Raw genomic sequence first — 40,384 nt, forward strand, 5'->3', positions numbered from 1 at the left:
AGTGGTTATTTTAATGATCCAGATGCGCCACAAAGTTCTTCGCCACACGAAATGCAACGGTACATGAGTAAAATCTCAGGACCACTTTTAGATAGAATTGACATTCATATAGAAGTAACTCCAGTTCCGTTTGATAAATTGACCGAAACAAGAAAATCAGAAAGCAGCATAGAAATTAGAAAGAGAGTTACAGCAGCAAGAGAAATTCAAAGCAAACGATTTGAGGCATTTGATAACATTCATTATAATGCACAAATGAATTCGAAACAAATTAGAGAATATTGTGCCTTAGATGAAGCATCGTTACAATTACTAAAAACTGCAATGGAGCGATTGAATCTTTCTGCAAGGGCCTTTGATAGAATTTTGAAAGTTGCTAGAACCATAGCTGATTTAGAAAATTCAGAAATTGTGGTTTCCAATCATATTGCAGAAGCTATTCAATACAGAAGTTTAGATAGAGATGGATGGCTTGGATGATTTTGAAAAAATCATCCTGAATTGCCTCTAGCTTCAGCTAGAGGAAAAAAATAAAAAAATAAAAAATATAAAAGCCAAAAAAAGTAAATCTATGCCTTATCTAAAAATATATATCCATTTAGTATGGAGTACAAAAAACAGATTTCCTTATTTAAATACAATTGAGTCAAGACAACTAGTTTGGAAACATATTAAGGAAAATGCTATAAAAAAAGATATTCATATTGATTTTATTAATGGATATGAAGATCATTGCCATTGTTTAATATCATTGAAAATAAATCAAAGTGTCGATAAAATAATGCAATTAATTAAAGGAGAATCTTCTTATTGGATTAATAAAAACAACCATCTTTTCCCTAATTTATCAGGAAAAAAATTCGAATGGCAAGATGAATATTTTGCTTTGTCTGTCTCAGAATCTATTTTACCTCGTGTAAGAAACTATATTAAAAATCAAGAAAGTCATCATAAGAAAAGAACTTTTAAATCAGAATATGATGAGATTATTGATAAATATAAAATAGTTAAAGAAAAATAATTTTGGCTAAAGCCTCTATAATAAAACTAATCAATAGCCAACACCTTAAGGTGTTGGCTATTGAAATTTATAATACCTAGCACCAACTAAAACAGGATTTTCTTTTTCGATATAATCTAATATAAATTCATTTTTAGGTTGTAAAACAGAGTGTTTTCTTTCTTTTTTGTGTAGTGAAATGTAGGTTCCAAAATCTATTTCTGTGGAATTGTTTAGGGTTTCAAATAACTGTGTTTTTTCAATAACCGATTGCCAATGTTCTTGAACTTCGGCTTCGAAAACTTTTGATTTAGAACCACTACCGTAGGCTATGAATCCGAATTTTTTATTTGTAAGATTAGTGTTTTGTTGCAAATGATAGCATAATGCAGATAACATTCCAAGGAAAATAGAGCCAGTGTACATATTTCCCACTTGACCAGAAGCGATTTCTGAGGGAAAAATAGTTTGGTTTACAAATTCTAAATATTCAGGAGATTTTGAAATGGTTTTAATATCTTCTGTTAGATTATTTTCTTTGGCAAAAATTTCTACAAATGTTCTTCGAGCTTGAAAACAATAGGGTAGGTGCATCAAAATGTTTTCCCAACTTTCGTACAATTTTCCATTTTGGTTGCTGATTTCTTTGTATTTGAAATAAGCATCAGAAGTTCTGTTGATGTAACATTGATTAGAATATTGTCCGTCAAAAACAGGTTGTTCTTTGTAGAAAGCAATTTCATTTTCAAGAATTCCAAACCATTCAGGATTTTCATTTGTTTTTAGAATTTCATCTTTAGAAAAGTAACGCCTTGGTTTGAAGAAGTCAAAAACACCTTGTGCAGAAACGCCAACTTCTTGAGAGAATGTTAAAACTCTTGGATTAGCAGTAACTAACATAGCAATTGCTCCAGCACCTTGAGTATATTCACCAGTTGAATTCAAATCGTATTTGGCATTGTCGGTGGCTACAACTATGGCTTTTTTGGTTGGATTTAATCTGATGAAATCGAGAGTTATTTGAAGAGTATCTACAGCTCCAATACAAGCGAAAGTCATGTCTAAAGTATCACAATAATTGAAACTTCCTTCTCCTAATTGTTGTTCAAGTAGTGCAGTAATATAACTTGCAATAGGTTTCGAAGAATCGACAGCGCTTTCTGTTCCAACATAAATTCGAGCAATATCTTTTGGGTTTAGATTTTCTTGTTGGATAAGTTTGTAAACAGCATTGGCAGCAAAAGTTACGACATCTTGGTGTACATCTGGAAAACTCATTTTGTGTAAGCCTAAACCTTTTACAAGTTTTTCGGGTTCAATGTTTCTGTTTTCTGCAAGAACTTTTATAGGTAAATGTATTTTTGGCAGGTCAAAAGTAATGCTGTCAATTCCGACTTTCATGATAGTAAATTTTAGGCAAAATTACTATTTGAAATTATAAATAGCATTGAACAAAATTTAATTTTTTGGCATTAAAAGACGAATTGTTAAAGTGATAATTTTTACCTATTTTTTTTATTTTTTATAAAATTATTTGGTTTGTTTTAATCAAAATGATAACAATAAGAGAATTCTATACTTTGATTTAATTTAAAAAAAAAGAGCAATTGAATTATTGCTCTTAATTAATGTATTTTTTTGATGTTTTTATCTCAAATCATAACCATATTTAGCAAAGGTATCACCTTGACTAACATCACCAGTTGAGTATCCAAGTTTAAACCAATACTTTCTTTGTTCAGATGTTCCATGAGTGAAAGTATCTGGTTGCACATGACCTTGCATTTTACTTTGAATTGCATCGTCACCAACAGCATGAGCTGCACTTAATGCTTCGTCTATATCACCTTCTTCTAGATATTGTTTATTATTATGTGCCCATACACCAGCATAAAAATCGGCTTGTAATTCTAAACAAACAGAAAGTTTATTTGCTTCAGTTTGACTCATGCCTTGTTGCATTTGTCTCATTTTACCAGAAGTTCCTGTAATGGTTTGAATGTGATGTCCAACTTCGTGTGCAATTACATACGCTATTGCAAAGTCACCACCTTTGGCACCAAAACGAGTTTTTAATTCTTCAAAAAAGCGTAAATCCATGTATACTTTTTTGTCACCTGGGCAATAGAAAGGCCCTGATGCAGCGGTAGCGCTTCCACAAGCTGTTTCTACAGCATCAGAGAAAAGTACCATTTTTGGTTGTTCGTATTGTAAATTATTTTCTTGAAATATTTGTCCGAAAGTATCTTCAGTGTAGGCAAAAACTGTTTTTGCAAAATCTCCAATTTCAATTTCTTCAGGAGTTAACTCACGTTGTTCACCAGTTTGTTCGGTTTGTTGATTTGCTTGATTTTGTTGAAATGTATCAAGTAAAGGTGCCGCTTCTGGGAAAAACATTTTCACAAGAAAAAATACGATTACTAATCCACCTCCACCAACTACAGCTTTTCCGCCTCCAGACATTCCTCTTCTGTCTTCTACGTTATCACTTTTACGATTTCCAATCCATTTCATAATTTAATAATTTTGTTTAGTTTTTTAATTTTTTAACCATTTTGAAACTATTCCTTCAAGAACTTCTTTTAGAATAGGTTTGGAAGCATAATCGTTCATTCCTACTTCCAAACATTTTTCCCTTTCACCAACAACTGTGCCAGCAGTTAATGCAATGATAGGAATATGTCTTCCTTTTGTTGTTTTTCTTATTTCTTGTGTTGCTTCATAGCCATTCATGATAGGCATTTGTACATCCATTAGAATTATATCGGGATGCAATATATTAAATTTTTCAACACCAATTTTTCCGTTTTCGGCTTCAAATATTGTTCCGTTTGGAATAATTTGCTTGATTAATGTTTTTGCTAAAAGCATGTTTATTTTATTATCTTCAATAATCAATACTTTGAAGTTTTCATGACCAAAATCGTTTTTTTCTTTTTCATTTATTATTAAATCAAAATTATCAATTAATTGTGAGCTTTTTTCGTTTGTTGTTTTCAAAATCACATCAAAAAAGAATTCACTTCCTTTTCCAATTTCACTTTCTAAATTTAACTTACTATCCATTAATGAAAGCAATTGATTAGAAATTGTTAATCCAAGACCTGTTCCTCCAAATCTTCTAGTAGTTGAATTGTCTCCTTGTGAAAAGGCATTGAAAATTTCTTTTTGAAAATCTTTTTTAATCCCAATTCCAGTGTCTAATACTGAAAATCTAATTTTTGTTTTATTTCCTGAAATGGATTCTAAAGTTTTAATTGATAAGGTAATTTTTCCTTTTTCGGTAAATTTAACAGCGTTTCCTAACAAATTGATTAATATTTGTTTTAATCTAACAACATCAACATAGACATATTTTGGTACTGATTCATTTATGGTAACTTCTAAACCTAAGTTTTTTATATTGGTATCATATTTTACTAATTCTATTACTTGACTAATAATTTCAATTAGATCATATTTTTTAATATCTAACTCTAATTTACCAGATTCTATTTTTGAAAAATCTAAGATATCATTTATAATTCCCATCAATGAATGTGCAGATTCATTAATTGTATTCATATAGTTTTTTTGAATTGCTTCAAGTTTAGTGTTTTTTAGTAAGTCGGTAAAACCAATAATTCCGTTTAAAGGAGTTCTTATTTCATGACTCATATTAGCTAAAAATTCTGATTTTGCCTTATTTGCTGCTTCAGCAAACTCTTTTGCTTTGATAGCATCTTCAACTTCAATTCGCTGGGTAATATCGATTATAATTCCAACAATGTTTTCTATTTCTCCATTTTTAAGTATTGGCTCGCCAAATTCTTCTATCCATTTACAGATTCCATCTTTAGTTATTATTCTGTAGATTACGTGAAACTTAAGTTTGTTGTTTTCAAGTTCTTTTGCTTTTATATGGATATATGGTAAATCATCGGGATGAACTAAGTCAATGAAATATCTTTTATTTTCAATAAAATCAGATTTTGGATATCCAGTTAGGTTTTCTATTTCATCGTTTAAATACAATTTAGACCATTTTTCACCATATTTCGTAAGGTGTACTGTACCAGGAATATTAGTTGCAAGTAGTCTAAATTTTTCTTCACTTTCAAGTATTATGGCTTCATTTAAGTTTCGTTCAATTGCAGAAGAAATATTGTTTGCTAGTGTGAGTAAAGTATTAATTTCTTCAATTTGCCATATTCTTTCATAATTAGGATCATCAAAAACAATAAACCCATAAAAACTTGATTTTACATGAATAGGTAAAAATAATATTGATTTTGAGTTTACTTTATCTAAAAATTTACGAGTAACAGTGTCTTTTATATCTTTAACAATACTAAAATAGGGTTTGTTGTTTTTTAAAATCTCAATAACTTCTGGAATATTATTTTGATTGACTTTTACTAATATTGGATTTAATTCAGTTATTCCATTTGATTCTCTAGTCCAACGACATTTTTGTTCAATAGTATTTTCATTTTCATTATTTAAGAAAAAGGACATTCTTTCGGTTTTAGTAACTTTTCCAATAGAATCTATAATACCTTCAAACATTTCGGAATTATTTTTACTAATCAACACTTTGTTTGTAATTTGAGTAATTACACTCAACATTTCATTTTTGTATGAAAGTTTTTGTTCAGCTTCTAATCTTTTTTGGGTTTCTATTGAAAGTGTCATAACATCAGCAATAGATCTTACAAAATTTATATCTTCATTATCCCAATATTTAGTTTTTGTATCCGATTCTAGACATAAAACTCCAATTAGTTTACCGTTCAGATTAATAGGCGTGTCTAAAAGTGATTTAATATTGTTTTTAGGGAAATAATCCGCACAAAATTCTTTTGTATCTTCACTTGTGGTAACATCTGAAGCTACTATTTGAATTTCATTTTCTATTGCTTTAAAATAGGATGGAAAGTCTTTTTTATAAATAACTGTTCCGCTTTCGAATTTGTTTTGGTTGTAATGAAATAAATTTTCACATAATATGTAATCGGTTTTGTAGCTCCAATAACTAACTCTGTTTACATCAACTGTTTTTGCAACTAATTGTAAAATTTTTACAACCGATTCTTCAAAATCATTATGATTTAAAAATTTCTTTAAGGTTATTTCCTTTAAAGTTTCATTATAAGTTCTAAGTTTTCTTTCTTTTCTTAATTTTTCAATTTCAATTTCTTTAATTGGTGTAACATCTCTTGCAATTACAGTATAACCTGTAATTTTATTGTGCTCATTTCTATTTATTGAAACATTTTGAGAGAGCCAAATTGAGTCACCATTTTTAGAAACAATTGGAAATATTAATGTTGGAAATTTGTTAGCACCTTTATTAATACTAGAATAAAAACCTAACACTTTTTCTTTGTAGTCATCACGTATTAATTCTGAAAAATGTTTTTTATATAATTCCTCTAAACTATAACCAGAAATAACTTCAGAATGTTTGTTTATAAAAGTATAATTTCCTTTGAGATTGGTTTCATAAATAATGTCGTTGGCATTTTCAATTAAATTTTTATATTGATTTTGAACATGAATTTGTTCAGTAACATCTTGTCCGATTCCAATAATTAAGTCATCAGAAAACTTTTTGTCTTTCCATTGGATGTATTTATACTCTCCATTTTTACATTTTAGTTTTCTAACGTAAAGTCTGTTATCAATATAATCATCATGATAGGCTTCACCAATAAAATCGGCATCTTCGGTTAATTCCCAAAACTTTAATCCTAATACTTCATTTGGAGTATATCCTAAAAAACTAAGTACTTGATTACTACAAAAAGAAACTTCTCCTTTTTTATTTGTAGCAATAGTTATAATATTTCCGCGGTTTACAATTTCATTGGCAAATAGAAATCTGTTTTGAGTATTACTTGTTGAAATATGATTGGCAGAATGAATAGCAACTGTGAATATAAAAGATGTTATTAATATAATTACTAAATCTGTTGGTAGAATATCTTGTTGAAAAAGGCTTATTGTAAAAAGAAATACAATACTAACAAAAGTCCAATATTGCAATAAATTTTTGAAAACATAATAAGAAAGAAAAAAATTTACAATTAAAGATACGTAGCTAAAAAGTTCAAATGGTTTATAAATAATATTGTAAATGTTATAGGAAAAGTAACTTAGATATAATAATATAAATATAGTAGAAAATGAATTTTTAAGTAACTTAGTTTTAGTATTTAAAAGGTAAATAGAAATTAAAAACAATCCAATTATTGTTTTCAATATAAGTTGGCTTGAATTTCTAATTTTAAATATTTCTAAAATTATTTCGACTGAGATAACTGAAATACCAAGGAAGAGCAGAAACATATTGTATTGTTCTTCTTTTGCAACATAACTAGAAAAGTTTTTAATAAAGCTATCTTTTTTCTTTTTATTTATAAAAAAAACAAAAAGTATATATATGATAACTATTGCTAAGGAAATTAATATAAACCATTCTCTAAAAAAAAATAGTAATGGAATTGTTTTAAAAGCAATAAAAGGTTGAAGAAAACCAAATAAATTTTCCGTACAACCATTTTGAAAAGAATTGAATAGAGTAATGTTTATAATCATTCAATTATAATTATAAATTTCTTAGCAAGATATAAAAAATAAATTAATCTTTTAAATTGTTTACAACCAATTCAATAATTTTTTAAGAGTTTTTAGTTTTTCTTTGTATGGAGCATATCGCATAGGTAAATCAAGCCAAGTAGATTTATTTACAATTGATTTTCTATGAGAGAAAGTTTCAAAACTTAATCTTCCATGATAGGCACCAATTCCACTATAACCAACGCCTCCAAAAGGCAAGCGTTTGTTAGAAAAATGTACAACAGTGTCATTAATACAACCACCACCAAAAGAATATTTTTTTATAATTCCTTTTGCCCATTTTGTGTTATTTGAAAAAACATATAGAGACAGAGGTTTTTCATATTTAGAGATTATCATTTCAATTTCAGATTCCTCTTTAAAGCTAATTATTGGTAATATGGGTCCAAATATTTCTTCTCGCATTACCAAACTATCAAGTTTTGACTGATCTAATAAAGTAGGAGCAATGTAGTTGTCAACTTCATTAATTTTTCCACCAAATAAAATAGTTTCATTTTCTAAAAAGGAGGTTAATCGCTTCCAATTTTTAGTATTTACAATTCTAGCAAAATCCTTTGATTCTTCTGGGTTTTCGCCATAGGCTGCAATAATTTCTTCTTTTAAAGCGTCGATTAGTTTTTGTTTGATTTCTTCGTTAACTAATAGATAATCTGGAGCAATACAGGTTTGTCCAGCATTAATAAATTTTCCCCAAACAATTCTTTTAGCTGTCAATTTGATATTGCAGTTTTTATCAATAATGCATGGATTTTTTCCACCAAGTTCAAGAGTAACTGGTGTTAAAAATTCGGCTGCAGCTTTTGCAACAATTTTTCCAACAGCCACACTTCCTGTAAAGAAAATATAATCCCAACGTTGTGATAGAAGTTTTTCAGAAACTTCAATTCCACCTTCAATAACTGTAACATGTTCTTTATCAAAAACTTCTGAAATTATTTTCGCAATAATTTTTGATGTATTCGGAGTTAATTCTGATGGCTTGATGACAACTTGATTTCCTGCAGCAACAGCAGCAATTAAAGGACAAAGAGCCAGCTGATAAGGATAATTCCAAGGTGAAATTATTAGTACTTTTCCATAAGGTTCATGTAAAATATAATCTGATGAAGGAAAATTTAATAGAGAAGGCAAAACCCATTTAGGTTTTGCCCAACTATTGATGTTTTTAATGGTGTCTTTTAAGTCGGAAATTACATAACTGGTCTCAGTTACAACGGCTTCAAATTCTGGTTTTTTAAAGTCATTATATAGCGCTGAAATAATCTCCTTTTCATGATTTATTACAACCTGTAAAAGTTGTTTCAGCTTTTCTTTTCGGTAACTGATGCTCGTTTTATATTCCATGATATTATAAAAATGCTAATCTAAAGCCACCATAAATATCAGCTTGTTTACTATCATTAATTGCTGCTGTAATTATAGAACCAGAGCCTAAATAAAATCCTCCAGCTCTAAAACCAATTCCGCCATTAAATCCAGATATTTCGTTGCTTGTCCAAGGAGAATAAACTTCAAAAAAGCCTAAATTTAGTCTTGGAGTAATTGTGAAACTATTTTGAGCAGTAATTTGATCGTTACTATTATCATCATTTACTTTTTGCTGAATATAACCAGAAACAAAGAGTCTCGAGATTATTTTTACATCTACATAAGCTGAGAAAATAGACGGAAGTTTTACTTTAAAGTCTTTCTTTTCGGGTTGCTTTGTTAAATAACCTTGACTGATTAATATTGTTTCAATCTGTTGAAGATTATCGATGTTTTCAAACTGATTTAGGTTTAAACCTTGTGGATTTGCAATGGTAGGTTGTATGTTTAAAGTGTAATTGGTATTATAATTATTATCATCACTAAAGGTCATAGAACCCATATTTCTAAGTGCTAAACCAGCATTAAATTTGTATTTGTTTTGATTTTTCTTTGGATTGGTTTCTGGCTCATCTTTCCATTGGAAGTTAATTCCGATATCACCTGAAAAACCGTTTAATCCTCCAAAAACCGATTTTGAATAATCCTCAAAATTTGAAAAACTATTGGCTAATGCTCCTGAGTACGCAATGTTTAAATTGGCAGTTGTATTGTTTAAATATACTTGAGAGCCAACATTATTAATTGTTCCATTAAATTTATCTAAACCCAAATTAGAATAAGAACCTGGAAATAACAGTTTGAAAGTAGCACCAACATTAACTTTATATTTTTCTTTATCTAAAAGATTTTTTGACAAAGTAAAACCAACTTCACCCCAAGTTGTTCCGGTAAGTCTTTGGTTGTAATTATTATTAATTGAACTAGAGCCTAAAACACTATTTAAACCTGAATTAACCAATGCGTCTCCAAGTTTTGTATCAACATCTACAGCATCAAGTTTTCCGTTTATTTTAGAAGTAATTGCTAATGCCCAACTTTTGTGTTTTATAGCAAATCCTAATCCGTAGGCTTCCGCGTCAACTCTAAGATTAACAGGTTCGTTTCCATTAAATAGTAATGTTTCAATATCTTTATCAGATGTTAAATCACTAAATCCAATTTTGTTGTTTGCTACATTAAAACTAAATCCGACAACATTAATTTCAAATTTATTAGACATATTAGCTAATTCGGCAGGATTTATTGAAGTTGTCAAAATTCCAACTCTACTAGAATTGGTTAAACCTGCAAAATGGTCTTGTGAGAATGCCGTTACCGACATTAAAAATGAGGATAATAAGATTAATTTTTTCATAGATTATAATTGTAAATTTGGGTTAATAACAATTAAAACGCATAAAACCCTATGCGATTGTGGAGTAAAGTTAATCTTTTTAAATCGAATTCCAAATGGCATCCGATGGAGTAGGAGCAATTATTTCAATTTGCTCTTTTGAAACCGGATGAGTAAAAGCTAATTTTCGTGCATGAAGATGAATACCACCATCTGGATTACTTCGGTCAAAACCATATTTTAAGTCACCTTTTATTGGACAACCAATGGCTTGTAATTGTGCGCGAATTTGATGATGTCTTCCAGTATGAAGATTGATTTCTAAAGCAAAATAGTTATTTAATTCTTTGATGATTTTATAATCTAAAGAAGCTTTTTTGCTTTCAGGAACTTCTTTTAAATGCGCTTTTGAAGTATTGTTTTTTTCATTTCTTTTTAGAAAATGAATCAGATTATCTTCGTTTTTTGGTGGTTTGTTTTTTACAACTGCCCAATAGGTTTTATTGGTTTCACGTTCACTAAACATTTTATTCAAACGTTCTAATGCTTTGCTAGTTTTAGCAAAAACTACAATTCCAGTTGTAGGTCTATCCAATCGATGAACAACACCTAGAAAAACTTCGCCAGGTTTGTTGTATTTGTCTTTAATATATTCTTTAACGATTTCAGAAAGCGGTTTATCACCAGTTTTATCACCTTGCACAATATCTCCAACACGTTTATTAATCACAATAATATGATTGTCTTCGTGAAGAATTTGTAGGTTGGATTTGTTGGAAACGATTTTCAAAATAGATATTTAGATTATTGGATTTTTAGAATCTTAGATTTTTAATGTACTACGAAATTTAGAAGTCATTTTTATGATTATATCTAAATTATAAAGTAGCTCATCTAATTTTGTTTGATTTATATATCCTAAATCAAAAGCGATTAATAATTGAGTTTCAATTTCATATAATGAACCAATTGCAATTTCAAGAAATCTTGAAAAATCTTTATCACTACTTCTAGAACAACCTTCTGCAATATTTGATGGTACAGAAACAGATGCTCGTCGAAGTTGATTTGTTAATCCAAATTTTTCGTTATCAGGAAAATGAGATGTTGTTAAATAAATTTGAGAACACAATTGTCTGCTCAATTTCCAAATTTCTAAATCCTTAAATCTATGCATAAATCAAATAGTCTAACAATCTAATAATCCAATTATCTAAACTTAATATTGTTCATTAGCATTAGGAAAATCTTGACTTTTTACATCAGCTACATAATTTCCAATTGCTTTAGTCATTTGATCGTATAAATCTAAATAGCGGCGTAAGAATCTTGGACTGAATTCGTTGTTCATTCCAAGCATGTCATGAATTACAAGTACTTGTCCATCAACGCCACCTCCAGCACCAATTCCGATAACAGGAATCGAAATACTTTTAGCAACTTTTTCAGCTAAAGCGGCAGGAATTTTTTCTAAAACTAAAGCAAAACATCCCAGTTTTTCTAATAATTTGGCATCTTCAATCAATTTCTCTGCTTCAGCATCTTCTTTAGCTCGAACGGTATAAGTTCCGAATTTGTAGATTGATTGTGGTGTTAAACCTAAATGTCCCATCACCGGAATTCCAGCAGCTAATATTCTTTTTATAGATTGTTTGATTTCACTTCCACCTTCCAATTTTACTGCATGTCCACCAGATTCTTTCATGATTCTAATAGACGAACGCAATGCTTCTTTAGGATCAGATTGATAACTTCCAAAAGGTAAATCTACTACAACCAATGCTCTTTCAATAGCACGAACAACTCCAGAAGCATGATAAATCATTTGGTCTAATGTTATTGGTAAAGTAGTTTCGTGTCCGGCCATAACATTACTTGCTGAATCTCCAACCAAAATTACGTCAACACCAGCAGTATCAACGATTTTTGCCATAGTGAAATCATAGGCGGTTAGCATTGAAATTTTCTCGCCATTGGCTTTCATTTCAATTAATGATTTGGTTGTAATTCGTTTGTAATCTTTTTTGGCTACTGACATATTTAGACTTCTTTGATGATTAGATTTTTAGACTTCTTAGATTAAGAGGTTGTAAAAGTAATAAAATCGATTAGTTTTGTAATAAATACAACTAAAAATATACTAATATTGATGTAATTATAAATTTGTTCTAAAATGAAAAAAACAATATTTCTTTTTATAATGATTTTTGCTAATTCTATTCAAGCTCAAAATCAAGAATTTCAGAAAGTTATTGAAACTTTTTTTGAAGGTTTTCATGCTAAAGATACTGTTAAAATGAAATCAGTTTGTGATGACAAAATTATTTTTAATTCTGTTCATGAAAATTCAAAAGGCAATATGTTAACCAATTTTCTTGGTAAAGAATTTTTTGAAATGATTTCTTCAATTCCAAATAAAATGCAGTTTCAAGAGAAGATTTTGAATTATAACATTCAAGTTGACGGATCTTTAGCTCATGTTTGGACACCTTACGAATTCTATATTAATGGAAGCTTAAGTTATTTTGGAACAAATTCTTTCTCACTTTATAAAGAAAATGGTATTTGGAAAATTATTTACGTAATTGATACAAGAAGAAAATAATTATGAAAAGTACATTTACAATTTTAGCGCTACTTATTTTTAGTCAACTATTCTCTCAAGAAAAAAGCGAACTAAAAACCACTTTTTCAGGATTTGTAGAAACTTACTATTCTTATGATTTTAATCAACCATTAACCGATTCAAAATTGCCATTTATGTACAATTACAATCGTCATAATGAGTTTAATATCAATATTGGATTACTACGTGCAAAAGTAGAATATGAAAATGCTTATGCAGTATTGTCATTACAATCAGGAACTTATGTTGATGATAATTATGCTAACGAAAAGATAAAATATATTAACGAAGCTTATGTTGGTTTGTATCTAGATCAATCAAAAAAACATTCAATAGAAGTTGGAATTTTACCAAGTTATTTAGGATTTGAATCAGCTACAACAGCTTCCAATTTGACTTTAACTCGTTCTATATTAGCTGAAAATTCGCCTTATTTTATGACAGGTGTAAAGTACAACTACAAACCTTCAGATAAATGGAATTTTGCTGCTTTATTGACCAATGGTTGGCAACGAATCAATAAACCTCAAAAAGATGTTGCGCCATCTTTAGGAACTCAAATTGTTTATAAATCATCAGCAAATTCAACTTTAAATTGGAGTACTTTCGTGGGAAAGGAGTTTAATGGAATTGATTATACTATGCGTTATTTCAGTAATTTATATTTTGATAAAAAATGGAATGACAAATGGCGAACCATTGCAGGTTTTGATTATGGTTTGCAAGATTTAAGTTCAAAAAATAACTCATCTGCATCTTGGTTAAGTCCTGTTTTTATTGCGCAATATTCAATAAATCCAAAATGGCAAACGGCTTTTAGAACCGAATATTACCAAGATGAAAAGAATGTAATTATTGCCACAAATGACGAATTTAAAACTCTTGGATTTTCTTTAAATTTCGATTATCTACCCAATTCAAAAGTGAAATTAAGAACAGAAGCTCGTTACTTTGATAGCAAGAAAGAAGTATTTGCCAAAGGTTCTGATTTAGTTAATTCAAATTTCTTTTTGACAACTAGTTTAAGTTTTGAGTTTTAATTCTAAATTAGCGTTTCATTCTACGATTTTAAATGAGTACAAGAATTCAAATTATAAAGCGCTATTTCCGTTCACTTTTTGACTTAAAAGGAAGTCAGGAAGATGAATTAGAAACCGACAGAGAAGTAAGAGAAGGTGTTGTTTTTAAAGGAAAAAACCTATGGCTTCTTGCTTTTGCGATATTCATTTCTTGCATTGGATTAAACATTAATTCGAAAGCGGCTGTTATTGGTGCGATGATAATTTCACCACTTATGGGACCAATTTTCGGAATCGGTTTTTCATTAGGAGTTTCTGATTTAGATTTGTTAAAAGTTAGTATCCAAAATGCATTACGAATTGTACTTATAAGTTTATTCGTTGCAACAATTTACTATTTAATAACGCCTTATGCCATTGCAACCGATGAATTATTATCCTTTTCACATCCAACTATATTTGATGTTTTATTAGCATTTCTTGGCGGAATGGCAGGATTTATAGCTATTTCGCGTCATAATGGAACACAAGTTTTAATTGGAGTAGCAGTGGCAACTTCATGTATTCCGCCATTATGTACAGCAAGTTTCGGATTGGCAACCTTGCAATGGGAATACTTTGTTGGCGGACTTTATACTTACTTCATTAATGCTCTTTTTATCTGTGTTGGAAGTTATATTATTGTCAAATATTTGAAATTTAGTCCACATTCTAAGGAAAATGTAAAGCATGTAAATAGTTGGTTTGGAGTTTTGATTTTTCTAGCAATAATTCCTGCGATGTATTTAGCTTATAATTTTGCAGTAACAAATATTTATTTGTCTAAAGCAAACCAATTTGTAACCAACGAAATTGATTCAAAATACCATGTTGTTCAGACCAAAATAGATGATAAAACTAAATTAATCGAAGTTGATGTAATTGTTGAAAGATATGATGATTCGCTTCAAAACTCAATTCAAAAACAACTTTCAAAATATGATTTAAAAGATTCAAAAATTAGAATTTATCAAACTATTGAAGCAGGAAAAACCAATCAAAAAGAGTTCGATAAATTAAATTCTGAAATTGAGTTATTGAAATCTGAAATTGAAAAATTGAAAAATTAATTTTTTGAATATTTTTTACAAACGATTATTTTTAGTTTAATTTAATTATACAATTTTTTAAATTTAAAGTGTAATATTGTTTGAACGTTGCACAACTAACTTTGTCATTAACAAATTAATCTAAAATGTTATGAGAAAAGTTAATGTAAAAAGTAGAAGTTTAGTTGTGGTGATGATGGTTGCTGTTTTTGGTTTCTTCACAATTTCATGTAGTGATGATGACAATGATGGAGAAACATTAGCTCCTTTAACAGGAAAATGGAGTATAAGTAAAGTCGGAACTACTGTTTCTGGAGTTGAAACTTTAATTGACGCTCCACAAAACCAATCAGGATGTGAAAAAGATTTCATGGACCTAAAATCAGACAATACTGTTCAAGAAGGTAATTATGATTCTACAATTGATCCTTGTGCTTTGTTTACAGATCAAGGTATTTATTCTAGATCACACAATAATTTAACAAGAGTTGTAGATGGTGTTACCACTACTCAAGATATTGTTAATCTTACGTTGAGTGAACTAAAATTAAAAGATGCCAGTGGTACTATTGAAGTATATATCAAATAAGTTACTTTGATATATTTAAATTAAAAAGGAGATGAAAGTAAATCATCTCCTTTTTTATATCTAACAATCGGCAACATTCACGGCAACTGCCAAGCCACCTTCTGAAGTTTCCTTATATTTAGAATTCATGTCTTTAGCTGTTTGCCACATGGTATTAATAACTTTATCTAAAGGAACTTTTGCATTTTTCGCATCAGTTTCCATAGCTAATTCAGCTGCATTTATTGCTTTAATTGCACCCATTGTATTTCTTTCTATACATGGAATTTGAACCAAACCACCAATAGGATCACAAGTTAAACCTAAATGATGTTCCATTGCGATTTCTGCTGCCATTTGCACTTGGTCTGGAGTTCCACCCATAACTTCACATAAAGCTGCAGCTGCCATTGCACTAGAAACGCCAATTTCTGCTTGACATCCGCCCATTGCTGCTGAAATGGTTGAACCTTTTTTGAAAATACTTCCAATTTCGCCAGCAACCATCAAGAATTGCTTGATTTCTTTTTCGCCAGCTTCGTGATTTTCTATAACCAAATAATACATCAAAACAGCAGGAATAACTCCAGCACTTCCGTTTGTTGGAGCTGTTACAACTCTTCCTAAAGCTGCGTTTACTTCATTTACTGCCAAGGCAAAACACGAAACCCATTTTAGAATTTGACGAAATTTAACTTCCGTTTTTCTTATACATTCTAACCATTCTTGAGGTGAATTATAATTGGATAAACCAATCAAACCTTGGTGCATATCAAAAGCTCTTCGACGAACATTCAATCCACCAGGAAGTATGCCTTCTGAATGACAACCTATGTACATACATTCTAACATGGTATTCCAAATGCGCATTAACTCTTTATCAATTTCTTCTTCCGAACGCATCGATTTTTCATTGTCGTAAACAACTTCTGATATTTTTCTATTTTGTGTAGTGCAATAATCCAATAACTCTTGTGCATTTTGAACTGGATAAGGAAAAGCACATTTAATTTCTAATTTTTTCTTAGCATTGACACGTTCTTCTTTCACTACAAATCCGCCACCAATAGAGTAGAAGGTAGAAGTATATTCTTTGTTAGAAGTAAATGCTGTAAAAGTCATTCCGTTAGCATGAAAAGGCAAAAAGTTTTTATTGAAAACAATATCTTTTTCAACATCAAAAGAAATTAAAAGCTGATTTCCTAAGTTGATTTGATGAGTGTTTTTTATGGAAGTTATGATTTTGTCAATATTCTCAACAGGAATATATTCTGGGTCTTGTCCGCTCAAGCCTAACATTACTGCCAAATCAGTAGCGTGACCAACACCAGTTAATGATAGTGAACCATATAAATCTACTTTAACTCGAGTTGTAGTGTTTAGTAAATTTTCTTGATTTAATTCAGCCAAAAATCGTTCAGCGGCACGCCAAGGTCCAAGTGTATGAGAACTTGATGGTCCAACACCAATCTTTAACATATCAAAAACCGAGATGCATTCTTCCATAAAGAAAAGTTTAGTTTGAAAGACAAATATAAGTGAATAACTGAAAAATAAATAGTTTTATTGGTACATAAATAAGAATTTGATAATTTTAAATCAAATCTTCGTACTTCCAACTTCATATTTTGTACTTAATAATGTCATCTTGTCATATAAAATCTTCTCAAAACTGACAATTTATTCTCAAATTTCACTTGGCACAATCATTGTCATATCACAAACAAGTTGAAAAACTAAATAAAAACATTAAATAGAAAATTAAGAAAATGGGAAAAATTATTGGTATCGATTTAGGTACAACCAATTCTTGCGTGTCAGTTATGGAAGGTGGAGAACCAGTTGTAATTGCTAATGCAGAAGGAAAGAGAACTACACCATCTGTAATTGCATTTGTAGAAGGTGGCGAAATTAAAGTAGGTGATCCTGCAAAAAGACAGGCTGTAACAAATCCTACTAAAACCATAGCGTCAATAAAACGTTTTATGGGTAATAAATACTCAGAAAGTGCTAAAGAAGCATCGACTGTAGCTTATAAAGTGGTTAAAGGAGATAACGACACACCACGTGTTGATATTGACGGAAGACTTTATACACCACAAGAATTGTCAGCAATGACTCTTCAAAAAATGAAAAAAACAGCTGAAGACTATTTAGGTCAAACAGTTACAGAAGCAGTTATTACTGTTCCAGCATACTTTAATGACGCACAACGTCAAGCTACGAAAGAAGCAGGAGAAATTGCAGGTTTAAAAGTAATGCGTATCATCAATGAGCCAACTGCTGCGGCATTAGCTTACGGATTAGATAAAAAAGGAATTGACCAAAAAATTGCAGTTTACGATTTAGGTGGAGGTACATTTGATATCTCAGTTCTTGAATTAGGAGACGGAGTTTTTGAAGTATTGTCTACAAATGGAGATACTCACTTAGGAGGAGACGATTTTGACCAAGTAATCATCGATTGGATGGCAAACGATTTTAATACTGAAGAAGGTGTTGATTTACGTAAAGATCCAATGGCTTTACAACGTTTGAAAGAAGCTGCTGAAAAAGCTAAAATTGAATTGTCTTCTTCAACTCAAACAGAAATTAACTTACCATACGTTACTGCAACGGCTTCAGGACCAAAACACTTAGTTAAAACATTAACTCGTGCTAAATTTGAACAATTAGCTGAAACTTTAGTAAAACGTTCAATGGAACCAGTTGCTAAAGCATTAAAAGATGCAGGTTTATCTGTTTCTGATATTGACGAAGTAATCTTAGTTGGAGGCTCTACAAGAATTCCAGTTATTCAAGAACAAGTTGAAAAATTCTTTGGTAAAAAAGCATCTAAAGGAGTAAATCCTGATGAAGTTGTTGCCATCGGAGCTGCAATTCAAGGTGGAGTTTTAACAGGTGATGTAAAAGATGTATTGTTATTAGACGTTACACCTTTATCATTAGGAATTGAAACTATGGGTAATGTAATGACTAAATTAATTGAGTCTAACACAACCATTCCAACAAAAAAATCGCAAGTATTCTCAACAGCTGCTGACAATCAACCAAGTGTTGAAATTCACGTTATTCAAGGTGAAAGAACAATGGCTGCAGATAATAAAACAATCGGTCGTTTCCACTTAGATGGAATTCCACCAGCACCAAGAGGTGTTCCTCAAATTGAAGTAACTTTTGATATTGATGCTAATGGTATCATCAAAGTTTCCGCAACTGATAAAGGAACAGGTAAATCTCACGATATTCGTATCGAAGCTTCATCTGGTTTAACAGCAGAAGAAATCGAAAGAATGAAAAAAGATGCTGAAATGAATGCTGAAAGCGATAGAATTGCTAAAGAAAAAGCAGAAAAATTGAACGAAGCTGACAGTATGATTTTCCAAACAGAAAGTCAATTGAAAGAACTTGGTGATAAATTATCTGATGATCATAAAGTAGGAATCGAATCAGCTTTAACTGAATTGAGAATGGCGCACCAAAATCAAGATTTAGAAGCAATTCAAAAAGGTCTTGACAATGTAAACGCTGCTTGGAAAGTTGCTACAGAAGCAATGTACGCTCAAGGTGACCAAGGTCAAGCTCAAGAAGCTCAACCACAAGCTGATGCAAGTGGTGATCAAACTCAAGATGTTGATTTTGAAGAAGTAAAATAATAAATTTTATTATAGTTTTAAAAACCGAGTTAGCAATAACTCGGTTTTTTTATTTAACATTTTTCATATAAATATTTTTGTATATTGCTATCCTATTAAACCATAACACTATTATGAAAAAATTTGTTTTATTTACATTAATTGCTCTTTGTAGCATTACAAGTTATTCTCAAAAGAAAAAATCTACAGTTAAAAAAGCGGTTGCAACTTCTAAAGGAGTTTTAGCCAAAGTTGATAATTTGGTAGCCGAAGTTAAAGCTGGTAATTTTCAATTGACTATTGATGGTAAAGAAGCCATTGTAGTAAAAGCTGCGGATGCAAAATTTACTCCAACTGATGTAAAATTGAAATCATTTACTGCTAGCGGCGTAAAATTATATCTATTGTCTTGGACAGAAAAAACGTTAAATAAAACCGATTTAAAAACTGAAGATATTACAACTGTTTATTCTAATGTTTATGAAATAACTTCTAAGAAACAAGTTTTTTATAATACCCAATTAACAAATCATATTGTAGAAAAAGTATTCCTTGATCGATTGAAAAACGCTTCAGAAACCCAAGAGCGAATGAGAAGAGAAGGGTTTGAGTTTACTCTAAATGCAGATGGAACTATTACTCAAAAAAATAAAACGCAAGAAAATAAATTAATTTATGATGCCACGAAAATGGAGTTTGTAAATTCAAAGAAAAAATAAAAATTAAAAAACCGAGTTAGTGAGCTCGGTTTTTTTTTATTCTTGAAAGTATGAATTGTTTTATCTTATGAGAAAACTTTTTATTGACTTGGTTTTCTTGAGTAGCATAACGCATACATATTATTTCATTAGATTCTGATCCTTCTGTAGTTTGGTCAAATATGTTTTTCTGACATAAATTACAAAATTTAACCTTTTCGTTTGGTGAAAGGTCAAGCCAATTTTCTTGACAAGATTTTGGCATTTTATTGCTCATCAGACTATTGATTTATTTTTATTTCAAACATTTTATCCCAATTTTTTCCAGTAACAAAAAAGGTTTTGGTCGCAGGATTATAGGCAATTCCGTTTAGAACATTTCTGTCAGGAAGTGGCGTAGTTTTACCTTCTAATTCTGCCAGGTTTATAACGCCTTCTACAACACCATTAGTTGGATTTATAATTACAATGGCATTTTTATAATAAACATTGCTGTAAATTTTTCCATCAACCCATTCTAATTCGTTTAGTTCTTTTACTTTGGTATCTTTTGAATAAACATTCACATAATCAACAACGCTCAAATCTTCTGGATTTAACTTATAAATTTTTTCAGAACCATCTGATTGATATAAATACTTACCATCATTAGTTAATCCCCAACCTTCAATTTTTTTAGCATAAGGAAGTTCTTTTATTTTTTTCAATGTTTTGGCATCATAAACAAAAGCGGTAGTTTCTTCCCAAGTAAGTTGGTAAATTTTATCATTTAAAAATGTAATTCCTTCACCAAAAAAACGAGGTTCTAAATCTATTTTTAAATCAATATTTCCTGTTTTGTAATTAGTTTTTCTTAAAGTAGATTCTCCTCTTTGTCCAGTTCCTTCATATAAAACACCTTTGTAAAACTCCAATCCTTGTGTGTAAGCTTTGTTATCATGAGGATAAGTATTTATAAGCGTAAATTTTAGAATTTTAGGTTCCAAATTTGAAATAACTTCAATTCTTGTTGAATCCATTTCGGTAGCTCCATCATAATGAATAGCAGCTTTAATATTTTGATATCCTAATTTTTGATTTTTTAAAGGAAACGAAAAACTAGAATTACTTTTGCTAGAACCCACTTTTTTATCATTAATAGTATAAACAACACTATCAATTTTTTGAGTTTTGGGATTATCAACTTCAAGATTTAATATATCTTCGGTAGTGTATTGAGCTTTTATTTTGCTCTCATTGATGGTAAAAAAATCTTCATCAGTAGTTTTACAACTGAATGACAATCCTGCTAATAAAATGACAGCTAATACTTTATAATTTTTCATCTGATTTTAATTCAATTTATAGATACAAATGTATTATTTAAGATGTTAATTTCTTGCAAAAATATAAAAAGATTGTATCTTTGCACCGGCAAGTCCTACACGACCAGCTCCTGCAGAATCCTCCAGGATGGGAACATAGCAAAGGTATGTGGTTGTAGCGGTGCGATGTAGGTCGCTTGCCATTTTTATCCTGAACTTGATTCAGGATCTTTTTTTTAATCTGAACTCGTTTCAGATTCTTTTTTTTTATAGATATTTGTAATTAAACAAATTAACTTCAACGCTCCTTTAATGAATTTATCTTGGCAAATAGTTCGATTAGAATTAAAGGAAACTTTCTCCATTTCTTACGGAAATTATACTTTTAGAGAAGCATTGATCGTTTCGTTGAAAAGTCACAATACAATTGGTTATGGTGAATGTACCGCAATTGATTATTATCAAATTAATTTAGATGATTTTGTTCAAAAATTAGAAGTAATTAAAGAACAAATTGAATTTCAAAAGATAAATCATCCTATTGAATTTTATAGTTTTTTATTGACTTTAGACTTGCCAAGTTTCTTGCGTTCGGCATTAGATTGTGCTTATTGGGATTTATTTGGAAAACTAGAGAACAAATCGTTTTTAGAATTAAATGCGATTGAAATAAAGCAACTTCCTAAATCTTCAATAACTATAAGTGTAGATTCTATTGAAAATCAAATTCAGAAAATAAAGAAATCTTCTTGGAATAAATTTAAAGTAAAGTGCAATCATTTCAATAAAAATGAGATTAAATCTTTACTTGAATTAAGTTATAATATTGCTCTAGATTCCAACGGAAGTTTTGATAAAGAAAATTGTATTTGGTTGCAAAATGAAATCGCTTCAGAAAAGTTTTCTTACTTGGAACAGCCTATGAAAAAAGGACAAGAAAATTATGATATTTTAAACGCTAATTTACATTCCAATTGGATGGCAGATGAAGATTGTCAAGATATAATTTCGTTAGAACAATTGAAACCTCATTATAAAAGTATCAATATCAAATTAGTAAAATGTGGTGGATTGACTCCAGCATTGAATATGATTCAAAAGGCTAGAAGTTTGAAGTATCAAATTATGATTGGTTGTATGACAGAATCATCTGTTGGTATTTCTGCTGGTTCGGTTTTAGCACCATTATGTGATTTTGCCGATTTGGATGGAGCCAATTTAGTAGCTAACGATATTGCAAAAGGAAGTCAAATTGTAAATGGTACAATCCAAATTTCTGAAAAACCAGGATTAGGAATTTCTATAATCTAAATTAGAATTTCTATCTTTATACCATAATTATTTTAAGATGAAATTTCAGCCAATAGTTCCAATGATTTGGACCAAAGAATTGCAAAAAACAGTAGATTTTTATTGTGATATTTTAGGATTTACTTGTGGAAATCAAAGTGAAGAATGGGGTTGGGCAGCCGTCAGTAAAGACGAATGTGAAATTATGATTGCCGAACCCAACGAACACACACCATTTGAAAGACCTTATTTTTCAGGAACATTTTATATTAAAACAGACGATGTTGATACTTTGTGGAATGATTTGAAAGACAAAGTAAAAGTAGCTTACGATATTGAAGATTTTGATTGGGGAATGCGTGAGTTTGCGATATATGACAATAACAGTTACATGATTCAATTCGGACAAGATTTATGGAAAAAGTAGTACTAATTACAGGAGGTTCTTCAGGAATTGGAAAATCTATTGGAGAGTTTCTTCATGCTAAAGGATTTGTAGTTTATGGAACAAGTAGAAACCCTGAGCGAATTCAAGGTTCGGTTTTTCCGTTGATTGCTTTGGATGTTCGAAATGTTGAAAGTATTCAAAAAGCTGTTCAAGAAATAATTTCTAAATCGGGTAGGATAGACGTTGTTATTAATAACGCTGGAGTAGGAATTACAGGACCAATTGAAGAAATTCCAACAGAAGAAATCAAAAATAACTTTGAAACCAATCTTTTTGGACCAATTGAAGTGATGAAAGCTGTTTTACCTCAAATGAGATTACAAAAGTCTGGTTTGATTATCAATATCACTTCCATTGCTGGATATATGGGATTGCCTTACAGAGGAATTTACTCTGCTTCAAAAGGAGCTTTAGAATTAATTACAGAAGCTTTGCGAATGGAAGTAAAATCGTTCGGAATTCATATTACCAATGTTGCACCAGGTGATTTTGCTACTAATATCGCTGCAGGTCGTTTTCACGCGCCATTAATCAAAGGTTCTGCTTATGAAATTCCTTATGGTAATACGTTGAAAACAATGGATGAACACGTTGATTCTGGAAGTAATCCAAATGAAATGGCAGAAGCTATTTATAGAATAATTCAGAATCCAAATCCTAAAATACATTATAAAGTAGGCGCATTTATGCAAAAGTTTTCTATAGTTTTAAAGAGAATTTTGCCAGATAAAGTGTATGAGAAAATGTTGATGAATCATTATAAACTTTAGCTCTAAGTGAATAATTTGTTTTTTAATTAAACCTTGTAATATTAAAGTAAAGTCAATTCTAAATTAATATCCTTATGGAATTACAACAAAAATATCTTGAGAAACTTCATATTGAAAAAATATTAGTTGATGTTTACACCGATTATTTCGAAGAATCAACTTATGGTTACATTGTAAAATTTAATGACGATTTCCTTTTACTGGAGCAATTTACGAGTATAGGTGAAGCAAATGGAATCTGTATAATTAGAAGAGAGAATATTACAAGATTAAGGTGGGAAGGAAATGATATTTCTACTACTGAGAGGTTTGTTTTAAAAGAAAAAAGAATTCAGAATCTTTTTGATATTAAAATTGATAATATTCACGAAGCATTAAAATCTGTTTATGAAAAATTTGGATATATTTCATTAGATATTCAAAACATAGATACAGGTATGTGTATAATTGGACAAATTGAAGATATGGATAATGATAGTATTGTTATTTATGAATTTGGAACATATGTTTCTTTAGATAGGAAAAAATTGTTGATGAATATCAGTGATATTTCAAAGATTGAAGCTGGTGGTGATTATGAAAATAATCTAAAAGAAATTTACTCAAAAAAATAATTCTTAAAAGAAATTTTAAATTGTAATTTTGCATCTTAATAAAACACAACTTAACTATATATTATGAAATTTTTTATTGACACAGCCAATTTGAACGACATTAAAGAAGCACAATCACTTGGAATTCTTGATGGTGTTACAACAAATCCTTCGTTGATGGCTAAAGAAGGAATTACAGGAAAAAACAACATTTTGAAACACTACGTTGACATTTGCAACATTGTTGATGGTGAAGTAAGTGCTGAAGTAAATGCTGTTGACTACGATGGAATGGTAAAAGAAGGTGAAGAATTAGCCGATTTACATCCTCAAATTGTAGTAAAACTTCCAATGACTAAAGAAGGAGTTAAAGCTTGTAAATATTTTACAGATAAAGGAATTAAAACCAATGTAACTTTAGTTTTCTCTGCTGGACAAGCCTTATTGGCTGCTAAAGCTGGAGCAACTTTTGTATCGCCATTTATTGGTCGTTTAGACGATGTTTCTACTGATGGTTTGAACTTGATTCAGGAAATTAGAGAAATCTATGATAACTATGGTTATGAAACTCAAATTCTTGCTGCTTCTGTGCGTCACACAATGCATATTGTAAACTGTGCAAAAATTGGTGCAGATGTTATGACTGGACCACTTTCAGCCATTTTAGGATTATTAAAACATCCTTTGACAGATATTGGATTAGCTCAATTTATAGCTGATTTCGAGAAAGGAAATAAGTAAGCAGTGTTCAGTGCTCAGTAAGCAGTGCGAAAGCATAAATATAAAAGGCGATTTTCATAAGAAAATCGCCTTTTATTTATTCTAAATTTCCGAAATTTGTATTATCAACTGAACACTGAACACTGAACACTGAACACTGAACACTGAACACTGAACACTGAACACTGAACACTGAACACTGAACACTGAACACTACTTCAATTCATCCTCAAAGTTGACTTCAAACATATTGGTGAAACCATTCTTAATGGTCTTGTCAGCATTTACGATTATAGTTCTGTGTACTTTTGTAATTGCCCATTTAGCTCTTATATCTTCAAAATTTACACATTTTAACTCCGTTATATTTCCAAAGTTATATTTCTTTAAATCGGTTTTCCATTGCTCTGTGTTATCATCAAGATTTATAGCAATAAAGTTATAATTTGGATATTTAGTTTTTAGTGTTAAAACTTTTTTGTGTGCTGCAATTAAATGCGAATTAAGCTTTTCTGACCAAAAGAAAAGTACTGTATTTTTCTTTATTAAATCATTTGATGAAATTTTATTTCCTTTTGAATCAATAAGTTGAACTTCAGGTAATGTTTTGCCATCGGTTAACAATTGTATTGCATTTCCAATTTTCAGAATTTCATTTTTCTTACTCTTATCGGTTGAATATTTGTGATAGGTTTTCAGAAATTCTGTATTATTGACAACATTTTGATCTTCCATTAAATAACGGAAAGCGATGTTATTTAAAACAATATTTTTTACTTTTTCATTTTTTATTAAGGTATCCGCAATGTTTAATTTGTTGATGTTCATTTTTAAAGCCAAATCACAATCAGACAAATGATTATGGTAATTGATAGCTCCTACATTATTAAGCATATGATCAAGATACATTACAAAAGGAGAAAATTCTGTTAAAGCTTCATTGCTATAATCTATTTCATCTCTAAAAGCGTAATAATCTTTTGGTAATTTAGATAAAACATCCTCTCCAGTTCTCATTTTATGGATTATTGGATAGATTTCTTTTTTGGTGTAATGTGGAAATTTAACGATACCACTTGCATATACATCAAATTCGTCACTCCATTTTATTTCTTCTTTTCTTGATTTGTAGAATTTTTCATTATCAGAATTCGTTTTATTGATGTAAGTGTCAAATTTTTCAAAAGGATAATCAAAGGTTTCAAACATTTTGTTCTTATCCTTTTCATTTCTTAAATACATTTCCATTAAGAAATTATTTTTTCTATCGCCTCTTCCACAAAAGATAATAGATTCATCAAAATCTTTAGAATCAATATGAACTTTTATACTGTCGTTTTTATCAAAATAAACATATTGGTATTCTGGTTCATGTTTAAAAGAATATAAACCTGGAGTTAAAGAATCGAATTTTTTAAAAAAAGTATTGTCTTTGTTTAATGGAATGGTATCAATTACTACATTGTTTTTGCAAAAAAGTACATAAGGATTGTTCGGATTTGCAACTTCACCACCAAAATAGGCAACATAATTATCACCTGAAAATTCTTTTTTACAAGAACTCATCAGTATTAGAAGAAGTGTAGGAATTAAAAATGATTTCATTAAGGGCAAACTTTTCATCAAAAATATTTTACAAAACAAATGTAGAATGTTGTATCTAAAAACTTTGTTAATCATTAGTTAAATAAAACATTAATGTAAAGCTGTGGTTGAAACTTTTTCAATTCCTTGAAGATTAAGTTGAATATGTCTGTCGTGCGCTTTGTTTTCAAATTCACTAATAACTTCCAAAATGTCATAATCAATGAAACTTGTACTTCTGCCATCAATAGTTAAAATACTGTATTTAGGAATATTATCTAGTATTTTTCTAAATTTTACTTTGTTTAAAAAAGAAACATTATCGTTTAGAATTATGGTAAATATTTCTGTTTCATGTTGTTTAGATATAATAACTTTATAATCTGCTTGAAAATTATTTTGAATGATAAAATACAATGAAATCAACAATCCAATGGTTACTCCAATGAGCAAATCGGTAATTAAAATGAATACAATTGTAATGATGAATGGGAAAAACTGTTTCCAACCTAAACTCCAAATGTTCTTGTATAATTTGGGTTTGGTCAAATTATATCCAGTAATTAATAAAATAGCTGAAAGTGAAGCATAAGGAATTTTATTCAGCAGAAAAGGTAAAAATAAAACGGCTAAAAGCAAAAATAAACCATGAGTAAATGCTGAAAGTTTAGTTCGTCCGCCAGCATCAACATTGGCAGAACCTCGAACAACAACAGCTGTCATAGGAATGGCTCCAAGTAATCCGCAAGTTAAGTTTCCAATTCCTTGTGCAATTAATTCTCGATTTACAGGTGTAATTCGGTTTCTTTTGTCCAATTTATCAACGGCTTCCACACAAAGTAAGGTTTCTAAGGAAGCCAATAAGCCTATAAGAATTCCGGCTTTCCAAATTTCTAAATTGTTGAATAATTTTGAATAATCAGGAAAAGCAATATTTCCAAAAATGTTATCCGGAATTGCAACCAGTTGTGTTGGTTTTAATTGGAAATTAGCTTCAAAATTGGAAAGTATAAAATTGATTGCAATTCCGATAACAACTACTAAAAGTGGAGCTGGTATTACTTTATACTTTTTTGCAAAAGGTTGATTTAAGAATATTAAAATGACAATGGATACAATAGAAATGATGATTGTTCCACGAGTTAAATGTTGATTAAAGTTTTGAAGATTTCCCGAAATATTATTTGGATTGAAAAGTTTGGTAAAACCACTTGTCCAAAAATCAGGTTGGTTGTATCCGAGTGCGATTGGAATTTGTTTTGAAATTAACATAATCCCAATGGCGGCAAGCATTCCTTTAATTACAGCTGATGGAAAATAGTTGGAAATTAATCCGAGTTTTAAAATTCCTAAAACAATTTGAAACAAACCAGCGACAATAACTGCAAGTAGAAAAGTTTGAAAATCACCAAGTGAAACTATCGAAGCTGCAACCAGAGTAGTCAATCCTGCTGCTGGACCTGAAACACCAAGTTGCGAACCACTGATTAAAGAAACCAAAACTCCACCAATAATTCCTGACAAAAGTCCTGAATATAATGGCGCACCAGAAGCTAAAGCGATTCCCAAACACAAAGGCAATGCCACAAGAAAAACAGAAAGTCCGGCAGGTAAATCGTGTTTGAACCAAATCAGTTCGTAGTATTTTAGTTTTCTGTTCATTGCAATTTTTTATCAAGCAAATGTATTTAGATTCCAATCAAATGAACATGATAACTATCATAATTTAATGCATTGGACCAATAGAAAAAGTGGCAAAACAAGTTCCAAAACCAATTAAAAATATAATTACAGAACCAATTAATAATTTTACTGCAAATTTTCTTTTATTTTCTATAAATAGTAAAAAGAGCCCAGTTATAAAGGCGATAGCACTTGCAAAAATTAGCATTATACTTATATCAAATAAAGCATCTTTCATATTATTTAACCATTTAAAAGTACAGCACAGGCACCAAAACCAATAATCAATCCTATTACTGAATATTGTAAAATTTGTATTCCGTCTTTTTTAGTTTGCTCTTTTTTGGATAAGACTAAAATAAATCCAACCAATAAGCCTATTAAGCTTGCGAAAGACAAAAGCCCGACTAGTATAAAAATCATTTTGGTAGTATTAAGTATTAATGCATTCCGCCTAAGCTTAAGGTTGAAAAACAAGCTGAGACTCCTATAATTAGAATAATGATAATCGTTAATAAAGAAAATAAAATCATTTTGATCGCAGTCGAATTCGAATCTTTGTTTTGAAATAACTTTACAATTCCTGCAAAAAAAGTAATCACACAAACAAAAATGATGACCAAGGCTAATTTGAAAATATGTTCCATACTATCGATTTAACTTTTCTCTGATTTCCTCAATTTTATTATCTCTGTAAAACAAATTCATGGTTTCGAATGGTACTAATTTATAACGTTTGTCCACAATATGAACGCATGATTTTTTTACTGCTCGAACATCAAAATCACTAGCATCCATGAAGTTCATAATGATGATTCGAAACAAATTATCATAATGCAAACTATCCGATTTTACTCTAGGCAAACAACACATTAATTCTCCAAAAGTATCCTCAGCGCAATCTACAGAAATTCCGGTGCTGAACATTGTTATTAAATGGTTCTTCAAATCTTCATCATTTTCATAAACGATAGTGTTTTTGGTAGTATTCAATAAATCTTCTGGATTCAATAAATGCGTCATCGGAATAACTTGATCGTCCATTTTTAAAGCATAAGCCATACACAAAGCATCAGGATTACAAGGCACAGGAATCAAATCTTGTGGTGTAAAAATTGGATATTGCTCATAGATTTTTCTTCGAACTTCTGTCAACGTGATTCTCCCTGTTGCATCATCATAATTGTCATTTCGTCCGGCAACTTGCGTTGGTTGAAACGTTACTCCACGAACACATTTTTGTTTTACAGCATATTCAAGAATTTTACCAATTTCATCATCGTTTTCGCCTTTTTGCAACGTAATTACTAAAGTTGTTGAAAGATTAAAATGATTCAAATTTTCTATAGCTTGCTTGCGCACTTCGGTTAAATCTTCGCCACGTAATTTTTCTAAAACTTCGGGTTTGAAACTATCAAATTGCAGATAAATTTCAAAATCAGGCATGTAACTTGCAAGTTTTTCTACAAATGAAATATCCTTTGCAATTCGAATTCCGTTGGTGTTTAACATCAAATGTTTGATAGGTTTGCTTTTGGCAATATCCATAATTTCAAAAAACTGCGGATGCACCGTTGGTTCGCCACCAGAAATTTGAACCACATCAGGTTCACCTTCATTGGCAACAATTACGTCAAACATTTTTTCAATTTCTTCCAACGTTCGATGACGTCCATAATTTGGTGCAGAAGATGCGTAACAAGTTGGACAAGCCAAATTACATCTATCGGTAACTTCTACAATCGACAAACACGAATGTTGCTCGTGATCGGTACACAAACCGCAATCATACGGACAACCATAATGTACTTTGGTATTAAATTTCAAAGGAACTTCCGATTGCTTGTTGTAGTTTCTAATTTGTTTGTAATATTCCACATCATCAGCAATCATGGAACGTGAATCGCCATGCGTTTTGCAATGTTTCAGCATCCAAACTTTCTCGTTTTGAAAGACAATTTTGGCATCGACCAATTCTAAACAAGTAGGACAAAGTGATTTGGTATAATCGTAGTATATGTAAGGTCTATTTGGCATAATTAAATAATCTTAAAATGAATTTGTGGTAATAAACAAATATAAAAATCGCACTCCATTGAATACTACTCAAATATAAGAATAAAGGTTGATATGGTTTTATAAATTCAACGGAAAATCGGTACAAAAAGTATAAAACCATAAAGAGTTTGAATCGGTCGCCGTTGATTAGATTTACATTTTTTATTTTTCTGAAAAGAATGAAAAGCAAAATCATATACGTCATTTCATACAATGCCACAGGATGACGTAATTTACCATCGCCCAAATTCATTCCGGTAAAGAAAGTGGTTTCAATTCCGTAGGTTGGTTCGGCGATTCCCATTGAGAAACAACCAATTCTTCCAATGAAAAGTGCTACGATTATAGGAATTACATAAATATCTCCAGAAGCGGTTTTGACACCAATAAACTTCTTAAAAAGTTCTACACCAAACAAGCCGCCGAGAAATCCTCCAGCAACGGTTTTGTTTTGATAAAAAGTGAGTAACGTTTGATTTGCAATTTCGGAAGGATTTTCGAGCATTGCCAAAACTCTCGAACCAACGAGCGCACCAACCATCGCGCCCAACATAATCCAAAGGCGATTGATGTCGGAAATGGTATCAGTTATTCCTCTTTTGTGGTAGTAATACAATCGAACTCCAATAAAGAACGCCAAAGTTTCAAATATAAAATGATAATATACTTTTTCGCCAAAGAAATCAAACTGAAAAGGAAAGGTCATAAAGGTTTGTAAATTTTAGCTAATGTAAGTAATTTCAATAAAACAGAAGAATAATAAAATTGATTTGTAATTTTGAAATCTATAAAGTTTTCACAATGACCAAATATTTAAGTTTTGCCTTCTTCTTTTTGCTAGTTTCTTGTTCTGGACAAACGAAATTGGGTGAACCTGAAGTTAATCCAACAGAGATTCAAAGTAATTTTATGAATTGGTGGAAATACCACAATGAAAACATCATGCTTTCAAGAGATTTTACGCCAATTGATGAAAACGGAACCGTAATTGAGAAAAGTGCTTTCTTGAAAACTTTGATGGATGGAAAAACGATTCCTATTCGTTTGAAAACTGCGGACACGATTTTCCAATACCAATTGTTTAAACTTTTGCCAAATTCTGATTCAAATATTAAAGCGACTATTGCTCAAGTGTCTTTTGATGAAAACGATAATTTTAATCAAGAAGGCAAACCTTTTCCGAAGTTTACTTTCACCGATTTAGAAGGAAATATAATTTCTAATGAATCTATGAAAGGCAAGATTATGGTAGTGAAATGTTGGTTTATTCATTGTGCGGTTTGTGTGAAAGAAATTCCTTCGTTGAACGAAATGGTGAATCAATACAAAGACCGAAAAGACATTGTTTTTGTAAGTTTAGCCGAAGATACGCCAGAACAATTGAAAGTATTTTTAGCTAAAAAACCATTATTGTATGCTGTAGTTCCCAATATGAAAACGTATATGAATGAAGCGTTGCAATTGAATGCTTTTCCAACGCATTTTATAGTGAATAAAGACGGTAATATTGTTAAAGTTTTAGCCAACGATCATGCTTTGAAAGTCGCTTTGGAGATTGAGAGTAGGAAGTAGGTGTTTTGTTGCTTATCTTAAAGTCAGGAGACTTTTCTCAGCAAGTGATTTAATTTATTTCAAAAGATTCTATACATTTAATCATTAAAGCAAAGTTTGTTTCGATGTTGTCTTCACTTTGACAACTTGTTGTTAAAGAATAAAATGTTTCTTTTTCTTTGCTTTTTAATATAAACGAAATCATTTCTATTGAGTTTGAACCTTCTAATTTTTGATAAATATAGTAAGAATCATATTTTAAATTCTTTGTATATCCACTTTCAATAATTGTTGGCATCAAACTACTTTTTTTAATATTCTTTTGGATTGTTTTAAATTCATCCAACAATTCCATATTTTTTTCAAAACTTTTATATTTCTGAATTGAAATTATCTTAGTGAATTTTGTTATTGAATCAGTTGCTCCAATATCCATTCCAAGAATTATTTGTGGATTATTATATTCTTCAGCTTTCCATTCCCAATTTTTAGGAATTGTGATTGAAAAATCATTTTCCGGATGATTAATTTTAGCTTTAGCGTACTTAATAGGATAGTTTGAATATTCCTCAAGTTTAGTTATTTTTTTTGTACAAGCCCAAAAAAGTAAAATCGCAAAAATATATTTCAATTTATTAATCATTTCAAAATTCCGTTTATTTGTCAAAAATTTGGATTTTCTAGTATTTTCAAAATATAGAACAACTAATAAAAACACTAAAATCAACTTTCACATCCTTCACAAATATACCAATTTTCAACAAAGACTTTGTTTGGTTTCGAATGTTTAGTTGTGATTTTTATTGTAGGCACGGATTACAAATCCGCGCTATCAGGTTTTTGTTGATTAATGCGAAGTTAGGTTACTCAACTTTTGTATAGTTTATTTTTTTAATTCAATTTTAAGTCTTTCTATTATTTCTTTTTCAAATTTTCTTTTCAATAGTATATTTTCAAATAAACCTAGGTCTTGATTAACTAATTTCCATTCTGATTTTTTATTTGTAGAAATTGAGACAAGAGCAAAACTTGTTTGTTTTTCATCGAAAGATCTTGTCCATGTTTGCATCTTTTTGTCTCCTAAATCAAAATAAATGTCATGCCAAAAGTCAGTTGTATCTTTATCTTTTGTGTCTAAGTTTTTAAGTTTTAATTTTTCCAAAGCATTAATAACTTTTTCCTCAGAATATTTGAGAGTATATGTCTCAGCATAAGGATAACTTCCAGCAGCGTAAAAATGAAATGTAGAAAAGAATGAAATTACATGATATAATAGGAATAGAATTATCGTGAAAATAATAAAAAATTTAAATTTCGATTTATTCATTTTTATTTTGTTTACTTATCAAAGTGATGGCAACTAGTAATATCATTTTTTATTTCTTCAACGTATCAATTTTATCTTTTATAGAATCCTTTTGAATAGAATCTTTAATTTTATTGGTTGTAACTGAATCGTTTTCAATTGCATCTTCTGATTGATCTTCTGCACGTTTACCCATGATGCAACTTGAAAATGAAAACAAAAAACTCAATGAAAGTAAGGCAACTATTTTTATTGGTTTCACCTTAATTTGATTAAATCGATTTTTTAAATTAGTGTATTTAGTATTGTTTTCGTTTTCAACTTGATTGAATTTATAATAGCCACAAATGCTTTCATTAGTTGAGTTTTCAACGAAATATTTTTGGATTTCAGGAGCTTTCATCTTTGTAAAATCAATTACGGTTTTATTGCAAGAAGTACAAAATCTACCTTTTTTATCGGTTGACATAGAACTCCAATTTTCATTGCAAGGATTTTGTATTCTTATTTTATTTTCCATAATATTCAAGTTGATGTTGCTTGTGATTTTGCAAAAACTATTCCAAAAAAAATGTGTTTTAATGATTTGATTTTTATTGTGTGCACGGATTGCAAATCCGCGCTATCGGGTTTTTATAAAGAACGATAATAGCCTGTTTTATAAATTGTTATGAATTCATTTTTAAATTTAAATTGTCCACTTGTCCACATATCAATTTTCACCCCATTACGTGTTGTAAATTGGTTCACTTCTTTAAGTCTACCAAAAGTAGTTTTACAAATATAAATTGAATTTGGGCTGTCGGCTTCATCACTTAATTTTGCACCCAAATTAGGAGGATCACCAATCCAAATTAAATCACGATTATTTTTATCATAACCAGTGCCCGCTTTTGAAACCATTATGTTTCCTGTAGAAATGCCTACTCCTAATGAAAAATTATTATTATTAAAAGCACTATTAATTTTTGGTTTTAAAATATCATACTTGCAACCAACTATTTTCATTGCACATTCAACTGCGTTATTTACTTTTCTTTCACCGCTGAACACCGCTAAAACTCTGTCGCCATCAAAACTTCTAATTTTTCCGTTAAATTGTTTTATACATTCGACCATACAATGATGATAGGCTTTGTAAATTTTAGTAATTGTTTGAAGTCTATGTTGGTCTGTATAAGATGAAGAACCTCTCATATCTACATAAAGAAAAGTAAACTCTCCGTATATACCTGTATTTCCTAGTGTTAATCTGTTCTCTGTTCCATTTTCAATGTCAGGGACTTCATTACTATCATATTGATTGAATCCAGTTGTGAGGAAAGTATTTACTTTATCCTCAATATCTTTTTTATTCACTACGCAAAATATTTAATTACAATTAAAACGAAAAATAATAGTATTTGAATTTTTAAAGCAGTTAAACTGAAATTGTAAAACTTGAATTTTTTCTCAGCAATTTTTGAATTTTCAAATACTTGGTATAATAAATCTGATTGGAATTTCTTTTCATCTAATAAGTTGTAATCATCAATAAAGTCTTTTGCTTCTATTCTTTCTGCAATGTGTTTAAAATATATAGTTTTTGAAACAGAATTTCCTGTATGTTTATCTTTTCTTGGTGAGATTGTTAAAATTGATAAAATTATGAATACAAGAAATACAATTAAAAATAAACAAAGAGTTATTTTTGATAGAAGACAAGAGTATAATAATGATTGAAAGTTTGTTAGAATAAAAGTTGTGGAAACTCCACTGATTATGAGTAAAACATTAATTTTAGTGTCTGCAAATTTGATTAAGTTTTGAACATTGTCAAGTAATTTGAATGCTAAATCAGTTTTTCGGTTGTCTTCCATAAATATTTATTTTTAATTACTATTTGCGATAAGCTTGCTGCCAAATCATGATAGACGCAACATCATCATCACCTCCATCACAAATATACCATTATCTTATAAACTCTAACCACGTATTTTTACCTGTTTATCAACAAAAAGTTCAGCAAAAGTGCTTAGAAAAAAAACTAATCACTAATTACTAAAAACTAATTACTAAAAACTAATCACTAATGCTTACTTTTGCACCGAAATTAAAACATAATAAAAAATGCTTACTGTATCTAATTTATCAGTTCAATTTGGTAAAAGAATCTTATTTGACGAAGTAAACACCACGTTTGTTCAAGGAAATTGCTATGGCGTAATTGGTGCCAATGGTGCTGGAAAATCTACGTTCCTCAAAATTCTTGCTGGCGATATTGATCCTACTTCTGGTCGTGTAATTCTGGAACCAGGAAAACGTATGTCGGTTTTGAATCAAAATCACAACATGTTTGATGAACATACGGTTTTAGAAACAGTAATGATGGGTAACAAAGTACTATTTGCAGTAAAATCTGAAATGGATGCTTTGTATGCTGATTATGATGATAAAAATGCCGATAGAATAGGTGAGTTGCAAGTACAATTTGAAGAAATGAACGGTTGGAATGCCGAATCGGATGCTGGTTCGATGCTATCTAACTTAGGTATTGGTTCGGATATGCATTATACTTTGATGGCCGATTTGGAAGGAAAACTTAAAGTTCGTGTGTTATTAGCACAAGCGCTTTTCGGAAATCCTGATGTTTTGGTAATGGATGAGCCAACGAATGACTTGGATTTTGAAACCATCACTTGGTTAGAAAATTTCCTTGCCAATTATGAAAATACCGTAATTGTGGTTTCGCACGATAGACACTTTTTGGATTCGGTTTGTACGCACATCTCGGATATTGATTTCTCAAAAATTAATCACTATTCTGGAAACTATACGTTTTGGTATGAATCAAGTCAGTTAGCTGCAAAACAAAAAGCACAACAAAATAAGAAAGCCGAAGAGAAGAAAGCCGAGTTGGAAGAGTTTATTCGTCGTTTTAGTGCGAATGTGGCGAAATCGAAGCAAGCAACTTCTCGTAAGAAGATGATTGACAAATTAAATCTTGATGAAATCAAACCATCAAGTAGAAGATATCCGGCGATTATTTTTGATGTTGAAAGAGAAGCTGGAGATCAAATTTTACATGTACAAAACCTTGCAGCATCAGTTGATGGTGAAGTATTGTTTAAAAATGTAGATTTGAACATGGCGAAAGGCGATAAAGTGGTAGTGTTTTCAAAAGATTCACGTGCTACAACTGCTTTTTATGAAATCTTAAACGGAAATCAAAAAGCCGACGAAGGAACTTATGATTGGGGAATTACTACAACACAATCTTATTTACCTAACGATAATAGCGAATTTTTCACAGACGGAAGTTTGAATTTAGTAGATTGGTTGCGTCAATTTGTGAAAACAGAAGAAGAGCGTGATGAAGTGTACGTTCGTGGGTTCTTAGGGAAAATGATTTTCTCTGGAGAAGAAGCTTTAAAAAAATGTACGGTGCTTTCTGGAGGTGAAAAAGTACGTTGTATGTTATCTCGAATGATGATGATTCGTGCTAACGTTTTAATGCTAGACGAACCAACAAATCACTTGGATTTGGAATCGATTACAGCGTTCAATAATTCGCTTAAAAACTTTAAAGGTTCGGTTTTGTTTACAACACATGACCACGAATTTGCACAAACGGTTGCCAACAGAGTTCTGGAAATTACACCAAACGGAGTTATTGACAGATACATGACATTTGACGAATACCTTGATGATGATAAGGTTCAAGAATTGAGAAAGAAAATGTATAACTAATTACGAAGTACGAGGTTTGAAGTACGAAGTAAGAAATAGAAAAAAGGTCTAAAATTTTAATTTTAGACCTTTTTTTATACCGAACACTGAACACTGAACACTGACAACTGAACACTACTTCTTATGTTTCCAACGTTTATGTGTCCACAAGTAAAATTCTGGTGCTTCATAGATTTGTTGTTCTACTTTTCTCATGAAATTTTCTGATAGTTTGTAATCTGGAATGGATTTTACATTATCAGAAAGTACTTCGAAAGAAGCTTCATAATAACCTCTTTTTACTTTCTTTACTTTTAAGAAAATTACATTCATATCATATCGTTTCGCAAGCATTTCAGCTCCAACGTGAATAGGAGTTTGGATTCCCATAAAGTTATCCCAATACATATTATCGGATCTTCTTGGAGTTTGATCACTTGCAAAACCAAAAATGCCTAATACTCCATTTTTAGCATTTTGTTCAATAGTAGTTTTAGTTTCTTTGGTTGTTATAAGATAGGCTTTAAATTTTGCTCGAATATTTTTCACTAATTTATCAAAATACGGATTTGCAATTTTTTTATAAATTCCATATCCTTTGAAAGTAATGTGATTATTCATCGATAAAACCCATTCGTAACTTGCATAATGTGCGCACATTAGAGCAATACTTTTTCCTTTTTTTTCTAAATCAAGATAAACATCAAGATTTGAATAGCTAAAACGTTTATTAATTTCTTTTTCGGAAATCGACATTGTTTTTATCATCTCAAGAAACATATCGCACAAATGATGGTAGGATTTTTTCTCAATAATTAATCGCTCTTGTTCTGACAAATGAGGAAGGGCAAGGGCAATATTTTCTCGAACTGTTTTTTTTCTATAACCAATTACACGATAGATTAAAAAATAAACAAAATCAGAAAACAAATATAATATCGGAAATGGCAGAATTGAAATTAGCCATAGAATAGGGTAGACAAGAAGGTAAATTAAAAACTGCATTCGTTTATTTTTATGCAAATATACAGTTTCTGATAATTTAACAACTTTGGTTTAACAAAACCTAAAGAACAATTCCTATTTTTACGCAAAATAGTTTGATATGGAGTACAATTTGTTTTTGATTGGATTGATTGCATTGAATATTGTGATTAGTTTTAAAGGATTTGAAGATTTATCTTTTTTTAGAAAGTATCAATTTCATGTGGGAAGTATTCGTTCTGGAGAGCAGATTAGAATGATTTCGTCTGGATTTCTTCATGTAGATATTGGTCATTTGGCTTTTAATATGTTATCACTTTACTTTTTTGCACCATATGTTTACGGAATTCTTAATAATTTTTCTTTCATATTAATCTATTTTGCGAGTCTTATTTTTGGTAGTCTTCTGACAATGATTTTTCATAAAGATGAATATAGTTACAGTGCTGTTGGAGCTTCTGGAGCAGTTATGGGAATTATTTATTCGGCAATATTGTTGGAACCTAGAATATTGATTTACGGATTTATCCCTGGGTATTTATTTGGTATTATTTATCTTCTTTACTCGATTTATGGAATGAAAGCAAAAAGCGATAATATTGGACACACAGCACATTTTGGAGGCGCTATTGGTGGCTACTTTTTTACATTAATGAAAAAGCCTTCTTTGTTTGTGGATAATACATTTATGGTTGTAGCTTTAGCAATTCCAATTATTATTTTATTTGTAATGGCTAAACGAGGCAAGCTATAATTGGCATGGCTTTTGGGTATTTAATTTTATAAAATATAGTATTATGAAAAAATCAATTTTAATTTTAATGACATTTATTGCTACGATGACACAAGCACAAGAACAAAAACAAATTCCACAAGTATCCGTTTCAGGAGAAGGAAAAGTTATGGTAAAACCAGACCATATCGTTATTAACTTTGGTGTTGAAAACACAGGAAAAGATGCAACAGAAGTAAAAAAGCTTAATGATGAAACGGTTGATAAAGTTGTAAAATTTGTAAAGAAATTTGGTATTCCAACTTCCGATTTTCAAACTACAAGCGTAAGTTTAAATAGAAATTATGATTACGAAAAGAAGAAGTATAATTATCAAGCTTCGCAGACTATAAGTATTACCTTAAAAGATATTACAAAATATGACGCTTTGATGATGGGATTGGTTGATAATGGTATTAATAACATTAGCGATGTTGAATTCAAATCGTCTAAAATTGAAGAATACAAATCGGAAGCTAGAAAACTTGCTATGAAAGATGCAAAGCATAAAGCAGAGGATTATGTTTCAGTTTTAAATCAAAAAATTGGGAAAGCTATTCTGATTTCAGATAATTCTCAATCTTATTATGCGCCACCTGTTATGTACAAAGCCGATATGATGGTAGCTGAAGCAGGTGCACCAAGAGAAACCCTTGCTGTTGGAGAGATTGAAGTTTCTGCCAATGTTTCTGTAAGTTTTATTTTAGATTAACTTATCTCTTATATTAAATAAAAAAACTCCTCATTTTTGAGGAGTTTTTTGTTTTTTAATTATGTTGTCTTTTTTATCTTTTTAATGAGAAATGGGCTTTAAATTGTTTCATCGCACCAGCTTCAGGATAGTCAACTGTAAACCAGTAATCCGTTGATGGCATTAGGTTTCCGTTGTAAGTACCATCCCATCCTTTGCTTGCTGGACTGATTTGTTTAATTAATTTTCCTTGGCGGTCAAATATATAAATTTTTGCGTTTATTTCTTTATCCAAACCAACAATATTCCAAGTATCGTTAATTCCGTCTCCATTTGGTGTAAAATAGTGAGGATAATCGATGATTTGTACTCCTGTTAATTGGAAAGGATCACAGCTGCTTGCTACGCCACCTTTGTCATCCCATACCGTTATAGTGTGTACTCCAAGAGGTACATTCGCAAACACATTGCTGGTTTGTCTCGGACCTCCATCAAGGCTGTATAAGTAACTTCCATAACCTGTTACAGTTACTGTAATGGTTTGCATATCAGAGAAAGCGTTGCTTACTTCATAGCCTACACCAACAGCCACAGCTTGTCCTGATTGTATTACTGTAAATGGAGCCGATTCATCATTACATGCTTGTGTACTTGTACTTGTCATAACTACCGTAAAATCACTGCTTACAGTATTTGGAAGAGGATCAATTACTTCATAAGTCTGGCTGGTAGCTCCAGGTATTGCAACACCAGCCTGGTCATACCATTGGTAAGTGTAAGTTAATGGTGTTGTTCCAGGCAAGTATACTGTTGTATTAGTTGCGGTTAAAACTAATGATCTAACTACTTGTTGGGTATTATAATCAACACAAATCACTTCTGTAGGCGCTATTATAAGCGGTGTTGGTGGTTGTTCAACATAAATATTAAACGATCCTATTTTCTCACAACCTGTTACTT

41 protein-coding genes and 1 other RNA gene (1 of these 42 cut by a window edge) are annotated in these 40,384 nt (G+C 30.4%); 18 read left to right on the plus strand and 24 right to left on the minus strand.

What is annotated here, in order from left to right; all coding sequences use genetic code 11:
• A protein-coding gene (locus ACYU7A_RS12110; RefSeq protein WP_460576893.1) for a YifB family Mg chelatase-like AAA ATPase crosses the window boundary here: on the plus strand, nt 1-480 show its end. It extends 1,056 nt beyond the left edge of the window; 480 of the gene's 1,536 nt are visible here — the last part of the coding sequence; the start codon falls outside the window, past its left edge; its stop codon occupies nt 478-480.
• Nucleotides 481-571: 91 nt separating this feature from the next.
• On the plus strand, nt 572-1,021 hold the full coding sequence (tnpA, locus tag ACYU7A_RS12115; protein WP_460576895.1) for an IS200/IS605 family transposase: 450 nt from the start codon (nt 572-574) through the stop codon (nt 1,019-1,021).
• 57 nt (nt 1,022-1,078) lie between these two features.
• On the opposite strand, the gene ACYU7A_RS12120 is transcribed toward tnpA, so the two are convergent.
• The 8 genes from ACYU7A_RS12120 to panB form a co-directional block, all read right to left on the minus strand.
• Nucleotides 1,079-2,401, minus strand: coding sequence for a hydroxymethylglutaryl-CoA synthase family protein (locus ACYU7A_RS12120; protein ID WP_460576897.1), 1,323 nt, complete (start codon nt 2,399-2,401; stop codon nt 1,079-1,081).
• 246 nt (nt 2,402-2,647) lie between these two features.
• Nucleotides 2,648-3,514, minus strand: a complete 867-nt coding sequence (gene ypfJ, locus ACYU7A_RS12125; protein ID WP_460576899.1) for a KPN_02809 family neutral zinc metallopeptidase — start codon at nt 3,512-3,514, stop codon at nt 2,648-2,650.
• Between the two features lie 24 nt (nt 3,515-3,538).
• Nucleotides 3,539-7,027, minus strand: a complete 3,489-nt coding sequence (locus tag ACYU7A_RS12130; protein WP_460576901.1) for a PAS domain S-box protein — start codon at nt 7,025-7,027, stop codon at nt 3,539-3,541.
• A gap of 612 nt (nt 7,028-7,639) precedes the next feature.
• Nucleotides 7,640-8,968: an aldehyde dehydrogenase gene (locus ACYU7A_RS12135; RefSeq protein WP_460576903.1), complete on the minus strand. Its 1,329-nt coding sequence runs from the start codon at nt 8,966-8,968 to the stop codon at nt 7,640-7,642.
• A gap of 4 nt (nt 8,969-8,972) precedes the next feature.
• Complete coding sequence (locus ACYU7A_RS12140; protein WP_460576905.1) at nt 8,973-10,349, minus strand: hypothetical protein; 1,377 nt, start codon at nt 10,347-10,349, stop codon at nt 8,973-8,975.
• 79 nt (nt 10,350-10,428) lie between these two features.
• Nucleotides 10,429-11,118: an RluA family pseudouridine synthase gene (locus ACYU7A_RS12145; RefSeq protein ID WP_460576907.1), complete on the minus strand. Its 690-nt coding sequence runs from the start codon at nt 11,116-11,118 to the stop codon at nt 10,429-10,431.
• A gap of 33 nt (nt 11,119-11,151) precedes the next feature.
• Nucleotides 11,152-11,505: a four helix bundle protein gene (locus tag ACYU7A_RS12150; protein ID WP_460576909.1), complete on the minus strand. Its 354-nt coding sequence runs from the start codon at nt 11,503-11,505 to the stop codon at nt 11,152-11,154.
• Between the two features lie 42 nt (nt 11,506-11,547).
• Complete coding sequence (panB, locus tag ACYU7A_RS12155; RefSeq protein WP_396147783.1) at nt 11,548-12,366, minus strand: 3-methyl-2-oxobutanoate hydroxymethyltransferase; 819 nt, start codon at nt 12,364-12,366, stop codon at nt 11,548-11,550.
• A gap of 135 nt (nt 12,367-12,501) precedes the next feature.
• On the opposite strand from panB, the gene ACYU7A_RS12160 reads away from it, so the two are divergent.
• The 4 genes from ACYU7A_RS12160 (at nt 12,502) to ACYU7A_RS12175 (ending at nt 15,650) form a co-directional block, all read left to right on the plus strand.
• Nucleotides 12,502-12,933 carry a nuclear transport factor 2 family protein gene (locus tag ACYU7A_RS12160; protein ID WP_460576911.1) on the plus strand — a complete coding sequence of 144 codons (432 nt, stop codon included), beginning with the start codon at nt 12,502-12,504 and terminating at the stop codon, nt 12,931-12,933.
• A 2-nt stretch (nt 12,934-12,935) separates the two neighbouring features.
• Nucleotides 12,936-13,994 (plus strand): porin, encoded by a 1,059-nt coding sequence (locus ACYU7A_RS12165; RefSeq protein ID WP_460576913.1) that lies wholly within the window; start codon nt 12,936-12,938, stop codon nt 13,992-13,994.
• A gap of 32 nt (nt 13,995-14,026) precedes the next feature.
• Complete coding sequence (locus tag ACYU7A_RS12170; protein ID WP_460576915.1) at nt 14,027-15,082, plus strand: DUF389 domain-containing protein; 1,056 nt, start codon at nt 14,027-14,029, stop codon at nt 15,080-15,082.
• Nucleotides 15,083-15,212: 130 nt separating this feature from the next.
• Nucleotides 15,213-15,650, plus strand: a complete 438-nt coding sequence (locus ACYU7A_RS12175) for a lipocalin family protein (protein WP_460576917.1) — start codon at nt 15,213-15,215, stop codon at nt 15,648-15,650.
• 60 nt (nt 15,651-15,710) lie between these two features.
• Here the strand turns inward: ACYU7A_RS12175 and ACYU7A_RS12180 are convergent, their stop codons facing one another.
• Nucleotides 15,711-17,135, minus strand: coding sequence for an L-serine ammonia-lyase (locus tag ACYU7A_RS12180; RefSeq protein ID WP_460576919.1), 1,425 nt, complete (start codon nt 17,133-17,135; stop codon nt 15,711-15,713).
• Between the two features lie 263 nt (nt 17,136-17,398).
• Between ACYU7A_RS12180 and dnaK the strand changes: the two genes are divergently transcribed.
• Both dnaK and ACYU7A_RS12190 read left to right on the plus strand, forming a co-directional pair.
• Complete coding sequence (gene dnaK / locus ACYU7A_RS12185) at nt 17,399-19,285, plus strand: molecular chaperone DnaK (protein WP_460576921.1); 1,887 nt, start codon at nt 17,399-17,401, stop codon at nt 19,283-19,285.
• A gap of 113 nt (nt 19,286-19,398) precedes the next feature.
• Nucleotides 19,399-19,983, plus strand: a complete 585-nt coding sequence (locus tag ACYU7A_RS12190) for a hypothetical protein (RefSeq protein ID WP_460576923.1) — start codon at nt 19,399-19,401, stop codon at nt 19,981-19,983.
• Nucleotides 19,984-19,999: 16 nt separating this feature from the next.
• Here the strand turns inward: ACYU7A_RS12190 and ACYU7A_RS12195 are convergent, their stop codons facing one another.
• Together ACYU7A_RS12195 and ACYU7A_RS12200 are read right to left on the minus strand one after the other, a co-directional pair.
• Nucleotides 20,000-20,239: a hypothetical protein gene (locus ACYU7A_RS12195; RefSeq protein ID WP_460576925.1), complete on the minus strand. Its 240-nt coding sequence runs from the start codon at nt 20,237-20,239 to the stop codon at nt 20,000-20,002.
• A gap of 4 nt (nt 20,240-20,243) precedes the next feature.
• Nucleotides 20,244-21,287 (minus strand): glutaminyl-peptide cyclotransferase, encoded by a 1,044-nt coding sequence (locus ACYU7A_RS12200; protein ID WP_460576927.1) that lies wholly within the window; start codon nt 21,285-21,287, stop codon nt 20,244-20,246.
• Nucleotides 21,288-21,373: 86 nt separating this feature from the next.
• On the opposite strand from ACYU7A_RS12200, the gene ffs reads away from it, so the two are divergent.
• The 6 genes from ffs (at nt 21,374) to fsa (ending at nt 25,108) form a co-directional block, all read left to right on the plus strand.
• An RNA gene (ffs, locus tag ACYU7A_RS12205) (signal recognition particle sRNA small type) lies at nt 21,374-21,471 on the plus strand.
• Between the two features lie 107 nt (nt 21,472-21,578).
• A complete protein-coding gene (locus ACYU7A_RS12210) occupies nt 21,579-22,577 on the plus strand; it encodes an enolase C-terminal domain-like protein (protein ID WP_460576929.1) in 999 nt (332 codons plus the stop codon).
• 37 nt (nt 22,578-22,614) lie between these two features.
• Nucleotides 22,615-22,983, plus strand: a complete 369-nt coding sequence (locus tag ACYU7A_RS12215; RefSeq protein WP_298305262.1) for a bleomycin resistance protein — start codon at nt 22,615-22,617, stop codon at nt 22,981-22,983.
• Complete coding sequence (locus ACYU7A_RS12220; protein ID WP_396147737.1) at nt 22,971-23,774, plus strand: SDR family oxidoreductase; 804 nt, start codon at nt 22,971-22,973, stop codon at nt 23,772-23,774. The genes ACYU7A_RS12215 and ACYU7A_RS12220 overlap by 13 nt, the downstream gene beginning before the upstream one ends.
• A 74-nt stretch (nt 23,775-23,848) precedes the next feature.
• A complete protein-coding gene (locus tag ACYU7A_RS12225; RefSeq protein WP_396147738.1) occupies nt 23,849-24,388 on the plus strand; it encodes a hypothetical protein in 540 nt (179 codons plus the stop codon).
• Nucleotides 24,389-24,451: 63 nt separating this feature from the next.
• Nucleotides 24,452-25,108 (plus strand): fructose-6-phosphate aldolase, encoded by a 657-nt coding sequence (gene fsa, locus ACYU7A_RS12230; RefSeq protein ID WP_344817095.1) that lies wholly within the window; start codon nt 24,452-24,454, stop codon nt 25,106-25,108.
• A gap of 192 nt (nt 25,109-25,300) precedes the next feature.
• Here the strand turns inward: fsa and ACYU7A_RS12235 are convergent, their stop codons facing one another.
• From ACYU7A_RS12235 to ACYU7A_RS12260, 6 genes are all read right to left on the minus strand, one after another.
• A complete protein-coding gene (locus tag ACYU7A_RS12235; protein ID WP_460576932.1) occupies nt 25,301-26,692 on the minus strand; it encodes a TlpA family protein disulfide reductase in 1,392 nt (463 codons plus the stop codon).
• A 90-nt stretch (nt 26,693-26,782) separates the two neighbouring features.
• On the minus strand, nt 26,783-28,333 hold the full coding sequence (locus ACYU7A_RS12240) for a SulP family inorganic anion transporter (protein ID WP_460576934.1): 1,551 nt from the start codon (nt 28,331-28,333) through the stop codon (nt 26,783-26,785).
• A gap of 64 nt (nt 28,334-28,397) precedes the next feature.
• Nucleotides 28,398-28,592 (minus strand): hypothetical protein, encoded by a 195-nt coding sequence (locus ACYU7A_RS12245; protein ID WP_460576936.1) that lies wholly within the window; start codon nt 28,590-28,592, stop codon nt 28,398-28,400.
• A 5-nt stretch (nt 28,593-28,597) separates the two neighbouring features.
• The gene (locus ACYU7A_RS12250; RefSeq protein ID WP_460576938.1) at nt 28,598-28,777 is read right to left on the minus strand and encodes a hypothetical protein; all 180 of its coding nucleotides are present in this window, start codon (nt 28,775-28,777) and stop codon (nt 28,598-28,600) included.
• Nucleotides 28,778-29,002: 225 nt separating this feature from the next.
• Nucleotides 29,003-30,391 (minus strand): radical SAM protein, encoded by a 1,389-nt coding sequence (locus ACYU7A_RS12255; RefSeq protein WP_460576940.1) that lies wholly within the window; start codon nt 30,389-30,391, stop codon nt 29,003-29,005.
• Complete coding sequence (locus ACYU7A_RS12260) at nt 30,381-31,118, minus strand: prolipoprotein diacylglyceryl transferase (RefSeq protein ID WP_460576942.1); 738 nt, start codon at nt 31,116-31,118, stop codon at nt 30,381-30,383. The genes ACYU7A_RS12255 and ACYU7A_RS12260 overlap by 11 nt, the downstream gene beginning before the upstream one ends.
• A 95-nt stretch (nt 31,119-31,213) precedes the next feature.
• On the opposite strand from ACYU7A_RS12260, the gene ACYU7A_RS12265 reads away from it, so the two are divergent.
• Nucleotides 31,214-31,984 carry a TlpA family protein disulfide reductase gene (locus ACYU7A_RS12265; protein ID WP_460576944.1) on the plus strand — a complete coding sequence of 257 codons (771 nt, stop codon included), beginning with the start codon at nt 31,214-31,216 and terminating at the stop codon, nt 31,982-31,984.
• Nucleotides 31,985-32,033: 49 nt separating this feature from the next.
• On the opposite strand, the gene ACYU7A_RS12270 is transcribed toward ACYU7A_RS12265, so the two are convergent.
• The 5 genes from ACYU7A_RS12270 to ACYU7A_RS12290 form a co-directional block, all read right to left on the minus strand.
• Nucleotides 32,034-32,606, minus strand: coding sequence for a hypothetical protein (locus ACYU7A_RS12270; protein ID WP_460576946.1), 573 nt, complete (start codon nt 32,604-32,606; stop codon nt 32,034-32,036).
• 240 nt (nt 32,607-32,846) lie between these two features.
• Nucleotides 32,847-33,290, minus strand: coding sequence for a hypothetical protein (locus tag ACYU7A_RS12275; RefSeq protein WP_460576948.1), 444 nt, complete (start codon nt 33,288-33,290; stop codon nt 32,847-32,849).
• A gap of 49 nt (nt 33,291-33,339) precedes the next feature.
• Complete coding sequence (locus tag ACYU7A_RS12280) at nt 33,340-33,789, minus strand: hypothetical protein (protein ID WP_460576950.1); 450 nt, start codon at nt 33,787-33,789, stop codon at nt 33,340-33,342.
• A 113-nt stretch (nt 33,790-33,902) separates the two neighbouring features.
• On the minus strand, nt 33,903-34,628 hold the full coding sequence (locus tag ACYU7A_RS12285; protein ID WP_460576952.1) for an adenylate/guanylate cyclase domain-containing protein: 726 nt from the start codon (nt 34,626-34,628) through the stop codon (nt 33,903-33,905).
• Entirely contained in the window at nt 34,628-35,128 is a 501-nt protein-coding gene (locus ACYU7A_RS12290; RefSeq protein ID WP_460576954.1) for a Pycsar system effector family protein, read from the minus strand. The genes ACYU7A_RS12285 and ACYU7A_RS12290 overlap by 1 nt, the downstream gene beginning before the upstream one ends.
• Nucleotides 35,129-35,378: 250 nt before the next feature.
• Between ACYU7A_RS12290 and ACYU7A_RS12295 the strand changes: the two genes are divergently transcribed.
• Nucleotides 35,379-36,998 (plus strand): ABC-F family ATP-binding cassette domain-containing protein, encoded by a 1,620-nt coding sequence (locus tag ACYU7A_RS12295; protein WP_460576956.1) that lies wholly within the window; start codon nt 35,379-35,381, stop codon nt 36,996-36,998.
• 114 nt (nt 36,999-37,112) lie between these two features.
• Here the strand turns inward: ACYU7A_RS12295 and ACYU7A_RS12300 are convergent, their stop codons facing one another.
• Nucleotides 37,113-37,982: a lysophospholipid acyltransferase family protein gene (locus tag ACYU7A_RS12300; RefSeq protein ID WP_460576958.1), complete on the minus strand. Its 870-nt coding sequence runs from the start codon at nt 37,980-37,982 to the stop codon at nt 37,113-37,115.
• Nucleotides 37,983-38,082: 100 nt separating this feature from the next.
• Between ACYU7A_RS12300 and ACYU7A_RS12305 the strand changes: the two genes are divergently transcribed.
• Nucleotides 38,083-38,715, plus strand: a complete 633-nt coding sequence (locus tag ACYU7A_RS12305) for a rhomboid family intramembrane serine protease (RefSeq protein ID WP_460576960.1) — start codon at nt 38,083-38,085, stop codon at nt 38,713-38,715.
• A gap of 43 nt (nt 38,716-38,758) precedes the next feature.
• Nucleotides 38,759-39,445 (plus strand): SIMPL domain-containing protein, encoded by a 687-nt coding sequence (locus ACYU7A_RS12310; RefSeq protein ID WP_460576962.1) that lies wholly within the window; start codon nt 38,759-38,761, stop codon nt 39,443-39,445.
• A gap of 73 nt (nt 39,446-39,518) precedes the next feature.
• Here the strand turns inward: ACYU7A_RS12310 and ACYU7A_RS12315 are convergent.
• Nucleotides 39,519-40,384, minus strand: an 866-nt coding sequence (locus tag ACYU7A_RS12315; protein WP_460576964.1) for a T9SS type B sorting domain-containing protein, incomplete at its 5' end; no start/stop codon positions are given.

Source organism: Flavobacterium koreense, from assembly GCF_054776075.1.

Coding starts and splice junctions, on each gene's coding strand:
- tnpA (WP_460576895.1), top strand. CDS start 572: ATGCCTTATCTAAAAATATATATCCATTTAGTATGGAGTACAAAAAAC.
- ACYU7A_RS12120 (WP_460576897.1), bottom strand. CDS start 2,401: ATGAAAGTCGGAATTGACAGCATTACTTTTGACCTGCCAAAAATACAT.
- ypfJ (WP_460576899.1), bottom strand. CDS start 3,514: ATGAAATGGATTGGAAATCGTAAAAGTGATAACGTAGAAGACAGAAGA.
- ACYU7A_RS12135 (WP_460576903.1), bottom strand. CDS start 8,968: ATGGAATATAAAACGAGCATCAGTTACCGAAAAGAAAAGCTGAAACAA.
- ACYU7A_RS12140 (WP_460576905.1), bottom strand. CDS start 10,349: ATGAAAAAATTAATCTTATTATCCTCATTTTTAATGTCGGTAACGGCA.
- ACYU7A_RS12150 (WP_460576909.1), bottom strand. CDS start 11,505: ATGCATAGATTTAAGGATTTAGAAATTTGGAAATTGAGCAGACAATTG.
- panB (WP_396147783.1), bottom strand. CDS start 12,366: ATGTCAGTAGCCAAAAAAGATTACAAACGAATTACAACCAAATCATTA.
- ACYU7A_RS12160 (WP_460576911.1), top strand. CDS start 12,502: ATGAAAAAAACAATATTTCTTTTTATAATGATTTTTGCTAATTCTATT.
- ACYU7A_RS12165 (WP_460576913.1), top strand. CDS start 12,936: ATGAAAAGTACATTTACAATTTTAGCGCTACTTATTTTTAGTCAACTA.
- ACYU7A_RS12170 (WP_460576915.1), top strand. CDS start 14,027: ATGAGTACAAGAATTCAAATTATAAAGCGCTATTTCCGTTCACTTTTT.
- ACYU7A_RS12175 (WP_460576917.1), top strand. CDS start 15,213: ATGAGAAAAGTTAATGTAAAAAGTAGAAGTTTAGTTGTGGTGATGATG.
- ACYU7A_RS12180 (WP_460576919.1), bottom strand. CDS start 17,135: ATGGAAGAATGCATCTCGGTTTTTGATATGTTAAAGATTGGTGTTGGA.
- dnaK (WP_460576921.1), top strand. CDS start 17,399: ATGGGAAAAATTATTGGTATCGATTTAGGTACAACCAATTCTTGCGTG.
- ACYU7A_RS12190 (WP_460576923.1), top strand. CDS start 19,399: ATGAAAAAATTTGTTTTATTTACATTAATTGCTCTTTGTAGCATTACA.
- ACYU7A_RS12195 (WP_460576925.1), bottom strand. CDS start 20,239: ATGAGCAATAAAATGCCAAAATCTTGTCAAGAAAATTGGCTTGACCTT.
- ACYU7A_RS12200 (WP_460576927.1), bottom strand. CDS start 21,287: ATGAAAAATTATAAAGTATTAGCTGTCATTTTATTAGCAGGATTGTCA.
- ACYU7A_RS12210 (WP_460576929.1), top strand. CDS start 21,579: ATGAATTTATCTTGGCAAATAGTTCGATTAGAATTAAAGGAAACTTTC.
- ACYU7A_RS12215 (WP_298305262.1), top strand. CDS start 22,615: ATGAAATTTCAGCCAATAGTTCCAATGATTTGGACCAAAGAATTGCAA.
- ACYU7A_RS12220 (WP_396147737.1), top strand. CDS start 22,971: ATGGAAAAAGTAGTACTAATTACAGGAGGTTCTTCAGGAATTGGAAAA.
- ACYU7A_RS12225 (WP_396147738.1), top strand. CDS start 23,849: ATGGAATTACAACAAAAATATCTTGAGAAACTTCATATTGAAAAAATA.
- fsa (WP_344817095.1), top strand. CDS start 24,452: ATGAAATTTTTTATTGACACAGCCAATTTGAACGACATTAAAGAAGCA.
- ACYU7A_RS12235 (WP_460576932.1), bottom strand. CDS start 26,692: ATGAAATCATTTTTAATTCCTACACTTCTTCTAATACTGATGAGTTCT.
- ACYU7A_RS12240 (WP_460576934.1), bottom strand. CDS start 28,333: ATGAACAGAAAACTAAAATACTACGAACTGATTTGGTTCAAACACGAT.
- ACYU7A_RS12245 (WP_460576936.1), bottom strand. CDS start 28,592: ATGAAAGATGCTTTATTTGATATAAGTATAATGCTAATTTTTGCAAGT.
- ACYU7A_RS12250 (WP_460576938.1), bottom strand. CDS start 28,777: ATGATTTTTATACTAGTCGGGCTTTTGTCTTTCGCAAGCTTAATAGGC.
- ACYU7A_RS12255 (WP_460576940.1), bottom strand. CDS start 30,391: ATGCCAAATAGACCTTACATATACTACGATTATACCAAATCACTTTGT.
- ACYU7A_RS12260 (WP_460576942.1), bottom strand. CDS start 31,118: ATGACCTTTCCTTTTCAGTTTGATTTCTTTGGCGAAAAAGTATATTAT.
- ACYU7A_RS12265 (WP_460576944.1), top strand. CDS start 31,214: ATGACCAAATATTTAAGTTTTGCCTTCTTCTTTTTGCTAGTTTCTTGT.
- ACYU7A_RS12270 (WP_460576946.1), bottom strand. CDS start 32,606: ATGATTAATAAATTGAAATATATTTTTGCGATTTTACTTTTTTGGGCT.
- ACYU7A_RS12275 (WP_460576948.1), bottom strand. CDS start 33,290: ATGAATAAATCGAAATTTAAATTTTTTATTATTTTCACGATAATTCTA.
- ACYU7A_RS12280 (WP_460576950.1), bottom strand. CDS start 33,789: ATGGAAAATAAAATAAGAATACAAAATCCTTGCAATGAAAATTGGAGT.
- ACYU7A_RS12290 (WP_460576954.1), bottom strand. CDS start 35,128: ATGGAAGACAACCGAAAAACTGATTTAGCATTCAAATTACTTGACAAT.
- ACYU7A_RS12295 (WP_460576956.1), top strand. CDS start 35,379: ATGCTTACTGTATCTAATTTATCAGTTCAATTTGGTAAAAGAATCTTA.
- ACYU7A_RS12300 (WP_460576958.1), bottom strand. CDS start 37,982: ATGCAGTTTTTAATTTACCTTCTTGTCTACCCTATTCTATGGCTAATT.
- ACYU7A_RS12305 (WP_460576960.1), top strand. CDS start 38,083: ATGGAGTACAATTTGTTTTTGATTGGATTGATTGCATTGAATATTGTG.
- ACYU7A_RS12310 (WP_460576962.1), top strand. CDS start 38,759: ATGAAAAAATCAATTTTAATTTTAATGACATTTATTGCTACGATGACA.